50 protein-coding genes (1 of these 50 running past the window's edge) are annotated in these 57671 nt (G+C 62.6%); 21 read left to right on the forward strand and 29 right to left on the reverse strand.

The genetic code is table 11. The annotated features are described in order from the left end of the window. The first annotated feature begins 324 nt into the window (after positions 1–324). The 4 genes from U1763_RS18740 to U1763_RS18755 all read left to right on the forward strand — a co-directional run bounded on the left by U1763_RS18740 (position 325) and on the right by U1763_RS18755 (position 6050). A complete protein-coding gene (locus U1763_RS18740; protein ID WP_332756442.1) occupies positions 325–1797 on the forward strand; it encodes an O-antigen ligase family protein in 1473 nt (490 codons plus the stop codon). 81 nt (positions 1798–1878) lie between these two features. Next, positions 1879–2574, forward strand: a complete 696-nt coding sequence (locus tag U1763_RS18745) for a polysaccharide biosynthesis/export family protein (protein WP_332756443.1) — start codon at positions 1879–1881, stop codon at positions 2572–2574. Positions 2575–2617: 43 nt separating this feature from the next. Beyond that, on the forward strand, positions 2618–4813 hold the full coding sequence (locus U1763_RS18750; RefSeq protein WP_332756444.1) for a GumC family protein: 2196 nt from the start codon (positions 2618–2620) through the stop codon (positions 4811–4813). Positions 4814–4817: 4 nt separating this feature from the next. Beyond that, positions 4818–6050, forward strand: coding sequence for a hypothetical protein (locus tag U1763_RS18755; RefSeq protein WP_332756445.1), 1233 nt, complete (start codon positions 4818–4820; stop codon positions 6048–6050). Between the two features lie 51 nt (positions 6051–6101). On the opposite strand, the gene U1763_RS18760 is transcribed toward U1763_RS18755, so the two are convergent. Beyond that, positions 6102–7118: an acyltransferase family protein gene (locus U1763_RS18760; RefSeq protein WP_332756446.1), complete on the reverse strand. Its 1017-nt coding sequence runs from the start codon at positions 7116–7118 to the stop codon at positions 6102–6104. 57 nt (positions 7119–7175) lie between these two features. Here U1763_RS18760 and U1763_RS18765 point away from each other — a divergent pair, with 57 nt between their 5' ends. Continuing rightward, entirely contained in the window at positions 7176–7892 is a 717-nt protein-coding gene (locus tag U1763_RS18765) for an SGNH/GDSL hydrolase family protein (RefSeq protein ID WP_332756508.1), read from the forward strand. A gap of 467 nt (positions 7893–8359) precedes the next feature. Here U1763_RS18765 and U1763_RS18770 read toward each other — a convergent pair whose 3' ends face one another. The 6 genes from U1763_RS18770 to U1763_RS18795 form a co-directional block, all read right to left on the reverse strand. Beyond that, entirely contained in the window at positions 8360–9334 is a 975-nt protein-coding gene (locus U1763_RS18770) for a glycosyltransferase family 2 protein (RefSeq protein ID WP_332756447.1), read from the reverse strand. Positions 9335–9347: 13 nt separating this feature from the next. Beyond that, positions 9348–10763 carry a sugar transferase gene (locus tag U1763_RS18775; RefSeq protein WP_332756448.1) on the reverse strand — a complete coding sequence of 472 codons (1416 nt, stop codon included), beginning with the start codon at positions 10761–10763 and terminating at the stop codon, positions 9348–9350. A gap of 142 nt (positions 10764–10905) precedes the next feature. Next, positions 10906–11220: a ribbon-helix-helix domain-containing protein gene (locus tag U1763_RS18780; RefSeq protein ID WP_332756449.1), complete on the reverse strand. Its 315-nt coding sequence runs from the start codon at positions 11218–11220 to the stop codon at positions 10906–10908. Continuing rightward, the gene (gene parA, locus U1763_RS18785) at positions 11217–11885 is read right to left on the reverse strand and encodes a ParA family partition ATPase (protein WP_332756450.1); all 669 of its coding nucleotides are present in this window, start codon (positions 11883–11885) and stop codon (positions 11217–11219) included. Before parA ends, U1763_RS18780 begins: the two co-directional genes overlap by 4 nt. A 289-nt stretch (positions 11886–12174) precedes the next feature. Beyond that, on the reverse strand, positions 12175–12981 hold the full coding sequence (locus tag U1763_RS18790) for a helix-turn-helix domain-containing protein (protein ID WP_332756451.1): 807 nt from the start codon (positions 12979–12981) through the stop codon (positions 12175–12177). A 447-nt stretch (positions 12982–13428) separates the two neighbouring features. After that, positions 13429–14463 (reverse strand): replication initiator protein A, encoded by a 1035-nt coding sequence (locus U1763_RS18795; protein WP_332756452.1) that lies wholly within the window; start codon positions 14461–14463, stop codon positions 13429–13431. A 516-nt stretch (positions 14464–14979) separates the two neighbouring features. Here U1763_RS18795 and U1763_RS18800 point away from each other — a divergent pair. Then, positions 14980–15474: a hypothetical protein gene (locus U1763_RS18800; RefSeq protein ID WP_332756453.1), complete on the forward strand. Its 495-nt coding sequence runs from the start codon at positions 14980–14982 to the stop codon at positions 15472–15474. Positions 15475–15522: 48 nt separating this feature from the next. On the opposite strand, the gene U1763_RS18805 is transcribed toward U1763_RS18800, so the two are convergent. Beyond that, positions 15523–16416: a hypothetical protein gene (locus tag U1763_RS18805; protein WP_332756454.1), complete on the reverse strand. Its 894-nt coding sequence runs from the start codon at positions 16414–16416 to the stop codon at positions 15523–15525. A gap of 114 nt (positions 16417–16530) precedes the next feature. On the opposite strand from U1763_RS18805, the gene U1763_RS18810 reads away from it, so the two are divergent. Genes U1763_RS18810 through U1763_RS18820 form a run of 3 tightly spaced genes read left to right on the forward strand, consistent with a single transcriptional unit; the run spans position 16531 to position 19105 of the window. Next, positions 16531–16800 (forward strand): PqqD family protein, encoded by a 270-nt coding sequence (locus U1763_RS18810; protein WP_332756455.1) that lies wholly within the window; start codon positions 16531–16533, stop codon positions 16798–16800. Then, positions 16797–18713, forward strand: a complete 1917-nt coding sequence (locus U1763_RS18815; RefSeq protein WP_332756456.1) for an asparagine synthetase B family protein — start codon at positions 16797–16799, stop codon at positions 18711–18713. Before U1763_RS18810 ends, U1763_RS18815 begins: the two co-directional genes overlap by 4 nt. Next, on the forward strand, positions 18710–19105 hold the full coding sequence (locus U1763_RS18820; protein ID WP_332756457.1) for a lasso peptide biosynthesis B2 protein: 396 nt from the start codon (positions 18710–18712) through the stop codon (positions 19103–19105). The genes U1763_RS18815 and U1763_RS18820 overlap by 4 nt, the downstream gene beginning before the upstream one ends. 32 nt (positions 19106–19137) lie before the next feature. Here the strand turns inward: U1763_RS18820 and U1763_RS18825 are convergent, their stop codons facing one another. After that, positions 19138–19341 (reverse strand): hypothetical protein, encoded by a 204-nt coding sequence (locus tag U1763_RS18825; RefSeq protein WP_332756458.1) that lies wholly within the window; start codon positions 19339–19341, stop codon positions 19138–19140. A gap of 691 nt (positions 19342–20032) precedes the next feature. Between U1763_RS18825 and U1763_RS18830 the strand changes: the two genes are divergently transcribed. Together U1763_RS18830 and U1763_RS18835 are read left to right on the forward strand one after the other, a co-directional pair. Beyond that, positions 20033–26866, forward strand: a complete 6834-nt coding sequence (locus U1763_RS18830) for a M10 family metallopeptidase C-terminal domain-containing protein (RefSeq protein ID WP_332756459.1) — start codon at positions 20033–20035, stop codon at positions 26864–26866. A 22-nt stretch (positions 26867–26888) separates the two neighbouring features. Then, positions 26889–27017 carry a hypothetical protein gene (locus U1763_RS18835; RefSeq protein ID WP_276318491.1) on the forward strand — a complete coding sequence of 43 codons (129 nt, stop codon included), beginning with the start codon at positions 26889–26891 and terminating at the stop codon, positions 27015–27017. A gap of 770 nt (positions 27018–27787) precedes the next feature. On the opposite strand, the gene U1763_RS18840 is transcribed toward U1763_RS18835, so the two are convergent. Genes U1763_RS18840 through U1763_RS18850 form a run of 3 tightly spaced genes read right to left on the reverse strand, consistent with a single transcriptional unit; the run spans position 27788 to position 32218 of the window. Next, complete coding sequence (locus U1763_RS18840) at positions 27788–29089, reverse strand: HlyD family type I secretion periplasmic adaptor subunit (protein ID WP_332756460.1); 1302 nt, start codon at positions 29087–29089, stop codon at positions 27788–27790. Between the two features lie 10 nt (positions 29090–29099). After that, on the reverse strand, positions 29100–30815 hold the full coding sequence (locus U1763_RS18845; protein ID WP_332756461.1) for a type I secretion system permease/ATPase: 1716 nt from the start codon (positions 30813–30815) through the stop codon (positions 29100–29102). A gap of 41 nt (positions 30816–30856) precedes the next feature. Next, positions 30857–32218 (reverse strand): TolC family protein, encoded by a 1362-nt coding sequence (locus U1763_RS18850; RefSeq protein WP_332756462.1) that lies wholly within the window; start codon positions 32216–32218, stop codon positions 30857–30859. A 759-nt stretch (positions 32219–32977) separates the two neighbouring features. Here U1763_RS18850 and U1763_RS18855 point away from each other — a divergent pair. Then, positions 32978–34192 carry a nucleotidyltransferase family protein gene (locus U1763_RS18855; RefSeq protein WP_332756463.1) on the forward strand — a complete coding sequence of 405 codons (1215 nt, stop codon included), beginning with the start codon at positions 32978–32980 and terminating at the stop codon, positions 34190–34192. A gap of 52 nt (positions 34193–34244) precedes the next feature. Then, positions 34245–36020 (forward strand): ABC transporter ATP-binding protein, encoded by a 1776-nt coding sequence (locus U1763_RS18860; protein ID WP_332756464.1) that lies wholly within the window; start codon positions 34245–34247, stop codon positions 36018–36020. Between the two features lie 55 nt (positions 36021–36075). On the opposite strand, the gene U1763_RS18865 is transcribed toward U1763_RS18860, so the two are convergent. The 3 genes from U1763_RS18865 to U1763_RS18875 form a co-directional block, all read right to left on the reverse strand. Continuing rightward, positions 36076–36573 carry a lasso peptide biosynthesis B2 protein gene (locus tag U1763_RS18865; RefSeq protein ID WP_332756465.1) on the reverse strand — a complete coding sequence of 166 codons (498 nt, stop codon included), beginning with the start codon at positions 36571–36573 and terminating at the stop codon, positions 36076–36078. A gap of 91 nt (positions 36574–36664) precedes the next feature. After that, positions 36665–37294, reverse strand: a complete 630-nt coding sequence (locus U1763_RS18870) for an SMI1/KNR4 family protein (protein ID WP_332756466.1) — start codon at positions 37292–37294, stop codon at positions 36665–36667. Positions 37295–37336: 42 nt separating this feature from the next. After that, positions 37337–37831 (reverse strand): aspartyl/asparaginyl beta-hydroxylase domain-containing protein, encoded by a 495-nt coding sequence (locus U1763_RS18875; RefSeq protein ID WP_332756467.1) that lies wholly within the window; start codon positions 37829–37831, stop codon positions 37337–37339. On the opposite strand from U1763_RS18875, the gene U1763_RS18880 reads away from it, so the two are divergent. From U1763_RS18880 to U1763_RS18895, 4 genes are all read left to right on the forward strand, one after another. Beyond that, entirely contained in the window at positions 37805–38164 is a 360-nt protein-coding gene (locus U1763_RS18880; RefSeq protein WP_332756468.1) for a hypothetical protein, read from the forward strand. The two genes, U1763_RS18875 and U1763_RS18880, sit on opposite strands and share 27 nt — an antisense overlap. A gap of 166 nt (positions 38165–38330) precedes the next feature. Continuing rightward, positions 38331–39137, forward strand: coding sequence for an SGNH/GDSL hydrolase family protein (locus U1763_RS18885; RefSeq protein ID WP_332756469.1), 807 nt, complete (start codon positions 38331–38333; stop codon positions 39135–39137). Between the two features lie 238 nt (positions 39138–39375). Beyond that, the gene (locus U1763_RS18890) at positions 39376–40479 is read left to right on the forward strand and encodes an SGNH/GDSL hydrolase family protein (RefSeq protein ID WP_332756470.1); all 1104 of its coding nucleotides are present in this window, start codon (positions 39376–39378) and stop codon (positions 40477–40479) included. A 141-nt stretch (positions 40480–40620) separates the two neighbouring features. Further along, positions 40621–40878, forward strand: coding sequence for a hypothetical protein (locus tag U1763_RS18895; protein ID WP_332756471.1), 258 nt, complete (start codon positions 40621–40623; stop codon positions 40876–40878). A 105-nt stretch (positions 40879–40983) separates the two neighbouring features. Here the strand turns inward: U1763_RS18895 and U1763_RS18900 are convergent, their stop codons facing one another. The 4 genes from U1763_RS18900 to U1763_RS18915 all read right to left on the reverse strand — a co-directional run bounded on the left by U1763_RS18900 (position 40984) and on the right by U1763_RS18915 (position 43234). Continuing rightward, positions 40984–41430 (reverse strand): hypothetical protein, encoded by a 447-nt coding sequence (locus tag U1763_RS18900; RefSeq protein ID WP_332756472.1) that lies wholly within the window; start codon positions 41428–41430, stop codon positions 40984–40986. Positions 41431–41439: 9 nt separating this feature from the next. Continuing rightward, complete coding sequence (locus tag U1763_RS18905; protein ID WP_332756473.1) at positions 41440–41808, reverse strand: helix-turn-helix domain-containing protein; 369 nt, start codon at positions 41806–41808, stop codon at positions 41440–41442. A gap of 23 nt (positions 41809–41831) precedes the next feature. Further along, on the reverse strand, positions 41832–42134 hold the full coding sequence (locus U1763_RS18910) for a type II toxin-antitoxin system HigB family toxin (protein ID WP_332756474.1): 303 nt from the start codon (positions 42132–42134) through the stop codon (positions 41832–41834). Between the two features lie 107 nt (positions 42135–42241). Beyond that, complete coding sequence (locus U1763_RS18915; RefSeq protein ID WP_332756475.1) at positions 42242–43234, reverse strand: site-specific integrase; 993 nt, start codon at positions 43232–43234, stop codon at positions 42242–42244. 324 nt (positions 43235–43558) lie between these two features. On the opposite strand from U1763_RS18915, the gene U1763_RS21140 reads away from it, so the two are divergent. Together U1763_RS21140 and U1763_RS18920 are read left to right on the forward strand one after the other, a co-directional pair. Further along, the gene (locus U1763_RS21140) at positions 43559–43852 is read left to right on the forward strand and encodes a helix-turn-helix domain-containing protein (RefSeq protein ID WP_443026943.1); all 294 of its coding nucleotides are present in this window, start codon (positions 43559–43561) and stop codon (positions 43850–43852) included. Between the two features lie 511 nt (positions 43853–44363). Next, the gene (locus U1763_RS18920; RefSeq protein ID WP_332756476.1) at positions 44364–44486 is read left to right on the forward strand and encodes a hypothetical protein; all 123 of its coding nucleotides are present in this window, start codon (positions 44364–44366) and stop codon (positions 44484–44486) included. A gap of 1020 nt (positions 44487–45506) precedes the next feature. On the opposite strand, the gene U1763_RS18925 is transcribed toward U1763_RS18920, so the two are convergent. The 4 genes from U1763_RS18925 to U1763_RS18940 all read right to left on the reverse strand — a co-directional run bounded on the left by U1763_RS18925 (position 45507) and on the right by U1763_RS18940 (position 50161). Continuing rightward, positions 45507–46229, reverse strand: coding sequence for a TadE/TadG family type IV pilus assembly protein (locus U1763_RS18925; protein WP_332756477.1), 723 nt, complete (start codon positions 46227–46229; stop codon positions 45507–45509). Then, entirely contained in the window at positions 46226–46846 is a 621-nt protein-coding gene (locus tag U1763_RS18930; RefSeq protein WP_332756478.1) for a TadE/TadG family type IV pilus assembly protein, read from the reverse strand. Before U1763_RS18930 ends, U1763_RS18925 begins: the two co-directional genes overlap by 4 nt. After that, positions 46846–48747, reverse strand: coding sequence for a TadE/TadG family type IV pilus assembly protein (locus tag U1763_RS18935; RefSeq protein ID WP_332756479.1), 1902 nt, complete (start codon positions 48745–48747; stop codon positions 46846–46848). The genes U1763_RS18930 and U1763_RS18935 overlap by 1 nt, the downstream gene beginning before the upstream one ends. 1069 nt (positions 48748–49816) lie before the next feature. Beyond that, positions 49817–50161 (reverse strand): hypothetical protein, encoded by a 345-nt coding sequence (locus U1763_RS18940; RefSeq protein ID WP_332756480.1) that lies wholly within the window; start codon positions 50159–50161, stop codon positions 49817–49819. 345 nt (positions 50162–50506) lie between these two features. Between U1763_RS18940 and U1763_RS18945 the strand changes: the two genes are divergently transcribed. Continuing rightward, entirely contained in the window at positions 50507–50935 is a 429-nt protein-coding gene (locus U1763_RS18945) for a hypothetical protein (protein ID WP_332756481.1), read from the forward strand. Between the two features lie 163 nt (positions 50936–51098). Here U1763_RS18945 and U1763_RS18950 read toward each other — a convergent pair whose 3' ends face one another. Next, positions 51099–51803 carry an HPP family protein gene (locus U1763_RS18950; protein WP_277982274.1) on the reverse strand — a complete coding sequence of 235 codons (705 nt, stop codon included), beginning with the start codon at positions 51801–51803 and terminating at the stop codon, positions 51099–51101. 202 nt (positions 51804–52005) lie between these two features. Between U1763_RS18950 and U1763_RS18955 the strand changes: the two genes are divergently transcribed. Next, a complete protein-coding gene (locus tag U1763_RS18955) occupies positions 52006–52317 on the forward strand; it encodes a hypothetical protein (protein WP_332756482.1) in 312 nt (103 codons plus the stop codon). Positions 52318–52487: 170 nt separating this feature from the next. On the opposite strand, the gene U1763_RS18960 is transcribed toward U1763_RS18955, so the two are convergent. From U1763_RS18960 to traA, 5 genes are all read right to left on the reverse strand, one after another. Further along, complete coding sequence (locus U1763_RS18960) at positions 52488–52772, reverse strand: hypothetical protein (RefSeq protein ID WP_332756483.1); 285 nt, start codon at positions 52770–52772, stop codon at positions 52488–52490. A 142-nt stretch (positions 52773–52914) separates the two neighbouring features. Then, a complete protein-coding gene (locus U1763_RS18965) occupies positions 52915–53148 on the reverse strand; it encodes a hypothetical protein (RefSeq protein WP_332756484.1) in 234 nt (77 codons plus the stop codon). 184 nt (positions 53149–53332) lie between these two features. Beyond that, on the reverse strand, positions 53333–54061 hold the full coding sequence (locus tag U1763_RS18970) for a Crp/Fnr family transcriptional regulator (RefSeq protein ID WP_332756485.1): 729 nt from the start codon (positions 54059–54061) through the stop codon (positions 53333–53335). Between the two features lie 274 nt (positions 54062–54335). After that, positions 54336–55070 carry a DUF6118 family protein gene (locus U1763_RS18975; RefSeq protein WP_332756486.1) on the reverse strand — a complete coding sequence of 245 codons (735 nt, stop codon included), beginning with the start codon at positions 55068–55070 and terminating at the stop codon, positions 54336–54338. 7 nt (positions 55071–55077) lie between these two features. After that, positions 55078–57671, reverse strand: partial view of a Ti-type conjugative transfer relaxase TraA gene (gene traA / locus U1763_RS18980; RefSeq protein ID WP_332756487.1) — the 3' portion only. It continues 322 nt past the right edge of the window; the window shows 2594 of its 2916 coding nt (coding positions 323–2916); its start codon lies beyond the right edge, outside the window; it ends in the stop codon at positions 55078–55080.

A 57671-nucleotide genomic window follows, 5' to 3' on the forward strand; every position in this document is an offset into this window, starting at 1 on the left:
TTGAGCTTCGTTGCGCCCCCCCCCCCGGTATCGCGCAAGCATATTGGTGCGCCATGCGCGACGAAATAATCGAGCATCGCCCGATTGCAGTTGGACTGACCGTGCAGCGGAGGCGGAAGCGCGCCGATGAACCAGAGACGGGGGCTGAACCGGAGACGGGGGCCGGATTTGGTCTTGGATCCGGTCGGGGCGGAAGGGCGCAAAGTTGCGGGAATGGGCATGAATCAAGGGGGCCTGTGGAGAAAGCGGATCGGTGGTCGACGTTGCCATCCCGAAACCCGTATGCGAGACGCGCACCTTACCGACGATCACGGGCGAGGAAAAGTGACCGCATCGTACACTACGCGTCACGACGACGTCACCGCAGCGACGGGCCAGCCCACACGCCGCGACGATGTTATCGCGAAGACCGGAAATACTATACGTCGCAGCGACTTCATCGTGGCAGCCGGATTGCTGTGCCTGTCGCTATTGCTCGGGGGCGGCAGCCCGATTTCACCGATCCAACGCATGATCGTCGAGATCGCCGGCGTCGTCGCGCTCGGATGGTTTTTCGCGCGCGGATGGCATGCGCCCCGCAGCCGATCGGTCACGACCGGCCTGATCCTGATCGGGGCGTTGGTGATGCTGGTCGTCGTGCAGATCATTCCGCTTCCCCCCGGCATGTGGCGCGCATTGCCGGGGCGAGAGATGGCCATCAACGTCCTGGACGTGGTCGGTGCAGGCAGCACGTGGCTACCGCTCAGCCTCGATCCGACCGCGACGCGCGAAGCGGGGTATTTTCTCATACCGCCGATCGCGATGTTCGTCGCGACATTGCATCTCGATCGTGACGCACAGCTCAAGCTCGTCCTGCTGATCGTTGCAGCGGCGGTCATCAGCGCCGTGCTGGTAATGATCCAGGCCCAGGGCGCGATGTGGCTGACGCTCTACGACGCCCCGCATGCGACCAAGGGCAAGGGAATCTTCGCCAACAAGAACCACAATGCCGCCTTGCTGGTAGTGGCGATCCCGCTGGCCGCCATGCTCGGCCGAAGTGCACTTCGGTTTGCCCAGCAAAGCACGCAGCGTGCGGTGACCGGTATCGTGATCGCGATCCTCGCGCTGGCGGTGCTCGGCTGTCTCTCGCGGGCGGGCATCGCGTTGCTCCCTATCGCACTCCTCGCCTGCATCCCTGTCCTTGGGGGCTATGCGCTGGTGAAGCGCCACTGGAAAATCGCCGTTGGTGCAGCCGCGGCCTTGGTGGTTGCCGCGATCCTGATCGCACAGTCGTCGATCGTGAAGGAAACGCTCGACCGGTTCGGTGCCAGCCAGGAAGGCCGGTACGTCTTCTGGCCCGACGTGATCGCCGCGATCCGCCAGTTCATGCCATGGGGATCGGGCTTCGGAACGTTCGTCCCGGTGTTCCGGATGAGCGAGACGCTCAACGCCGTACACCAGACCTATACCAACCATGCGCATGCCGACTTCATGGAAATCGCACTCGAGGCGGGCGTGCCCGGCCTGTTTCTGGTGATCGCGTTCCTCGTCTGGTTCGGTATTACCGCATGGTCGCGGCTGCGCGGCCGGATCGACGCGCCGGACTTTTCGCCGATGCTGGCGGCCGCAACGGGTATCCTGTTGTTGCTGGCCGCCTCGATCGTCGACTATCCCTTGCGAACGCTGTTGCTGGCCTGTGTATTCGCAGTTCTGGCAGCCATCCTCGCATCTCCGCTGCGATTTTCAGCCACGACCAATTCTTTTGGTACTGGACGTGACACAGCACCGCGCCATCCTCGCCGAAAGGTCAGGCTCTAGCCAATCGGCCAAACCCCGGGTAAGCGCCCAACTCGGTTACAGAACAGTCTGTAGCCCGGTAGTTTCTTGATAGAGGCCATAATGAAGGCTGGTTGTTTCCTCCTGCTGTCGAGCATGTCGCTCAGCGCTTGCGTCTCGTCCGAAAACTGGAAGAAGCTGCCGGCTGGCCCGGCTGCCTATAACACTATTCCGGCGACCATCCCCGTCGATGCGCGGCCCGAGTATCGCATCAATCCCCAGGACAAGCTGACGATCACGGTGTTCCGCGAGCCCGACATGTCGGTCGAGGAAGCGCCCGTCGAGACGGGTGGCACGCTGGTCCTGCCACTGATCGGCCGGATCCGCGCGGCGGGACAGACGACCGCCGCGCTAGCAAACTCGATCCAGTCGCAGCTCGCTGCACGGTATCTGGTCGATCCACGAGTGTCGGTGATCGTCGCGGAATCGCGCGCACAAAGCGTCACGGTCGATGGTGCGGTCGGTATTCCCGGGGTCTACGGCTTGCAGGGCGATACGACGTTGCTTCAGTCGATTGCGCTGGCGCGAGGCGTGACCCGCACCGCGACGTTCGACAAGGTCGCGGTCTTCCGCACCATCGATGGTCAGCGTCAGGGCGCGCTCTTCAACCTTAGCGATATCCGCAATGGCGATGCTGCAGACCCGGTGTTGCAGAGCGGCGACTATGTCGTCGTCGGCAATTCGGCGATCAAGGCGGTCGGATACGACCTGCTGACTCTTGCCCCAGCCGCAGCGCTTTTCATTCCGCTCGTGAACTGACCCTTGCTTCGCCATCAAATACCCTCGTTCGTCCGGATCTCGCATGAATAGTGTAACCCCCAGCCTTTCGCGTTTCCCGGATGCGGATGCGCCGCTCCTCAACGACGTGCCGGACGAGACCAAGGGTCCGATCGATCTACGCGCCGTGTGGTCGGCAGCCTATCGCAACCGCGTCAAGCTGCTCATCACGGTCATCGTGGCGATGCTGCTCGGCCTGCTGATCACGTTCCTGAGCACGCCGATCTTTCGGGCCGACGCGCTCATCCAGATCGACCAGCAGGCAGCCCAGATCCTGGCGGGTACCGATGTCGAGCCGAGTGAATCAATCCTAGACGGTGACCGGTTTCTCCAGACCCAGATCGACGTGATCAAGAGCCGCACGCTGGCGCGCCAGGTCGCGGAATCGATCGGTCTCTACCGGAACAACAGTTTTCTCGAGAAGATGCACATCACCCCTGCGGCCGAACCGCGGGGGTCGTATAATCTCGTCCAGACGCGTCGCGAACAGATCATCGACGCGCTCCAGAAGAATCTTGACGTCGAGCTTCCGGTCGACTCGCGGATCGTGACGATCTCGTTCTCGAGCCCCGACCGCCAGCTGTCCGCGCAGGTAGCCAACAGCTTTGCCGACAGCTTCATCGTCAGCAACATTCAGCGCAAGTTCAACACCTCCGCCTATGCCCGCCGCTTTCTCGAGGGGCAGCTGGGCCAGACCCGTCAGCGCTTGGAGGAATCCGAGCGTGCCCAGATCGCATATGCGCGCTCAGCCGGGCTGATCGACGCGAGTTCGGGGTCTTCCGAGGGCCAGTCCTCGGGACCGAAGTCGTTGACGACGGCGAACCTGATCCAGCTGAACCAGGCTTATTCGCAGGCCGTCAGCAATCGCATCATGGCCGAGCAGCGGTGGCGTGAGGCGTCGGGAACGGCGCTGCTGAACCAGCCAGAAGTGCTGAGCAATGCCGCGGTCCAGGTCCTGATCCAGGAGCGCGCCAAGGCACAGGCGGAATACGCCCAGAACGCCAAGCGCTATTTGTCGGGCTATCCCGGCCAGACTCAGGCTGCAGCCCAGATCGAGACGCTCAACAACCAGATCTCTCGCCTCGCGAGCGGCATCCGGGACGGCGTCCGCCAGCAATATCAGATCGCCTTGAGCCAGGAAAAGGCGCTCGAACGCGATCTCGACAAGCTGAAGGGCACGACGCTCACCGAGCAGGGTCGTGGCGTCCAAGCCAACATCCTGCGTCGCGAAGTCGATACCAACCGCGCCCTCTATGACGCACTGCTCCAGCGCTACAAGGGCGTGAGCGCAACCGCAGGCGTGTCGTCGAACAACGTCTCGATCATCGACCGCGCCGATCCACCGATCACCCCTGTGTCGCCGCGACTGCTGCTCAACCTCGCACTGGCGCTGTTCACCGGCCTGTTGCTGGGCGTCGGCTATGTCGTGCTCCGCGAGCATTTCGACGATGCGATCCGCTCATCGGAGGATGTCGAGACCGAACTCGGCACGAGCATGATCGGGCTCGTGCCGATGCTCGCCGCGGGCCAGAGCCCCAATACCGAGTTGCAGAAGGTGCGCTCGGAGACGTCGGAGGCCTATTACGCGCTGCGTGCGGCACTCGAACTGGCGACTCCGACCGGCGCGCCGCACAGCCTGATGGTGACCAGCACGGGTCCGTCGGAAGGCAAGTCGACGACGTCCTATGCGCTCGCCCGCGGGTTCGCGCAGATTGGTCGCCGCGTGATCCTGATCGATGCCGACATGCGCAAGCCGGCCCAGCATCGCAATCTGGAACTGCCCAACAAGTTCGGCCTAGCCAATTTGCTGGCACGCCAGGCGACGCTGCAAGAAGTCCTGCAGCACACGACCACGCCGAACCTCGACTTCATCTCGGCCGGGCCCCTGCCCGTCAATCCTGCCGAGCTGATCGCCGGATTGGGGCTGGCGAAGCTGATCGATCAGATCAAGGACGATTACGACATCATCCTGGTCGATGCCCCGCCGGTGCTCGGTCTCGCCGATGCGCCGACGCTCGCGTCGCATGTCGATGCGACCCTGTTCGTGGTCCAGGCCAACCATGCCCGCGGTCGCCAGGCACGGATCGCGCTGACCCGGCTCAAGGCCGCACGCGCTTATGTAGTCGGCGCGCTGCTGACGAAGTTCGATGCCAAGGTGATCGGGCATTCGACCGATTACGGCTATTCGTACAGCTATGGTCAAACCGATCCGCGGAGCTGAATGCATGCCGGATACCGGTGAAACGATCCGCAAGACGGGCGGCAAGACGGGCCGTATAGCCCGTACACTCGTCGCCGTACTATTGGGGACGGGACTTTGCTGGCAGATCAGCGCGGCTGGCGTTGCGGCGCTGGCAGCACGATCCTCGGATCCGCGTCTGCTGGCGGCGACCGGGTCGGCTGCGCATCCCCAGGCTGGGGCGATCATGGCGCAGAGCCTGTTGGCAGCGGGGCAACGCGTGCCGGCAGCGGCACTCGCCCGGTCGATCCTGCTGGTCGACCCAACCAACGACCGGGCCATGCGCGTGCTCGGACTTGCGACCGAAGCGCTGGGACAGCGCGATCAGGGCGCGCTGATCATGCGCCAGGCAGCCGCGCTCGGCTGGCGCGATACGCCGACGCAATTGTGGGTCCTGCGCGATGCCGTCATGCGCGACGACTATGTCACCGTGATCCAGCGCGCCGACGCGCTGGCCCGCCGCAACCGGTCGGGCGAACTCACCCAGCCGCTTTTCCGGGCCGCGGTCACCGAGCCTCATTTGCGTGGGGCGCTTGCCGACAGTCTCGGCGACAAGCCGATGTGGCGCGGTGCGTTCTTCGCCGATATCCGCCAGAACCTGCCCGCGACTTCGACCGCAGGCATGGAAGCGCTATTTCGCGACATGAAGGCGCGCGGCCAGACGATCGGGCCAGTCGAATGGTTGAGCTACGCCGAGCGCCTGATCGATCTCGGCCAGTTCCAGCGGGCCCGACAGGTCTGGGCGAGCGCCTTCAAGGTCCCCGCGAGCCGCTTTTCGACAGCACCCTATGACGGCAATTTCGCACTTGCGGCTGCACGGCCCAACGACGCACCGACCAGCCGGTTTGAATGGGTCTTCAATCCCGACCTCGCAATGACCTTTGCCGAAGCTCCGGGCGGCTCGTCGCTGACCATCCCCACCGACATCACGGGTGGTACGCCGCTGGCCTCGCAAGTGGTGATCCTGCCTGCCGGCGAACATACCCTGACCGCCCGGATCGACGGGTCGCCAAGTGCCGCGGCTGCCGGATGGACGATCACCTGCCTACCGTCCAAGCAGATTCTGCCGCGCCGTCTCGCGCGCGGGGCCAGCGACGAATTGTCTAGCGTGACGTTCGACGTGCCGAGCGATGGCTGCGGTGCGCAACAGCTCGCGCTGATGACGCGCGACCGGCTGGATGCGCAATCGGTCACGATCGGCGACGTCCGCATCCGCTGACTCGGGGTTTCGGTGACCGTCCCAGAGCCACCATGAAGCATTAACGGTCGCTTATTCGGCGTGGACGGGGGGACTGGTCACGAGCGCTGCCTTGCGGTGCTTGCGACCCAGCACGCGAAGCAGGTTTCGCTCGATCAGCCGATAGGTAAGATAACCAACGGCGATCGCGAACACCGATATCAGCGGCACGCCGATCGCAGTCGACAGTTTCGGCATCGCCACCGACGCGATCTTGCAGACGAACGATATCGCGATCACATGGACGAGATAGATCGAATAGGACGCATTGCCGAGCTCGGGCAACACGGTACCCGAATAGGGTTTGCGGAAATCGGCATAGAGCGCGAGCGAGACCAGCACGGCCGACGGCACCCCGAAAGCCCAGACCCGCCACGCCGCACCGCTCATCGGCAGGGTCAGCAGGACGAGGACGCAGCCGAGCAGCATCCACGGGAACAGCCGGCGATCATAGAGGAACGTGCCGATCGTCATCCCGAACACGAACTCGATCATGATCGGATTCTGCAGGAAGAAGGGCGTTCCCCGCCCCGACAGGACCAAAGCGAGCATGACGAACGCAGCCGTCGCCCAAGCCCGCTTGGTCAGGGCCATCGACGCCGCGGCGACGGCATAGAACAACACCTCGTATTCGAGCGTCCAGCCGACGTTCAACACCGGATAGGTCTCGGGCCCGTTGACCCATGACACGAACAGCAACGACTGAAGAAGATGCCCGGGTCCCGAAACCTCGTTTCGCGCCAAGCCCGGGATATGCGTCAGCGCAAACGTGGCGGCGGTCATGATCCAGTACATCGGAACGATCCGCTCGACTCGGCGCTTGACGAACACCGACGCCGTCGTCTCGCGGCTCGAACCGATAAAAACGATGATGAAGCCCGATATGACAAAGAACAGATCGACCCCGTAGACGCCCAGTTCAAGTAACGGATAGGGATCGCCACCCCCGAAATAGGATATAGTCGTGATCTGCGCATGATAGGCGACGACGACGGCAGCAGCGATGAACCGCAATATCTGGATACGCAGGAATGTACGCTTGTCTTGCACTGCTAGCGGATCCGAATTATGAAGGGGAGTAAGCCCTCCGGGTATGCAAAGACCGGAATGGAGGCAACGGAGGCGATCGACATAATATCCCGTATTTACCGCAGGCTAGGTCGGGGATCTGCCATCGCGAAGGCCGCTTGGCTTGCCACCGGCCTTGGCCTCGCCGTTGCGACCGGATCCGCATCAGCGATATCGCCATACATCAAATCGCAGCGCGACCAAGTGGTGTTCGTGGGCGACAGTATCACTTTTGGGCAGGGATCTTCCGACCCTGCCACTAAATCCCGACCTGCGCTTTTCGAGCAACGCTTCGGGACGAAAGTCGATGTCGTGAACAAGGGGATCAACGGCATAACGCTAGGGTCGATCGCCGGGATCAATGATATTGGTGCGATCAAACGACCAGGCGTCCGCAACGTCGCGATCGTTCTGGCAGGCTCGAACGACCTCGAACAGGGTGACAAGGCGCCTGCGCTGTACGGCACCTTGCGGACCTATGTGACGGGACTGAAAGCCAGCGGCTGGAAGGTCGCCGTCGGGACCATTCTCGGACGCCATTTCCCATCCGACAAGGAGCGCGAACGCCTTGCGCTCAACACCATGATCAAGTCCGGCGAGATCGCGGCTGCCGGGATCGTCGTGATCGATTATGCCCGCGCGCAGGACAAGGGCGGGATTCCGCTGGCGGATCCCGTACATCCCGACGACACCGGTTTCGTTACGATGGCCGGGCTCGAACGCCCGGTGATCCTGCGCCTGCTGCGATCGAAGTGATCGGGCGCTGCGGACTAGGAGCGTGACGGTCGGTGATATGCCTTTGGCAGTCGGCATCGAGAGTTGCGCCGGCCTGCGTCGCCTCGGGATGATTTCTGCATCACCGTCCTGAGCAAGGTTCAGCAAGGCAACGTACGCCTAGACCCTGGCGTCTGCTAGATTGGCATACTGGCGGGCCAGTTCGCGATGCGCGGCCTTCGCACGTCCGTCGCTGATCATTTCCGCGATAGACCGCTCCTTGGCCGCCCTAGGGACATAATATTGGCGATCGTCTTCTGGCATGGGATTTGGCCAAAATCCTTGAAATCGATGCATCGAAAAACCACACCGAAATCTCTCTACCGGCAATAAATCGCGGATTACATGGTATTTATGTGCACGTTTTCAGGTAGAATTTTAAGATATCAACGTGCCAGGCGCTTCGGTCGTTGATGTAAAAGACCGCAGCCCAGACGACTTGGCGCTCTTCAGGCCTGCCGCTCGGCACGATCACGCTGCCGCCAGTAAAAGGGCTGCATCGACAGGCGTTGCTTCCAGCGGTTCGACAATTTGGCCTCGCGGCTGCCCATCTTGTAGCCGGCATATTTCGCGAAGGTCCGCGTGACCGCCGAGGGCAGTTGCAGCGGATCGTGCCGCGCCAGATAGGTCAGTTCCGAGCGGATGAAACGTAGCCCCTCCCCCTCGGCGGTGCCGAAGGTGTCGAGCAGCCAACGATTGCGACCGTGGAACACGCCGACGTCGAAATACCGTCGAAATTCCTCGGCGATCGTATAGCCGTGGCTGTGGATCACCTCCGCGTCACCACGATAGGCGATCCGCCAGCCCTCGATCAGCATCTGTCCCGCGACCAGCTGGTCCTCTGCGAAGAAGGCATCTTCCGGGAAGCCACCCACTGCAACCAGCGCTGCGGTGCGATAGGCGGCGAAGGAATCCGAACAGAACACCGTCTTCACGCCGCTTCGCGCGCGGTCATCGAGCGACCGCGTTTCCGATGCCGGGGGATAGTTGGTCAGTCGGGCATGCCGTTCGATACCGCGCGCGACGGTGCGTGGCAGCTGCCGGCCATACGCCATGCCGACCTGCGGATCGACAAACGCATCGACCAGTCGCGCGATCGTATCCGGCGCCTGCGGAATGGCATCCTGCGTCAACATGACGACGATATCGGCCTCGGGCCGCATTTCGACCGCGCGCTGCCGGGTCCCGCCATGATTGAACGTGCGACGCTCGATGCCCACGACCGTCGCACCGAAGGCGCGGAACGCCGCGCAGCTGTCGTCGTCGGATTCGGAATCGACGATCAAAAACTGTTCGGGCGCGAGCCCCTGACCTGCCAGCGCCGGCAACAGCGCCGACAGATAGGCACCTGCGTTGAGCGTCGGAATGACCACCGACACGCGCGCCGGATCGATCGTCCAAGCCTGGGTTCCGGTTTCGGTCATGGTAACGGTCGGATCAGAAGGCATTGTCGTGCCTGATGACGAAGATGGTCCTGAACAAAATCCATATATCCTTCCCCATCGACCAGTCGCGCAGATATTCGAGATCGGACGACAGCCTGTTGGTCAGATCTGCGGTCAGGACCGTCGCTCCGCGAAAGCCACGGATCTGTGCGAGCCCGGTCACGCCCGGCTTGACCGCATGGCGATGCCGATAGCGCGCGTCGATCTCCCAATAAAGCTGCTCGGCCGCGCGGGCCGACAAGGCATGCGGCCGCGGCCCGACCATGCTCATGTCACCACGCAGCACGTTGAAGAGCTGCGGTAATTCGTCGATGCTATTACGGCGGATGAACTGGCCGATCCGGGTCACGCGACTATCGCTTCGGGTCGTCAGTACGCTGGCGGTCGCATCGCACTGGTCGTCGAACATGCTGCGAAACTTGAGCATCATGAATAGTGTGTTGTCGCGGCCGATCCGCTGCTGGCGAAAAAGGACGGCGCCGGGAGATTCGAGACGGATGGCGATCGCTATGCCCACCAGCAACGGTGACAGCAGCAGCAATGCGGTCATCGAGACGACGATGTCGAAGACCCGCTTCATGATGCGGTCACGCAGATGCAGCGGTCCTGCCGACACCACCAGCGTCCGGTGATTATGATAATGGCTCACGCCGATCATGCCGATGCGGTCGACGTCCGGTGTGAGAATCTCGCCGTCAACCGCCATGCTCTTCAACACGTGCGCCCAGGCGACCACGCGGTCGTCGCGGCAGGCGATCACCACGCGATCGGCATGCGCGACGAGCTTGGCGAGCCGATGATATTCGAGCGGATCCTCGGTTGCGGGATCGAACCCGATTTGTCCGGCGTCGAGGACCATCCCGTGCGATGGTGCATTCCAGTCGATACCATCGACCACCACGACGGTGCTGAACGGCGTTCCCCCTAAGCGGCGCAACAGGACCCGCCCCAAGATCAGTCGTTCGCCGATGATCAATCCGGCCGCACTTAACGTGCCGGTCCAGAAGACCAGGCGGGAAAATGCTGCGCCGACCTTGAAGGAATAGGCGATGATGAGCATCGCCGCGGCCGCAAAGGCGATCGCACGGATCGCAGTAAATGCGCCGATCCGCGGATCGCGCAACACCGCGCCGTTATACGACCCGTTGATCGCCGCGACCCAGAGATAGATCGGCAACAGCACGCTTAGCATCGTCGTACCGTGGACCGTCGACCAGGTACCGAGATACAGCAGATTGGCGAACAGGAATCCCAAGCCGATCGCAATCACGTCGGCACCCGCCAACGCCGCGTAACAGCGTATCCGTCGCGTCTCCATATTTTTGATCGAGATCAGGGAGTCTGGGAGGATCAAGGATTCTGTAGCGTTGGCGACGCTGTCGTAGCGACGATTGCTTTGGATATTCATCTAGTCTGTTCCGGTGGACTAATTGAGGGGCTTGCCCGCCTGCGCTGGCCTATGCCACGGATAGGCGCCGACCGTTAGTCTCGATGCAGTTGGCCGTAAGGCGCACTGATCATGGTATATTTCGACGCGATGCAAATCGACCTCAATCGCCGATCGGGCTCTCTCCGTGTTTGCGCAGGACATCGTTGAACGCCTCGGCCATCAGCGCCTGCAGGCTTCGGCCCTGACGGCGGGCCAGCGTGTGCATTGCGAACGACATTTCGGGTGAGAAGAAACCGGCGATCTGCTTGCGGCCCTGGCGGCTGGCGGGACCGGTCGTAGTGCCCTGCCCGCCGATGATCTGGCCGTTCTGAACCTGTCCGACTGGTGCCTGGCTGCTATTGGTCGTCTGCGCGACGACGGCGGATGCGGGCGGTGTGCGATCGCGTAGATTGGCGAACGAGGGCTTGCGGCTCATGCTGCGACCTTTCCTTTTCGCGCAGGTTTGACGGTTGGTGTCGAGATGCCGACCTGTCGACATGTCCACTCGTAGATCTGTCGAACATCGTCGGCAGCCTTGCCGGTCGGTTCGAATTCCATGACCGTACGCCCCTCGGCGCTGGCGTGACGGAACGCGGCGCGATCGGGGATCTGGATCGGACAGGCGGGCGTCCCGAAGCTTTCGACCAGCTCGCCAGCCTCCTGATAGACCCGCGGCGCGTTGGGCGAGCCGGCGGTGAAGACGACGAAGGCGGGCTTGCGCAACAATTGCACCAGCTTTGCGGTCGTCTGGATTGCCGAGAGATCGAAAGCGCTGGGTCGGCACGGGATCAGCACCAGGTCTGCGATCTCGACTGCGGCGCGGGCGGCGCTATCGGCATGCGGGGGCGTATCGATGACGATGAACTCGGCCCCCTGCTCTTTTGCCTGCGCGACCTTGGCGGCGAGCCGTGGCGGCGGGCTGTCGATCACCTCGGGCGGCGCCTCCTCGCGCCATGCCGCCCATTGGCTGGCGGTCGCCTGGGGATCCGTATCGATGACGAGCGCGACCCGCCCGGAATCGTGCGCGGCTGCGGCAAGATGGAGCGCCAGCGTCGTCTTACCGGCCCCGCCCTTCTGGCTGATGATTGCGATTGTCGTCATGTCAGACCCCCTACATGTCTACATGGCTACAAAGCAACAGTACTGGCAAGCGATTTGGGCACAAGAAAGCGACAGGCCCCTGCCCTCCCATCGACGCTTCTCCCGTTCTATGCGTCAGCCGCATAGAACGCGCCGCCAATCGCTTGCTTCAGCTAGGGAGCATATGACGGCGTAGCCGGCATTCCAGGTTTTTCCGTTTGCGATGCGGTTCTTTGTTTTGGGCCAAGATGTCAGCTCTCGTCTGTTTAACGCACCGACCGGCTAGGTCGGTTCTACATGAGGAATCATATTAATTTAGGAGCGGTTGCGAATGGTTATGAGACTCGCGCTCACGACGGTCGATGCTCGCACCGAGCTTGGCAAGCATCTTGCCCAATTGCCCACCGACCGTCGCGGCCGCCATGTCCTTGCACGATAATCCTGCCATCATCGCCGCGACCTCGCTCGTGCGGTCGATCTCGTGCTGCACCGCATCGTCGGGCAGGGGAGCCGGCCGCATCCACCGCGGCATGAAACCGAGCACACGCTGGGGAAGGGTAGGGCGGTATGCATTCGACGTCTGCCGATAGCGCGGTCCCGGCCCGTCCGCGTCGATCCGCTTGAAGCGACGCTGCCGCACGAGAAATCCGATGTCCTCGAGGATGTGGAGCGCGCGGGCGATGGTCGCGCGGCCGAGGCTCGTCGCATCGGCCAGATGATCGTAGCTCGGGAAGACCCGCCCGCGGTTGAGGCGCGCCAGCGTGAGGATCTCCTCATAGACGCGTACGGCAGCGGCGGTGAGCGTGACGATCCGGCGCTCGGCCGCGGTCAGGATGCGATCGCCGGCGCGGGCCTCGCGGCGCAACTGGCGGCCTGCATCGAGCGTCCGCCGGGCGATCCGCAGCAATTTGTCGGTTTCGCCCTTGGCCGGCACTGCAAAGAACATCTCCTCGAACGTGCCCGCCTCGATGCTGTCGCGCAGCACCGGCGCGCCCGTGCGATGCGGCATACGAGTGCGCCCAGTGCCGGCACCGCGTGCCATGCTGCGCGCTCGCATGCTCGCGCCCGCCTTGCCGAGCGCGCTTGCGGTCGCCTGGCCCAGGGTAAAAACCGTCATCTTCCATCCCCTTGTCGGGGCTGGGACCAAGGCAAAAAGGGGCGTGGCGCGAAACGCGCATCCTTGAACCGAAGTTCGTGTCCGGCTATATGAAGGGGGTCTGAGAGTGACCCCGGATCGACGTTTGGCGACGTCGCTCCATCAAAGCTTGGGATGCCCGGCCTCGTGCCGGGCTTTCCTTTATGGGGTCACAGCCGCTCCATCTTCGGTCGTGCCAGCATCAGCGCCGACATCTGGCGATTTTTGCAGCAAATCCCGACGAGCGAAAGCACCTACGGTTCGTGCTTTCGAGTATCAATTACGAATTACTTTACATTTCGGCGTCGAAAGTTCGTGCTTTCGAGTATCAATTCATGCGCGCATTCGTGCTTTCGAGTATGAATTGCTGTGCGCGTTCGTGCTTTCGGATATCAATTCCGATGCAAGTTCGTGCTTTCGAGTATCAATTCACGATGCCCGATCCGAATCGGACGAAGCCGATTCGCGACGCGCTTCTGAGATCGAGTCGCGCATTGATTCCCGGGCCCCGTCGCGCACCGATTCCGTCGGCGGACCGATCGACGGCGCAGACTCTTCGAGCAGTGCCGGGCGCCGGGTAATGACGACCTTGACCGGGTTGCTCTTGCGGCCGCGCTTGGCGGTATCGACTACCATATCGGGGTCGCTGACGGTCTCGATCAGCTCGAGCCGATAGTCCGGGATCGTGTCGGCGCTCGCGATTTGCCGCAGTGCGGCACGGAAGTTCGCGAGCGGGTTCTGGTAGCCGATCTGCAGACGGAAGGTCGCGAGGTCGATCTCGAACCCGTCGCCATCGCCGGTCGAGCGTGCGACTTCGTAAATCCTGCGCTCGATCGGTCCCAGTTGAAAATATGCCGCGGCATAGTCGAGGACGTGCCGATCGAGCAGGATCGCCCTAAACAGCCAGTCGCAAAGCCTAACCTTGACCGCCTTCAACCGCCGCTCACCGGCCCGCGTCTTGTTGTAATGGAGTTTTGCCTCGGACAACCACGAGAAAAACCCTTCCTCGCCTTCGCCACCCGCCTCGATATTGGTCTTGATCTGTGTGCCCTGGAGCCGCTCCAGCGCCTCCGACAGCCGGCCATACGAACGCGCGCTGTGGTTGCTCCCGGTCACGCTGAACAGATCGTGCGCGGTAAACACGAAATCCTGCGCGACATCCTCACCCGCCTCGAGCTTGGCGGCCATCAGGCTGGCGATGTAGAGCACGATCTCCTTGTCGTAGATCGTCGCCACGCCGCTGGCGCTCGGGCGGACCTCGATCGTGACGGTATCGGTCTGGTAGCTGAGCGGCTTCATCCACGCATTCTTGCTAAGCGCGAAGAACGGGAAGGCCATCAGCGATCGCTCGCCGCGGATCTCGCCGTAGAGCGGGCTGTCGAGCAGGAAGAGCTCGCCCTGGGGAATCCTGGACGGCGTCGTCTTGCCATCCTTGGTGCGCTTTACGGTGGGCGATCGGGTCATCGGACATTCCTACTCGAAAGCACGAACTTTTGGCATCCCATCTCCTGTCATACGGGGCAGGGGGGGCGCTACCGCCCTCCAGTTCGTGCTTTCGAGTAGAAATTCACCGAGCGCTTCAGGCAAATCGACCAAATGCCTGACTAGCCACTCAACCCCATCGGCCTCACCAACATGTTGTCGTGTCGACATGTGGTGGTGTAGAGTCTTCGACATCACAGGCCGACGTGGTATCGCGCAGGCGGCTTCGCGGTTCGTGCTTTTTCCCGCGTTCCGTTTCATGTCCCGGCATCGGGTCAGATCGACGCACAGTGCCGATCGACGAGCGCGGGCACAATCGCACCATGCCGACAATCATACGTGTCGACATTCATACATAGTGAGCGCGGTGGGTCTGGATGTTGCCTGCCGATCGCCCCGCATCCCGCATCCCCTGCACGAACACGCCCGGAACAGGAGAGCAACGAAAGGCGAAAGATTTCGCTTTCCTTCGAATCGGCGGTGACTCATAGAATCACGATGCCGATCCGCCCCGAAAACCGCTGGCTCTATCCGATCGACTGGCCGCAATTGTCGGAGACGATCCGGTTCGGCCGCGCCGGTGCGCGCTGCGAACAGTGTGCACGGCCGCATCGCCGCTTCGTCGCGCATCTCGGCGACGGGCGCTGGTGGGACGCCGAAACGGGATGCTGGCGCTCGCAGCGGGGCAGGCGGGTGGCGATCCGCGATCGCTTCGCGCTTGGCAGCGTCCGCACGACCTATGTCGTCCTCGCCTGTGCGCATCTCGATCACGATCCGGGGCACAACATGCCAGCCAACCTCGCCGCCTTGTGCCAGCGCTGCCACATGCTCCACGACGCAGCCGAGCATCGCTGGCAACGCTGGTGGAACGCGTTCCGCCAGCGCGCGCTACGCGACCTGTACGAAGATCCACGCGTGACCCGCGAACGTCTTGCTTCAGGTCCTCGATCGATCGCAGGCAGGGCGCATCAGTCGAGCGCAATGGCACGGTAAGATCGAGCCGATGTCTGTTGGTCTACATGTCGACCAATAGACATGGTTTCAGTACGACATGTCGAAGGATAGCCGTTCCACCAGAGCGGACGTCTCGGCGAGGCGATCGAGCGAGCGGGGGCGAACGAGGCGGTGAACTCCCACCGCGTTGAAAAGATGGAGACATTGCCGCCAGTGCGCTGCCTGACGCCCCATCGGGGCTACCAGCTGGCCGCGGAACGTGTTGGCAACCAGCGCACTCACCGCTTCCGCACCGGGCAAGGGTGTGATCGCCGGTTCCTCGCTCCAGCCGAGCAGCACCACCGCGGCAAGGTCGAAAATACAGTCTCCAGCGGGCGCATCAACGGGGACGCGGTATTTATCCATGTCGATAAGGACCGGTTCCAACCCGTCGGGGGTTCGCGCGATCGCGCCGAGCGACGCACGCCACAGTTTAAGGTTGCGCAGGCCGGGCCTCAAACGTGCGCGCCCCTCGCGAACCTCCACCGCACAGATATCGTCGCAGATCACGCGGTGCCCACGATGCTGGAGATGCATCGCGATCGTGGACTTGCCGCTACCCGCCGGTGCGATGAAGGCAACGGCACGTCCGCCCACTGCCACTGCCGACGCGTGAAGCGGCAGCAGTCCACGCTGCTGGAGGAGCGCGCCCATCGCCGACCCGAGCAGATAGGCACGCACGTCGCCGTCCGGTGCGCCTGGACACGGCTCCACGATCATCTCGCGCCCGTTGCGGACCAGGAAGCGACCGACGCGAGGAACGTCCATCCAGAAGTGATGGGCATCGACGCGGACGTCGGGCAGGAGTTCGGGGGTGTCGGGAGGAGGGGCGGGGGCCAACCTGACATCGACGTCGATGGCCCCATCTACGGCCCCGTACGCGACATCGTCCGGGTGCAGTTCGGGAAGCGGCAGCGCAGATTGCAACCGGAGACCGAACACCCGATAACACGATGAAGAGGGTGGCGAAGAGCAGGGTGACATGCACCCGGCTTATCCCCCGCTCCATGCCCCGCCAAGGGCGAGAACGTGCAAACGGAGGCACAGGTGGACGGAATGACGCTGGTATCCCGGCAACCCGGGATGATCGAGGCCGATGCGGCTGGCGAACTGGTCGGCCTGCATGTCGAACGCGGGACCTGCTACGGCTTCAACGCGACCGCGACGCGTATATGGCAACTGCTGGAACAGCCTCGCACGGTCGACGGACTGGTCGTCGAACTTCTTGCCGAGCACACGGTCGACGAGGCGGAGTGCCGCGCGGATCTCCAGGACCTGCTTCGGTCGCTGGAGGGCGAGCAGCTTGTCAGCTTGACGCCCGCATGACGGCGCTCGCCGGCCTGTGGAGCCGGCGTGGCGAGGCGACGGAAACGGCGGTCGGGCGGATGCTCGACGCTCAGGCAGCGTTCGGGCCGGACCCGGCGATCCGCCGCACGCTGGACGCCGCAACGCTCGGGCGACGGCTCTATCCGCTTGTTCCCGAAGATGATTTCGACCGAGGACCAGTCCTAGGCGGCGACGGCACGCTGCTGCTCGTCGCGGACGCCAGAATCGACAACCGCGACGAGATCGCCAGCGCGCTCGGCCTGTCGATCAACCTCGCCCGCATGGCCGAGCCGGAGCTGTTGATGGCGGTCGTCGAGCAATGGGGGGTTGCAGGCCTCGCCCGTGTCGTAGGGGGCTTTGCCGTCATGCTTTGGGATGCGCGCCGGTGCGTACTGACCCTGGCACGGGATCCGATGGGCGAGCGACCGCTCTTCTACCACCGCGGCGATGGCTTCGTTGCCGCGGCCTCGATGCCGCGCGGACTGCATGCTCACCCCGACATTCCCTATGCGCCGAACGAGAGCGCGACGGCCGACTTCTTGGCGATACTGCCCGAAGGCGACGAAAGCTTCTTTGCCGGCGTCACGCGCGTACGCCCCGGTCACGCGGTCGCGATCAATGCGGACGGCATTGCCGAAACCCGGCTGTGGACGCCGACGCGCACGATCCTGCGCCTCAAGCCCGCTGATTATGCCGAAGGGTTACGCGCCGAACTGGATCGTGCCGTCGCCGTCAGGTTGCGCCGGATGCGGGGGGCAGTGGGGTCGCATCTGTCCGCCGGTCTCGACAGCGCCAGCGTCGCCGCCACGGCAGCGCGGTTGCTAACGCCCGAGCCTCTCCACGCGTTTACCGCGGTACCGGGCGCCGGCGCGCCCGTGCCCGGCGGAGCGATCGGCGACGAGGGGCCGATCGCGGCACGCGTCGCGGCACTGCACGCCAATATCGTCCATGTCCCGGTTCGGGGTGACGGGCGCTCGCCGCTGCCGCTGCTGGACCGGCATTTCGATCTCTACCAGCGACCGGTCATGAACCCGTGGAATGCGATATGGGGCGAGGCGATCAACGATTCCGCGCGGGCGCGCGGCGTGAGCGTCCTCCTCACCGGGCAGCTTGGCAATTTTACGCTGAGCCATGACGGCGTCCCACATCTGGCGCAGCTATTCGGCACCGGGCAGTTCGGCGCGCTTGCCACGCTGACGCGGCAATTGCGCGCGCAAGGCTGGCGACGGCGACGGATCGCCGCGGCGACGCTCGGGCCGTTCGTGCCGCCTGCCGTCTGGACCTGGCTAGTCGATCGCTTCGGTCACTCGCTGGCACTCGGGGGCTATAGCGCGCTGCGCCCCGGCGCGATCGCCGACCTGGACGGGCGCGCCGCGGCCAGCGGAACCGATCTGTCCTACCGCCCTTGGCGCGACGGGCGCGCGATGCGACTATGGGGGCTCGATCGGGTCGACATGGGATCCTACAACAAGGGCACGCTTGCGGGGTGGGGCATCGACCTGCGCGATCCTACCGCAGACCGACGGCTGATCGAATGGGCGCTGAGCGTGCCGGACGAGCAGTATATCCTGGACGGAAAGCCACGGTCGCTGGCGCGGCGTGCCTTTGCGGATCGGCTACCTCCCGAGCTCATTGGCGAACAGCGGCGCGGCTATCAGGCGGCGGATTGGCACGTCGGCGCGACCGCCGCATTGGAGGCGCTGGCCGCGGAGTTGGACGGCATAGAGCGCTGCCCGCCGGCAGGGGCGTTGCTCGACATAGAGCGGTTGCGCGCGCTGATCCGCGACTGGCCGGACTTTCCCGCGGACGACCCGCGCTGGAACCAGCTGGCGGTCACCGATCGCTATCGGTCGATGCTGCTGCGCGGAACCGCGGCCGGGCATTTCCTGCGCCGGGCGGCGCGCAGCAATTGATCCGCCGCCTGCCACTGTTGGCCGAGGCACTGGCCATGCTGGCGCTTGCATCGCTCCTGATCGCGATCCTGTCGTTCCGGCGCATTGCGGCGCTGTCCGCAAGCCAGGCGTCGGCCGCCCCCGCAACGGAGCTTCAGGCGCGCGCGATCGCTTGGGCGGTTGCCGCTTGGGGTCGGCACGTGCCGTGGCGGGCCGTGTGTTTCCAACAGGGCCTTGCCGCCCAGTTGATGTTGCGCCGACGAGGATTGGCCGCAGCGCTACATTACGGAGCCGTTCACGACGAAAACGGACATCTGGTCGCGCATGTCTGGGTTCGCTCCGGCGATACGGACGTAATCGGTTGCGAGGGGGCAGAGCGCTACGGCCTCTTGGCGGTGTTTCCGCCCGCCTGACGTCGCCCCTGAGTTCGCGGTCTTCGGTGTCTTTACGCTGGCGTGACGCCAGGCCGGGCTGACACGACATCGGCGTATCCGCCGCAATATTGCGCACCGGGCAGGCCATCGATCACTTGCACGCCGCAATATTTCCGGGCGCGCATGACCACGTCGCGAAGAACCACCACGCGTCCGCTGCGGAGTTCCACCGTCAGATGCCCGTCGGGCCCCACCCTGACGAACGCCGTGGACAAGGTCCGGCGTCCCAACGCCTCGAGGGGCGAGTCCACCAGCTTAGGGGGGACAGGGGCGGGGGCGGGGGCGGGAACAGGGCCGGGGGTAGGGGCAGGGACGAGACTTCCTGCCGCGGACACCGCCTCCGGGATGGGTCCCTGCGCAGCCCGTCCGCGATCACCGGCGTCTTGTCCCGCCCCATTCAAGGTAGCCGAGCCCTGGTTGCTCAGCGTCACTTCGCTTGAACCCTGGGCGGCGGTCGCTGGAACCGGGCGAGAATTGCGCATGGCATCATCCTGAGGTGAAGGCGTGCATGTGGCGAGTGCCGTGGAGAATGGTAGCAACATGCGGAGCATCGCGAACCTCCGTCAGCTTGAACACGCTTTTCGATAGGCCAGAGGCTGCCCCAAGTCACGACGGTTCGGAACCAAAGGGTGAAGCCCCGCACAGCGCAAGCAGCGAACGGAGGCCGCCACGCCACGACAATTTTTCGCTTTGCGTGCAGCAGGTTTCGGATTGGCCACCCCCTATCAGGACGCTTTGCATTTATTTTGGATGCTTCTGGAGCCGCTGATCAATCTGGTGCTTGACCAACGTGAACATTCGATGACAGAAATGAAATATAAAGAGCCGATTGCGAACGAATCTGACGGCATATGTGCGCTTTGCACCGTGCGACTATGCGATCGTGCCACATAGGGGGACCAGTCGATGAGCATTTCCAACCTTGGCAATATCGTACCCACCGACGAGGGTACCGGTTCGATAAACCCGCTGACGCAGTTCAACCGTTTGAACGGTGATGACGTGGTGATCGGCTCTTACGATCCGCTGGCGGACACCACCCCATTGCTCAACAACGAGTTGGCTGTCGGCTCGGGCTCCCCCCTGACGGACATCAATCATACGCCCGGTGACATGGGCCCAGGCTCTTTGGATGCGCTGGCGGGCATCGAGCACACGGTCGTTGTCGCAGGGTGCGGCTGCGCGCTTTGTCAGGGCCTGCGCGAGGCCGAGACCGACGCAAAGGATACCACCCCCAAGGACGTCGATCCGACCGGTGCCAACCCGGAAGGCAACAATATCGGTGAGTTGCTGCCGCTCGGCACCAATCCCGACGGAAGCCACTTCTTCACCGGCAACCGCAACGTCGATGCGACCCTGATCGGCTCCAAATGGGGTACGCTCAACCTGACCTACAGCTTCCCGACGTCGGGCTCGAACTATAACGGCAGCGGTTACGACACCAACGGCGTCAGCCTCTATCACATCGACCTGGGTACGCAGCAGCAGGCCGCGGCGCGCGCATCCTTTGCCCAGCTATCGGCCGCGACGGGCCTGACGTTCACCCAGATTACCGACACCGACACCGTCCACGCCAACATCCGCATCTCGCAGAGCGCCGATCAGGACGTCGGCTCGGCTTATGGCAACTTTCCGTCCGACACCCGCGGTCTTTCGGGCGACATCTGGTTCGGCCGCACCAATCAGCCCTATTACGACCTCGCCTTCAAGGGGACGTGGGGTTACGCGACCATGATGCACGAGATCGGCCACACCATGGGGCTGAAGCACGGGCATCAGGACTATACGAACAGCGACCTGTCCTTCTATTTCGGGGGCGCGCCGCGCTTCGGCACGCAGTCGCTGACCCCGGATCGCGACGGTCAGGCCTGGTCGCTGATGACCTATACGCCGGCGCCGTTCACCAACAGCAACTTCGCCGGCGAGAAGATCAACCAGCCGCAGACCTACATGCAGTATGATCTGGCCGCGCTCCAGTACATGTACGGTGCGAACTACACGACCAACGCCGGCGACAGCGTCTACACCTTCAGCCAGACGACCGGCGAGATGTTCATCAATGGCGTCGGCCAGGGTGCGCCGTCGGGCAACAAGATCTTCCTCACCGTCTGGGATGGCGGCGGCAACGACACGATCGACGCCAGCAACTATTCCAACGGCATCACCGTCGATCTGCGACCGGGCGAGTTCTCGACGTTTGACCAGTCGCAGCTTGCGAACAGCCTGGCCTATCAGGGGCTGACCTCGCTGGCGCCCGGCAACATCGCCATGTCGCTGCTCTACAACAACGACACGCGGTCGCTGATCGAGAACGTCACGGGCGGCGCAGGCAACGACATCTTCGTCGGCAACACCGCCAACAACGTCCTCGACGGCGGTGCCGGCAGCGACACGGTGATCTTTACCGGCGTCACGGGTGTGAACGTCACGCTGAACGACACCGGGGCGGACGTCATCGTCAGCCATGACGGCGAGACGGACACGCTGCGCAGCATCGAGAACATCCAGGGCACCGTCGGCAACGATACTTTGATCGGTAACAGCCAGAACAACACGCTGAGCGGCGGTGCCACTGGCGCTGATACGCTATCGGGCGGCGCCGGCGACGACCGCCTGATCGGTGGCGGCTTTACCGTCACGACAAGCTTCTTGGTCACGCCCGAAACCGCGCCATCGCAAGCGGACATCACCAAGCCCCAGGCTACCAACAATGGCAGCATCGCAACCGCGGTTAATACGGCGGGTGCGTACGATATCGATGCCAATGCGAACATCGCGAGTTCGACCACGATCCCGCATGCGACCATCAACGCCACGGCTGCCGGCGGTGCTCTCGAATATTATCGGATCGATGTGACTGCGGCCGGTGCGCAAGCGATCTTCGACATCGACGGTACCGGCTCGCTCGACGACAGCATCATCGAGCTGGTCAATAGCGCCGGCACCTTGCTGGCCACCAACGACACCGGCCCGGGCGACCCCGGCACGACCGTCAATGACGACGCGTATATCACCTATACCTTCGCTGCTGCGGGAACCTATTACATCCGGGTCGGCCGCTACACCAGTTCGGCGGTGGCTCAGCCCATGCTGGCCGGGCAGACGTACCAGCTGAACATCTCGCTTCAGGGTGCTGCCGGATCGACCGTTTTCACCACCAACAACACCAGCAGCATCGTGGCCGATGGTGGCGAAGGGAATGATTTCCTGCAGGGAACGTTCGGCAATGACATCCTGAACGGCGGCAACGGCAACGACACCGCGTCCTTCGTGACTGCCTATAGCACCACCGCAGCAGGACTCTCGGTCGACCTGAACATCCAGGGTACGGCGCAGAACACGGGGGCGGCAGGGACGGACACCCTGACCGGTATCGAGAATCTGATCGGTTCGCAGTATAACGACACCCTCGTCGGTGACGCGAACGCCAACATCATCGAAGGCGGCCTGGGCAATGATACGCTGAGCGGTGGCGCGGGCGATGACACGGCATCCTATGCCGGCTCGACGGCCGGCGTGACGGTCAGTCTCGCTCTGCAAGGCGCCGCGCAGAACACCGGTGCCGCGGGCACCGACACGCTTGCCGAGTTCGAGAACCTGCAGGGGTCCGCCTTCAACGACACGCTCAGCGGCGACGCCACTGCAAACACCGTTTTGGGCGGCGCAGGCGACGACACGCTCGCCACGGGTGGAAACGCGGGCGGCACCGTGGATCTGCTGGACGGTGGCACCGGGTTGGATACGGCCTCGTTCGCGGACTATACCGCCAACGTCACGGCGCGACTGAACGGCGCGAACGACGGGACTGCCAACATCGGGGGTGCGGCGATCGCCACGCTGCGCGGCATCGAGAACCTGACGGGCGGTGCGGGCAACGACATCCTGATCGGTGACGACAATGCCAACGTCCTCGAAGGCGGCCTTGGTAACGACGTCCTCGACGGCGGCGCGGGCATCGACACGCTGCTCTTCACGGGCACGACCGGAGTCACCGTCAACCTGACGGCCCTGACGGCGCAGGGCCTGGGCGACGACACCGTTCTCGGCTTCGAGAATGTCCGGACCGGCTCGGGTGCCGACAGCATTACCGGCGATTCGGGCAACAACATCCTGTTCGACGGTGGCGGCAACGATATTTACGATGGTGCAGCAGGGGCGGACACGGTCGACTATTCCGGTTCCACATCGTCGGTTACCGTCGACCTCAACACGACCATCGCCCAGACGATCGGTGTGTTCGGCGGTAGCGACACGATCACCAATGTGGAGAACGTGATCGGCGCGACGAACTTCGCCAACACCCTCGTCGGCGGCAACACCACGGTGAACCGGTTGGTCGGTGGTACGCTTGCCGACTTCGTCATCGGCGGCGGTCTGTCCGACACGCTGGTCGGTGGTACCGGCAACGACGTCATGTTCGGCGACTATGTCAACACGTTCAACACCGGCGTAACGACCGCGGACGGCGACGACGTACTCGAAGGTGGTGCCGGCAACGACACCCTCGTCGGCGGCATGGGGAACGACATCCTGCGCGGGGGCGACGGCGACGATGTCCTGGTGGGCGGCATCGCCAACGGATCTGCAGCCGGGCTGACCGCGGTCTATACCAACGACGGTGGGAACGACACGTTCGATGGCGGCGACGGCACCGATCTGGCCTACGCCTATTACACGGATCGCGCAGGCGGGGTCAGCTTCGACCTGGGCAATTTGGCAGGCGATAGCGCGATCACGATCGACGGCATCGCTTCAGGCTCCTTCACGAGCATCGAACGCGTCGTCTTCCGCGGCGGGCTCGGCAACGACGTCGTACGGGGTGGCGGTACGCTCGACACGCTGGTGGGCAACGCCGGCGACGACGTGCTCGACGGCTGGTACGGCAACGACACCCTGTCGGGCGGTCTCGGCAACGATACGCTGATCGGCGGCGAAGGGCTGGATACCGCAACCTACGTGAACGCGACGGCAGGCGTGAACGTCGATCTCCGGATCCAGGGCGTGGCGCAGGACACCGGCGGCGAGGGTATCGATACCCTGAACGGCATCGAATATCTGACCGGCTCCGGCTTCGGCGATACGCTGCGTGGCAATGACGATTTCAACCTGATCGTCGACAATACGGTCGCCACCACCACGGCGGCGCTTAGCCAGACGGACTCGCTGTTCGGCTATGGCGGCAACGACAGCATCCTGGTGACGCGGGCAAATGCGACCACCGCCGGCACCGCGACCGCGGCCACCAACATCAACATGGACGGTGGTGACGGCGACGACTTTATCGAACTGCGCGGCGGTACGCTATCAACTGCGCTGGCGACGAACGCCGCAGGCCTTTCGACCGCGACCTATCTCGCGCTGGGTGCGACCTCGAACGACCGGAACGTCGATGTCGTCAACGTCGTCGGTGGTGCCGGTAGCGACCGGATCGTCCTGACCGGCGTCGCCAGCGCGACGATCGACGCCGGTGACGGTGCCGACACCGTCAGCATCAGCATGCGCGGCGCCTCCACCGTCAACAACTACCAGATCACGCTGGGTACCGGCGCGGACATCATCCAGTTGGGCGTTGGCGCCACGGCAGGGGCCTCGACCGATGTCGCGACCACCGCCCGAACCAACCGCGTGACCGATTTCGAAGCCGGCAGCGCTGGTGACAAGTTCGAGCTGACGAACTTCCTGAACCTGGGGCTGACCGGATACGCTGCCAACGGCAACGCGTTCGCCAGCGGCCATCTGCGTCTGGTCCAGCAGGGCGGCGACCTGTTGCTGCAGGTCGATCGCGACGGCGCGGCGGGCGCCGTCAACGGCTTCGTGACGATCTTCGCGATCGGCAACGGCTACACCGGCGGCTTCACCGCGTTCAACTTCGACGGCTTTATCGGTGATCTCACGCTGTCGGGCTTCTCTGCCGACGAGACCATCACCGGCGCGAGCGGTAACGACGTCCTCAACGGCGGCGACGGTAACGACACGCTGATCGGTCTAGCCGGTAACGACACGCTCGATGGCGGCAACGGCAACGACGTGCTGCGCGGCGGCGCGGGCAACGACATCCTCATCGGTGGTGCCGGCATCGATACGGCCAGCTATAGCGGGGCGACCTCCGGGGTACGCGTAAACCTCACCGTCAGCGGTGCTCAGGGCACGGGCGAAGGCACCGATACGCTCACCGGCATCGAGAACGTGACCGGGTCGGCGTCCAGCGATGTCATCACCGGCGATGCAGGGGCCAACGTCATCGACGCGGGTGCCAGCAACGATGCGGTCGACGGCGGTGCCGGCAACGATACGATCTTGGGTGGTGCCGGCGACGACATGCTCATCGGCAATCTGGGCGCTAACACGATCGATGGCGGCGACGGCATCGATACCGGCGTGTTGCTGGAAAAATACGCCGATTACACCGTCACCCAGACCGGGACGGGATCGGCGACCATCGTCCACAACGGCGCGATCGAGAGCAACAGCTTCACCAATGTCGAGCGCTTCCGCTTCTCGGACGGTGTGGTGCTGACGCTCGGCGCAGGCGGCAGCGACCTGTTCGACCTGTCGCAGAAGACGGGTGCGGTGGCGTTGGCGACGGGCGCAGGGAACGACGCGATCCTGGCAGGCGGCGCGCTGATCGCTGCAGACCGGATCGATGGCGGGGCCGGCACTGACCAGGTCGGCCTCAAGGGCGACTATACCGGTGCCAACCGGCTGGTGCTCGACGCAGCCACGCTCAGCAATGTCGAGGTGTTGGCGGTCTTGGCGGATGGCAGCTACGACATTACCAGTGCGGACGCTACGGTCGCCGCGGGCCAGGTGTTCACCGTGTTCGGTGGCAACTTGACCAGCGCCGACAGCTTGAGCTTCAACGGTTCGGCAGAGACCGACGGCTCGTTCCTGATGTTCGGTGGCCTTGGCACCGACACGCTGACGGGCGGGGCGGGCAACGATGCGTTCTTCTTCGGACCAGGAGGCTTTGGTTCAAACGACGTGATCGTGGGTGGCGCCGGGATCGACCAGTTCGGGCTTGACGGCTTTGCCGGCGACCTGACGCTGCGTGCCGACAATGCCGATGTCGAAGTGGTGGCCCTGCTGCGCGGGCCGAACGGCGCGAACACCTATGGCACCCTGTTCCTCGAGGACAGCTGGGTAGCAGCCGGTGAGACGAAAACTATCACCGCAGTGACCAGCTTCCAGGGTCAGGCGGGTTCGGTCATGGCCGATCTCGTCATCGATGGTAGCCAGGAAACGAACGGCAACCTGCGCATCCTCGCAGGGTCTGGCAACGACACGATCTTCGGCGGGGCCGGCGACGACACGCTGTTCGGCGGTCTGGGTCGCGACAAGATTTCGGGCGGTGCAGGCGCGGACACCTTCGTGTTCAACTCCGCAGCGGAGTCGAACGTCACGGTCGGCAATGGCGGAGCCGCGGTTCTGAACTACGATACGCTCTTCGGTTTCACACAGGGGGAGGACCAGATCCAGGTAGGCGGCCAGACCTATGACACCGCTACGGCGGGCCAGAACGGCCGGCTAGACGATGCCACCTTCAACGACGATCTTGCCGCAGCTTTTGGCAACATCGGCGGCAATGCGGCCGTGACGTTCACCGCCACCTCGGGTAACCATGCAGGCGAGACCTTCCTGGTCGTCAACACCGACGGCGTTGCGGGCTATCAGGCCGGCAGCGACCTCGTCCTGCATCTTGCCCCAGTGGGCGACCTGACGCCGCCTTCCGTTATCCTGTAAGCATCACCAAGGGAGATCAACCATGACCATAACCACCAAGACACCCGTCGCCCGCAAGCCTTGGGTTCGCCCCGCGGTCCAGAAGATCGCCGCCGGCCAGGCCGAGGTCGGTACACGGACTGCCGGTGACGGGACGTTCACCACGTCCTGATCAATTCCACGCCAACAAAAATAGCCAGCGCGATACCTATCGCGCTGGCTATTTTTATGGGCTGTCATTGTACGTCGAGAACGGAAAACGCGCGCCTGGTCGGGAAAGTGATCGATCAGACCGCGATACGCTCTGCGGTCCCATCCTTCAGGGCAGCGGCGTCCCGCGCTTTTCTTGATCGTCGCCCGTCGATGCGGTCCGCACCGGTCAGCATCGTACCGACGAAGAAGGCGGCCGCCCGGCTCCACCATTCACGTGATCGATACCATCCGGGGCAGGGGTCGCAATCTCGTCGATGGTGATCGTCGCGGTGGCGGTCGATCCACCGCCAGTGCATCGAACCCGCGTCCGGATGTGAGAGAAGGTACCGCCTGACGCAGCGTGACGAGTGCTCCCGAGGACAGGCGCATAGCCTCACCTACACCCGACGCACCGCCATTCAGTGCGATGACGCCCAGCGACGGATTACTACCGTTGCAGTTGGTAAGTACCGTTCCGCCACAGACCGAGATCACGGCAATCGCACCCGGCGACGATCGCAACGGCCGGGCCGGTGCCTGTGCGTGCGATCCCGTTCAGCGCCAACGCCCGGTCGTGATCGGTCGTCCGCAGTCCATCGTCACAGCCCGCATTATCGTGGATGAACCGCCGCGGGCGCATTCGACAGCCCGGCAATGCCCGGAAGAATAAAATCGCACATGGTTCGAGCGTTGCCGTTCGAACCATGTGCAGTGCCGATCTAGCCGTCTTCGATCACGGGGCGTATCGCGCTATTCGCGCAACGCCTCTTCGCGCAGCCGCGTGAAGGGCGTCAGGATATAGGCCATGATCGAACGCTTATCGCCGATCAGGTTTACGTCCGCGGTCATGCCTGGACCGATCACCAGACGCTGGCCTTCGGGGCCACGGAAGTTCTGCGCGTCGGCGCGTACCCGCACCGTGTAATGGCTCTCGCCGGTGCGTTCCTCGAGCGTGGCGTCGGGCGAGATGGTCAGAACGCGGCCGTCCATGCCGCCATAGACGCCCGATTCATACGCGGTGATATTGACCCGGGCACGCTGACCGATGCGCACTGCGGCGATGTCCTTGGGGCTGACGAGCGCCTCCACGGTCAACGTCTCGGCGCTCGGCACCACTTCGACGATCGGCTGGCCTGCGCCGATGCTGCTGCCGACCGTCGACACGAGCACGCGGTTGACGCGACCATCGACCGGGGAGGCGACCGTCGAGCGCCCGAGCTTGGCGGCAAGCGCCGGCATCGAGCGCTGGCGCGCCGCCATCTCGGATTGTGCGGCGGCGAGATCCGTTCCCGCCTGCGCACGCCAGCTGCTCCGTACCTGGGCAAGGCTCGCCCGCGCTTCGGCGACCGCGGATTGCGCACGCGCGATTGCTGCCGAGGCCTGCGCCGCATCGGTTCCTGCGACCGCGGCGCTGTTCTCCAGCTGGATCAGCGTCAGCTGCGGCTCGATCCCACGCTGGACGAGCGGACGGATCATCTCGAGCTGACGCTGTGCGGAATCGCGCGCCGATATCCGCGAGGCATAGGCCGATCGCGCTTCAGCGACCGCACGCTCCGCCTGCGCCGCGCGGGCGGCACCGGCCGCGCTGAGGCTGGCGAGGTCGCTCATGCGGGCCGCGTGGAGCGAGCGTTCGATACCGATCTGCTGAGCGACCTCAGGCGTGGCAGCCGCGGGATAGACCGGCTCGCGGCCGGCGATCTCCGCCTGCAACCGGGCGATCTTGGCGTTGAGCGCACCGACCGTGATCTCGCTACTGCCGAATTCCGCCCCCGCCTGGGTCTGGTCGAGCCGGACGAGAGGCTGGCCGCGCTTCACGAGATCGCCGACATGGACGAGGATCGCCGAGACGACCCCGCCTTCGAGATTGCTGAGCACCTGCAACCGGCTGCTCGGCACGACGCGGCCCGGTGCGTGGACGGTGCGATCCAGCTTCACGATGCTGGCCCAGACGATGAAGACGACGATGAAGCCGAGGATCAGCCACAGTAGCAGGTTCGATACCGCCTTGGGCTTGATGCGATCGGCGAAGTCTTCGAGATGCGTGTCGGTCATGGGTTCGTACTCAGGCCGCAGTGCGGGGACGCTGGAGCGATTGCAGGACGGCGTCGCGGGGGCCGTCCTGGACGACCTTGCCCGCCTCGACGACGACGATGCGGTCGACCAGCCGGACAAGGGCAGGGCGGTGCGTGATGAGGACGAAGGTACGGCCTTGCAACTCGGCCTGGAGCCGATCGATCAGCTGCATCTCGGTCGTCTGGTCCATCGCGCTGGTCGGCTCGTCGAACACCAGCACCTGCGGACGACCGGCCAGCGCGCGCGCGAGGCTGATCGACTGGCGCTGGCCGCCCGACAGACCTTCGCCGCGATCCGCGAGCATCAGATCATAGCCATTGGCGATCCGTCCCATAAACCCGTGTGTACCGGTCAGTTCGGCGACGCGCAGCATCTCGGCATCGTCGACGCCGATCCGGCCAAGCGTGATGTTCTCGCGTACCGAACCACTCAGCAGCACGCTTTCCTGTAGCGCAGTGCCGATCAGCGAGCGCATCGCATGCGGATCATATTGGCGGATGTCGGTGCCATCGATCATCACCAGCCCTTCCTGCGGCTGGTAAAGACCGAGGATGAGGCGCGCGATCGTCGACTTGCCCGATCCGACCCTGCCAAGCAGCGCGACGCGCTGCCCGGCCGGAATGACCAGATCGAGCCCGTCGAACGTCTTCTCCGCTGCGCCCGGATAACGGAACGAGACCCCGCGCAACTCGATCCGGCCATCGAAGCGCGCGGGCCTCAGCGCGGTACCGCGCGGCTCCTCCGACCCCGTTTCCATCATCGCGTCGATCTGCTTGTACGCGGTGCGCGTCGCCGACAGTCGCGACAGCAGCGCCGCAATCGTCGCCAGCGGCTGCACCGCACGGCCCGACAGGATCGAACAGGCCACCAGCGCGCCGGTGGTCAGCTTGTGGTCGGCGATCAGAAACACGCCGACGACGACGGTTCCCGCATACGCCAAGGTGTTCGCCGAGGCAGCGACTGTGGTCGCGATCGTCGAGACCAAGCGTTGGCGCGTCGAGCTGTCCGAGTGCTGCTGGTTGGCCCTGTTCCAGCGCTGGCCGAGCAGACGGCTCGCACCGCTGGTCTTGACCATTTCGAGCGCCCCCACGGTCTCGACCAACACGCTCTGCTTGGTCAGCCCTTCGCTCATCGAGCGCGCCGACAACCGGTCGAGCGCAGGTCGCGTCAGCCACCCCGCGCCGATGACGATCGGGATCGCCGCCAGCGGCACCCACACCACAGACCCGCCGAGAATTGCGATGAAGATCAGCGTGATGACGATGAACGGCACGTCGACCAGCGCGGTCATCGTGGCCGACGCGAAGAAGTCGCGCAGCGTCTCGAGCTCGCGCATCATGCCGGTCAGCGCACCGGTCGATCCCTTTTTCTGGTCGAGCCGGATCGCGACCAGCCGACGGAACACCCGCCCCCCGATGTCGTGATCGATATCGGCGCCTGCCAGATCGGTGAAATAGGCGCGCAGTACGCGGAGCACGAAATCGAACACGACGACGATCGCGAGCCCGATAGACAGCGCGACCAAAGAGGAGAAGGCGTTGTTGGGAACGACGCGGTCATACACCGTCATCGTGAACAGCGACGTGATCAGCCCGAAGATATTGATCATCGCAGCCGCCAGCGCGACCTTCAGATACGTGCCCTTGTTGCGCAACATCGGTTCGACCAGCCACGGCGCGAAGCGTGGCCGTGGATGCTCGATCATGTCGTGACCGGACCTGTCATGGGGCATCGCCTGAGAAGGGGTCATCGGGGTTCCAGCGCGGCAGGTTGAATACCCAGTGCCGGCAGAAGCCGACCGGTCCGGGCGAGAAGCGCATAGCGCGCGGTATCGAGTTCGATCACGGTCTGGACATAGCGTGCAGCGACACCGAAATAATTGCTCTGCGACGCAAGCAGGTCGAACAGCGTGCCGCGTGATACGCGGAATCGCTCCGCCAGCACGTCGCGGGCGCGCCGGCTCGCCAGGTAATTGGCTTCGATCGCGGTCTGCGCGTCCTGCAACGCGGCAACGTCGGCCAGCGCGATCTCAGCATCACGCTGTGAATCGAGCCGCGTGCGCCGCAACCGGGCATCGGCACCATCGGCGCGCGCTTGCGCCTGGTCGACACGTTGCGGCCCGCCACCACCCAGCCGCAGGCTGAGCGTCAGGCTGCCGCGAATGTCGTAATCGCGTGCCGTCTCGATGATGCCGTAGCGGCCGGCATCGATTCCACCGGATAGCTGCGGCAACAGATCCGACTTCACCGCGCGTACGTCCGATCGTGCCGCATCGACGCCGAGCTTGGCCGCGCGGATCGCGGGCAGCGTATCGACATCCGCGACCATGGTCGCAGTGCCGATACCGGCGAGTGATGGCTCCGGCGCGCGTGCCAGTCCGACAGGCGGCGCATGACCGATCACCGCGGCATATTGCGCTTCAGCGCCGGCCAGCTGTCGCCGAAAATCGGCAAGCTGTGAATCCGACGATGCGATATAGCTGTCGACCTGCGCTACGTCGCCCGCTGCGGCCGCGCCCTGGAGGATGCGATCCTCGATGCTGCTGCGCAGGCTGCGCTGGCTGATCGCGAACGCCTCGCCGAGCCGGACGAGAACCCGGTACCCATAGACGGTGTACCAGGCCGAGACCGCGCGCAGCGCGACCTGCGTACCGATATCCTCGACATTGGCGCGCGCCGCGTTCAGCCGGGCCTCGCTCGCCCGTATCCGGCCGAGGCTTGCGCCGAAATCGATCAACGGCTGCTGGATGCGAAGCAACCCATCGGTACGATGGCTCGGACGCGAGCGTTCGAGGACGTTGTTCGGATCGTTCGAAAACGCCCGGTCGATGATCCGGAAGGTCGAGATCGACAGATCGGCGACGGGCAGCGCGCGCGCGCGCGCCTCGCCGCGTACGCCCTTGGCCTCGTCCGCCTGCGCGATCGCCTCGTCGAGCGAGGGATTGCGCGCGACCGCCTCACCGATCACCTGCTTGAAGGTCGCGAGTGGCGACTGCGCGTGCGCCAGCTGCAGGATCGGATCGGCGGTCGGATCAATGTGCAACGGATCCCCACTCGGCGCGGGCAACCCCCCGGGCACGCCTTGCGCCCAGGCGCCGAGTTGCGGCATGCCCCGAAGTGGAGTCGGCGGGCCATAGGAAACGCTGGGTGCTCGTGCGATTGGCTCACTTGGACTCGTCATGCCGATCGCAGACACGGGAGCCGGCGATACCGTCACCGGCGCCGGCACGGACGTGCTTGGTAGGGCAGGTGATGGCGGCAACGGTCGCGGTGTCGCGCCCTGCTGTGGATCGACGACCAACGACCCCTGCGTGCTCAAAGGCGTACGCTGGGCATCGATCGGCGTCGCAGCGAACGTTAATCCTGCAGCGATAGCGGTACAGCAGCCGAAGCGGCACCTGCGCGTCATCCGTCCTAGCGCCTGCATCGTGACGATGACCCCCGTAACGATGACCCACGCGACGATGACTGACGTGACGCTGACCGACGATCGCAGTCGCCCCCTACCCGCATGCAGCCATCGCGAAGCACGATGGCCGTCGAACCTGTCATGTCGTCGTACCCCAGCCCCGCACTCGGGTTCGGCCGCACTCCACCGCGCTCGCGGTCAGGACTGCCGATCCCTTGCTCCCCTAATATTGCGGCGGTTACCCTTTCAGGCCCGCCCCCCTGCATTTCATTCTTCTATTTCGCCGCCCACGACAAGGGCATCGCATCATCATTGGAAGGAGCGTTTCAATGACGTTAGCGCCAGTATGGTGGCTGACCCGGGCGATCGTCGCTATGCATGTCTTGGCGATCGTTCGATAGCGCGGCCGTGTTCAGCTCAGCACGCGACATCCCTATTCCTCAGGCAGACCAAATCGTGATGCTTCGCAACAGACCTGACGACCGCGAACTGACGCTCCTCGCCGCCTGCCTGTGCCCACTGACCCTGCCGGACCGGGTGGCAGGCATCGCGCGGATCGCAGCACTCCCCTTCGACGCCGACCGGCTCGTCGATCTGGCACATCGGCACCGTGTCAGTGGGTTCGTCGAGGAAGGCCTGGCTGCGATCGGCCATGCGTTACCGGACACGGCTGCCGCCCTTCTCGCGCGGCGCGCGGCAGCGTCGCGAATGCAATCCCTTCGCAATGCCGGAGAGGAGATCCGCGTCGGGAAGGCACTGGCCGCAGCCGGGATCGATGCAGTGTTCGTCAAGGGATCGACGCTGGCGATACAGGCCCATCATACGTTGATGCTCAAGACGTCCTGGGACGTCGACGTCCTGATTGCGCGTGGCCAGCTGGATGCGGCGTGCGAAACCCTTACGGCGCTTGGCTATCGCCTCTCGATCCTGGGTGGGATCACCGATCCGGTGCATATCCGCCGCTATCTCGCCGCACACAAGGAGTCCGAATGGTACCATGACGAACGCGGTACGGTCGTCGAACTGCATACCGAACTCGGCGACAATCGCGCGGCTATTACCACTATCGGCCTGGACTCGCCGCGCATGCTGGTCGAACTGATGCCCGGCACATCGCTTGCGACGCTCGCACCGGCACCGCTGTTTGCCTATCTGATGTTCCACGGCGCCAAGCATCTGTGGGCGCGCCTAAAATGGCTCGCCGACGTGGCCGCATTACTGCACGACGCGGATGTCGAGACGCTGTACCGCGAGACTATCGTGTTAGGCGCGGGACGCTGTCCCGGGCTAGCGATCGTCCTGGCGCATGAGCTGTTCGGCATCCCCGTACCGCAGGCCTTGCTGGAGGAAATCCGTCGCGACCCGGTAACGCGGCGCCTCGTCCGCTTCTGCTACACGGCGATCATGGCGGACGAAGACGCGGAAGGCCGGCTGATGCGCCCGATGCGCGAGTTGATCGCGTTCGAGCGCGCGCAACTCTGGCTCGTACCCGGTCTCGCCTATCGCTGGGGTGCAGTCCGCAGCCTGCTGAGCCGGCCGAATGCGGTCGCGCATCTACAGGTGCCGAACTGGGCGGTTCCCGCCGCCATCCTGACCGGACTGCCGCTGCGCCTGTTGCGCCGCCCGGCGCGGTTGCGGCCGCAAAGCGCTGGGAAGACTGCCAAGACCCTGTAGCGCCGGCGCGGTCAATCACGACGCCAGCTTGCTCTCGGTGCGCCAGCCCCGCATGCTTCGCTTCATGCCGTTCTTTCGCAATCAGACTACCGCCTCTGCGGCCGATGGTCCCACGGGATCGCTGATCGCGGACGGGAAGGCGCTGGTCGGCGGTTTCGTCCGCTATGGCGGGCGACGACTGGGCGCCGCGCTCGCGCTGATGCTCGCGGGCGGCATTCTCGAAGGCGTCGGTCTGGCACTGCTCGTGCCGATCTTCTCGCTGCTCGCGCCGCAGACCGGTGGACGCTGGCGCGCGATGATCGTCGATACCCTGTCATCGATCGGGCTGGTCACGCGGCTCGAACAACTGGCCGCGGTGCTGCTGGCGTTCTGCCTGCTGGTCGGCGTGCGCGCGGCCGTGCTGTCGGCACGCGACCGGCTGGTATCGGACCTGTCGCTGGGGTTCGTCGATCATCGCCGGCTGATGGTCGTCACCGATCTGGCGCACGCGCGCTGGTCGTCGCTGGCACGGCTGCGGCATGCGCGGATCGCGCACATCCTGTCGAGCGAGATCACCCGGCTGGCCTTTGCCTGTTCGGTGCTGCTGCAGATGATGACAGCGGGCATCATGCTGGTGACCCAGGCGATCCTGATGATCCTGCTGTCGCCGGTCGTCGCGCTGTTGATGATCGGGTTCGCGCTGCTCGGCCTGGTCGTGCTGGTGCCGTTGTCGCGGCGCGCGGCCGATGTCGGCCGATCGACCGCACGCTTCGCGTTCCGCATCGCCGGCGAGACTGCGCATTTCCTCGGTGGTCTCAAGATCGCGGTCGCGCACGACATGGCGGACGCGTTCGTCGCACAGATCGGCGAGGAGGGGGCCGAATTGCGCGCGCAGCTGACCCTCCAGCAACGCTTCCAGTCGCGTGTCGCGATCGTATCGGCGAGTATCGCCTCGCTCGCCGGAGCGATGATGATCTTCGGTGCGGTGCTGTTCGACATCCCGACCGTGACGCTGCTCGCCGCGCTGGTCGTGCTGGTGCGGATGAGCGGCCCGGTCCGGTCGCTGCAGCAAAGCGTACAGCAATTATTCGGCGTGATGCCCGCCTTCACCGCGTTGCACGATCTGAAGATCGATCTCGGCCCGCCGGTTCCGATCACCCGCGGCGCCGGCGCACAGTCCGTTCGAAACGGAACGATCCGCTTCGACCACGTGACCTTTCGGTATCCGGAAGCAGTCGCGGACGTTTTCACCGGACTCGATCTCGCGATCGGCGCAGGCGAGCTGGTCGGCCTGTCGGGCCCGTCGGGCACCGGCAAAACGAGCTTCGTCGACCTGCTGACCGGGCTGCTGGAGCCGAGCGCCGGCACGATCATGATCGGCGACACCCTATTGGGTCCGACCACGCTCGCGAACTGGCGGCGTCGCCTCGCCTATGTCGCGCAGGATTCCTATCTCATCAACGACAGCATCCGCCGCAATCTGACCTGGGGAAACGACGCCCGCCCCGATCCGGACCTCTGGCAGGCACTCGCGCAGGCGGGTGCGGCCGACATGGTCGGGGCGATGCCGCAGGGGCTCGATACGCCGATGGACGATCGCGGCACGCGGTTGTCGGGCGGCGAGCGCCAGCGGATCGCGCTCGCCCGCGCGCTGCTGCGCGATCCGCAACTGCTGATCCTCGACGAAGCGACCAACGCGATCGACATCGCGACCGAGCAGGCGGTGATCGCCAATTTGCGCCGCGCCCTGCCTGACACGACGATCCTGATCATCGCCCACCGCGAGGAAACGCTCCGTGCCTGCGACCGCGTAATCAGGCTGGAGACCGCGCCGAGCACCGGTTCGTAGCGCACCCTGCCGCCAGCTTGCTTCCGCGCGAGTAGGCGCGACCGACACCGCGATGTCAGACGAAACGCCCGACCTCGGTCAGCGCCGGATCGACCGGATAGCCGGTGACGTTGAGCCCGCCGGCATCGAGCCACGCATGCGCATCCAGTGTCGTGCCGGTCGGATCGCGCACGCCGAGATGCAGGACGCTGCCGATCCCGCGACGCTCCAGCATCGCGCGCGCGGCGATCGCCTGCTGGAGGCACAGCGTCCGGAACGGTAGCCATGGCGCAACCGCACCGATCGACCAGCGGATCGCGAAGATCATGTCCGCCTCGGCTTGGGAAAGCGGGGCGGGCAGGACAGGGGCGGGGGCAGGAGCGGAAGCGGAAGCAGGCGCGCGCGTCCGGCTATGCGGCGCGACGATACCGCCCAGATGGCGGGCAAGGACCTCGAACGGCAAGAGGCTGCGGCGTCGTGCGACCAGCAACGCCGCGATCGCCTCGACGATCAGGCGCCGGTCGGCACGGGTCATGCCCGACGCGGTGCGCAGCTTGCGGCGTAGCGACGACATGTCTGTCCCCGGCGATCCGGACGGTCCGCCCTTCATCGGCCCAGGGCATACCGGTCGCCGTCACCGCGGTCCAGCAACGCCGCGCGACGTGTCACACGGTCGATCGCGGCGTACGATGCTCCATATCGAAATGGGCCAAAGGCGGTTCGGCCTCGTCGTTGAGCGGAGGCGCGCGCCGCGCGGTTTCGCTTAGCCAGGCGGCGATCCGGGTCCCCAGGACACGACGTTCGTCCTCGTCAGGGCCCATCAAGATAACCTGGCCATAGGTCCCACCCTCGGTCGGTGCCATGTCGACCGCGTAGAAATTCCCCCCACCGTCGACCGCGAAGGGCAGCCAGCCGGGGATCCAATACGCCGCCTGCACCGGATCGCCCTCACGCCGCGTGATCCCGTCGTTCATCGTATCGCCCTGCTCCTCGAGGATCTCGGCCCAGTTGCGATACGCCGCAAGCGCGGCCGCACAGGTCATGAAGTCGTATGAACCGAAGACCGGGCTGATGACGGTGCCGGGTGCGGGCGACGCGATCCGATAGCTGTCCGGCTGGCCATCTGCACGGCACCACAACGCACGCAGATCGTCGGGCAGGCGATAGCCCGTCTCGGTCTCGATCGCAGCGAGATCGGCCTGCGTCGCGGGCGGGTTCAGGAAATGCTCGATCGCGAAGCCGTGCCCCGCATGAAATTGCGTCCACGCCGCCCAGGCGGTGGTCATGCCGGTCATGCTACTCTCCCGATCGTGTGAAGTACGAACGTTGCGCGCAGCCTATGCAACGGCCTTGCCCCAATCCAGCAGGTCTTCGAGCCACGGATCGACGATCGCATCGATCACCAGATGGACGCGCGCGGTCGTGCCGGTATTGGCGACCGCGTGCGGATCCGCCAGCCGCAGATACCAGACGCTGCCAGGTGTCATCTCGACACGCGATCCGTTCAGGCGGAAGTCCACGCCAGAGTTGGTCGCGATCGGGATGTGCAAGCGTGCCGTACCCGCCTCGGCCGCGAGATCGAGGTCGCGATGTTCCCTGATGATCGAGCCAGGCGCGAGCCGCATCAGGCGGACCGCCTCGATCGGGCAGGCGAAGCCGTCGAGCAGCTCCGCGATATACGGGCATAACCTAAGCAGCGCGGTGTCCGTCCAATCGCGACACAGGGGATCGGGTGCGATCTGGAGGATCGGATGAACCGCGCCCACGGGGGCGCGCAGCGGCAGTACGCTCCAGTCGCCTGTGTAATGCTGCGGTACGAAATGCGCGGGCACTTCTTCGGCACGCCCCCGCCGCCCTCCTTCTCACCCCCCCGATCGCTCCGCCTGAAGCTGCTCGTCGCGTTGTCGCGACGCACGATCGAAGCGGGAGGCGGGACCGCCGAACTCGCCCGCTCGCGCTGGCGCGGCTGGGCCGAGATGACCGGCAAACTGCTCGTCGCCTCGAGCGCGGGCGATCTTGCAGGTTGGACCATGCGCCTGCTGGTCTCCGCCTCCGACGAAGACGACGCGGATCGCTCACGCTTCTGGCTCGTACTCCAGCCCCTGCAACGTATCCCGAAACTGCTCAAGCGTCGCAGGCTACGCCGTCACCGCAAGCGAGCATAAGCGGTCGAACCGCAATATCCGATCGCTACCAACGGCAGGACTGCCCCCATCAATGCTAGCCGCGCACGCCGCCTGACTAAATAAAGCTCAGGTCTTTCAAAATTGATCTGTTTCCGGTTACCACGGGAGGAAAGGCGTGGGGGTGCCCCAGGGGGATGTCGAACATATGAAGATAAAACAACTGCCTGAATGTCTATTCGGCCGCCATTTGCGTGATGCTCACGGGGTTCGGTTCCGAGACGACATGGCGTTCAGTCGATGCGTCGGCTGTCGCGTCTCAATGGTCAAAGTACAGGGGCGTTGGCGACCGGTCGGCCGCAGCCCATTGTGGCAATATCTCGCTCTGGCTGCGTTGCTGCTGCTTTTGGCCTTTGGTTTGCAACGCTGGTACGCCGCGGCTCACCCCAAGCACGACATCGTGGTCTTCGTCGGCGACAGCATTACCGAAGGCGTTGCCGCGAGCGATCCGTTGACGACCTCGCGGCCCGGCCGGTATCAGGTTCATGCCGGTAACGATGTGATCGTTGCGAATGAGGGTGTGAACGGCATCACGCTGGGCTCGTTGGCCGGCCTGGTATCGCTGAAGGATTACTATCAGTCGGGACGCCGCAATGTCGTGGTCCTGGGCGGCGGTTCGAACGATTTCGCCCAAAACGCCAAGGCCATTCCGTTGTTCAAGACGCTGCAAGACTATGCCCTGCGGCTGAAGGAGAATGGCTGGATCGTCGGGGTCGGCACGGTGATGGTTCGCAACGGCCTACCACCGGAGCAGGAACGCGAACGGCAGGCGTTCAACCGGATGATCGTTCACGGTCCGTTGAAAAGCCAGGGCATTGCCGTGCTCGACTTCGACGCGGAGCAACGTGCAGGACGCGTTCCGCTGGCAGATGGTGTGCATCCAACCGATGACGGCTATGCGGGCATGAGCAAGCTCGATGTCGCGTTCGTCGACAGGGCTCTCGAGAAGCATTGAATTTTCGAGCCGAACGGATCACGACGACATGACATTGACACGCCGCGCAGCCGTTAGCGGCATCGTCACTACTGTAGCGCTATCGGGATGTGGCGGCGAGGGCGGCACCAGCGATGCCCCTATCGCCGTCGTGCCCGTAACGCCTGCCCCTGTCCCTGCGCCGACGCCGTCCCCAACCCCCACGCCCTCGGCGCCCCCGCTCCAATCGCGCAGCACGCTCGGTATCTTGACGTTGGGCATGTCGGTTTTTCTGGGCGATGATCTGGTAAGCTTCGGCAACCCCGATCGATCGGCCATCATCGCGGATAACACACCGACCCGCTACTTCGCGAAAGCGTTAATGGCTGCCCGTCCGGTCGGCAGGACGATCCACGAAGTCAACGCAGCGGTCGGCGGGTCGTTCGACGATCAGACCCCGAACCAATATGCAAGCGCGACAGGAAAGCCGTACGACGTCGTTATCCTTGGTCTCGGGATGAATAGCGGATCGGCGTATGGCGTGCACGGTCGCGGACCGAATGCTGCCTTTACCAAGGAGAAACTTCGAACGCTTCTGCGCGAGATCAGGACGACTGGTGCCGTGCCGATCGTCTGCAACACGATGCATCCCTGGCCCGAAAAGACTACGCCAGCGTCAATTCGTAACGCGCTTTACGAAGGAATCGCATGGCCTGCCGAGCAGGAAACCCTGCTCTACGGGGGAACATTGGCGTTTGATCGAGAGGCTAATACGTTCGGCTCGCCCATTCCGAGCGAAGACGGGCGTGGGCTGTTCGAGCGCGCCGGGGGGCAGTCGATACGCGCTGGAAGCAAATTACATATCGACGATCGCACCGGGCAGAGCACGGGGCCGAATGCCGGCATCCTCATGACGGTGACCCGCAGGGTTGGTAGCAATACGGTGCAGGTCGAGCCTGGATCGATCCAGGAAAGCGGTGTCTTCAATAGTGTCGTTCGCCACTTCGATCCGCCGATCGACGAATTCCTGGTCCCGCCTTCTACCCAGCAGGTTCAGAAACGCGATTGGACGGGGGGCGGCGTGATCGTGGACGGCTTGGCAACCTATGCGACCTGGAACGGGATACTGGCGGACCTTGCTCGCGAGGAGGACGTCAAACTGCTCGACTTCGAATATCGCGGATTTAAGTGGGTAGAGCTACGCGGTTGGCAGAGCGTTTATAGCTCGACCTACCAAGGCGTGGTGTTCGAAACCTATAATCATCCGCAGTTGGCAGCCCAGCGTGTCGTCTACGGCGAAATGATGACATGGCTGGCAGGCGTGCTCGATACGAATGGGCTGAGTGGCGGCTTCGAACGGCTTGTAGGCCCGTCCCTATCCTGAAAATACGATCGGATCCGGTGGCACCTGCGTGGAACCTGATTGGACAACCCCAGTCACCTGATTGGTCTTGTTGCAGGAACCCTTACCGGTTGTAATCGTTTGGCCGGGGCAGCCGAACTGGCTGATACCTGGGAGTGACCTATGATTAAGAAACTGACCCTGGCCGCATCGGCCATTGCCCTGACTGCATTGCCAGTCGCAGCAAGCGCCGCCCCCGTTGCAAGCTCGGCTGGGTCGCTCTCGTCGGTTCGTGCAGGCACGCCAACGTCGAAGTCCAGCAAGCTGGCCGGTCTTCAGGATTCGAGCATCGTTCCAATCGTCATCGGCGTCGGCATCCTTGCGGGTGTAACGTACCTGATCGTCGATCACGAAGACGATGACAACTCCGACAGCAACTGAGTGAAATGGGCCGGTAATTCCGGCCCATTTTTACAAGCGGCCGATTTTACAGGCGACACAGTTTCACAAGAAACGCTGCAGTGCAGTACAACGGTATGAGGCCGCCTACTTCGAGCGATCGGGCGCCAACCGCGTCCGGTTTTGGGGCTGGGCCAAATTCGACTTAGAATTTTGTTGTTTGGCCTGCTGGGAACCGTCAGCTTTCGAAGCTGATCGAGTTTGACCAGATTCCGACGCTGTTTGCCCCAAAGGCTTTCCCGGGGAAGATGCATCGCCGCCAGCCTTGGCCTCCAATGCCTCCACACGATTGGTCAAAAGCTCGAGATCGAGCTTTTCCGGTGTCGCCTGCAACGCACCGACCTGTCGTTCCAGTTCATCGATCCTCTTGTTGGCAGCGGCGATCCGTATCCCAGCCTCCATCCGGTCGACGTCCGCCGTTATCGGATCCTCCGCCACCTTCGTCGCGGCGGGCTTAGGCGTCGGTGCCTGATCGCACCCCGCCACGAGGATCAGGCATGCCAGCGACATGATGGTTTTACTGAAATAGATCATGCTCTTCGCCTACGCCTTTGCCAGCGCATAGTCCTGCACCAGCACTTTTTCGGGAACGTGCCACGCGCCCGCGATCTTGCGGATCATCGGCAGGGTGAGCGCACGATGACGCGCCAGTATCTCCGTCGCGCGCGACTGGCCGATCAGCGCGGCGAGTTCGGCGCGGGTATAGCCGTTCATCTCCATCGCCGCCTCGATCGCGCGCACCGGGTCGAGCGGCTCGATCGGCCAGCGCCGGCTTTCATACGTCTCGACCAAGGTCGCGAGCACGTCGAGCCGATCGCCCGCCTCGGTGCCGTCTTCCGCGCCCCATAGCACCTCGATCTCGCGCAGCGCCGTTTCGTGATCCTCGTCGGTCCGGATAGGACGAATGTGCATCGCACCGCCTCCAATTGGCATAGTCAAAACAGGCTCACCGTCAGCGCATCAATCTTGTCATAGTCCGCATGCGTGCCGACGAACTTGATGAAGGCAATCGACCGCTTCCAGTCGAACGCGACCACCATCCGATAGTCCCCGCCGGCAACCTCGAACCGCACCCGCTCGCCGTCGAGCGACTTGGCTTTCGAAAAGTCCGCGACGACCTCCAGCGGACTTTTCCACGCGGCCGCGCTGGCGACCTCATGCCAATGCCGCAAGGAAGCTTCGGTCGCCGGATGCCTCGCCCAGAACGCGATCAGCCGGTTCCTCGCGATGATCCTCATGCTCGCCGACTAGCATTTCCCGTGATGGGAATCAATGTTTTTTCCCGCCATGGGAAGTCCGGTATCGCGTGTCCCATATATAGAGCCTGACCCATCCCGCTTCGCCACTACAGAAAGCGCTCGCCGGCATGGTCGCGGAAGAGCTCGTGGTTGCGGACATAGTCGGACAGGATCTCGAGCGACTTGTGCCGGCTGACCTCCTTCATCTTGAACACCGTCGCGCCCTGCCGCGCCGCCTCGGTCAGGAAGCCCGCCCGCAGCGAGTGCCCGGCCACCTGCGCCGGATCATAGCCAGCGGCCGCGGCGCGTGCCTTGACCACCAGCGCCACGCCGCGGTCGCTCATCGGCTTGGCCGTGATCCGCCCCTGCGGCGTCAGCTTGCGGAACACCGGGCCGTCACCGAACCCGGCGCAGGCGATCCACGCCAGCAGCAGCGCCTTGGGTCGGATCCGACGCCCTTCGGGTACCGCGATCGTCGCGCCTTCGCCTTCCTGATCGGTCTTCGATTTGCGGATCGTGATCAACAGCCCGTCGGGCGTGATCGCGACGTCGTCGATATCCAGCGCGACCAGCTCGGATCGCCGCAGGGCGGCCGCCATGCCGATCGCGAGCAGCGCGCGATCACGCACCGCACGCACGCTGTCACCCTCGCAGCCACGCAGCATGTCGCGCAGCATGTCGCCGTCCGCGGCACGCTTCTGGACCTTCTTGATACCGTGCGTTCGCCGGATCCCGGCCACGACATTGCGGATCGCAACCGCACCCGCCTGATGCTGCGGCGGATCATAGCCGGCCTGCGCATGCATATAGCCGATCGCGGCCAGGCGCCGCCCGATCGTTGATGGCCGCGCACCGGCGTCCGCTTCGGCCGACAGGAAGATCGCTACCGCACCGGGCGCGGCGGGTAGCGGATCGATCGCGCGCGCCGCGCACCAGGCGAGGAATATCCGCCAGTCCGATTCATACGCACGCCGCGTCGCCGGCGCGCGCGCCGCGGCGACATAGGCACGCGCCGCCTCGATCTCGTCGTCCAGCAACAACGGGATCAACGGGATCGACGAAGTCCGCGTAAGCGCGGTGTCGCCAAAGTCGTCGGTCATGCGTCGTTGCTCCAGCAGTGCGGTCGGACGACCCGATGTTCCGGTGATGCCCAAAAATTCGATCCGGCGATCCACCCGACACGCATGCCAAATCCCCGTCACCGAACCAACGATCTTTATTCCGAGAATGTCATTTATCGGAATAAATATGTCTATTCTGGTAGTCTGGCATCGCTTCGGTAGCGGCTGAAAGTGAGGTTATGTTTCGCGTTCACCCAGATGCCCACAAATTGATTATGGATACTGAGGTCGCCCCCCCGTGCTGGGAGGTCGGTGACGAGCAGTGGAGGCACTTTCAAGCACCAAGGGTGCAGAACTGGGCTAGTGCTGGGTGGGTCGAAACTAGCTCGCCTTGCCCCTTTCATCTGTGAGCATGCAGCGCGAATGGACGAGCGAGGTCTTTCCACCGGCGACGTAATTGACATTCCAATGACGCAGGAACAGTTGGGTCACACCACCGGCTGGACAGCTGTCCATGTGAATAGAATGCTTAAAATGCTCGAGGCCGATGGGTTGATCGTCAAAATTGGCCGGCAGCTTCGAATATCGAGCATCGCTACACTACGAAAGCGTGCCGATTTCAATGCCCGGTATCTACACTTGTCGGGCAGTGAATGATAGATAAATAGTGGAAATCGACGGGGTACATCGTGCTCACGTCGACTGAAAAGAGCGGTTTCGCGAGGAAATTATTAGGCGGCGGACGGTGTGTCCGCTGCCGACGGCCTGTTCAAAGTGGAGAGCGAAGAGCCCACTTAGCGACAACGAGGCGCCAAAGTTTGTCCTCCAGGTTCAGTCGACCACGTACAGGGAGCGCTTTCTCAAAACGTAAATTGGTGAGCTAAGGGGAAGTCCGAGGACCTCCCCAGCCCATTACTGTCTTTCCGTACGTTTATAATGCGGAACAGAGCCAGTGCGGTTTACGCGTTCTCACGCGCAAGACAGTCTTTTCGAACAACGCCGGACACGCGCCTGTCATGGGAGTCGGCTCCGACTACACTTTAGTTAACGGGCAATGTAGCTCAAATGTCCATACTCGATTCAGGAATCCGAAAGATTTCGCTGTCGAAGCGCTAGTTTGAACACTCTCGAGGCCCGGTATAAACAACCAAGCCTATCGTGCCTTGCATTGTTCATGATCGAGCGTGCTGCCGTGCTGAATGATCGTCCGCAATCGGGGAGCGTGCTGGCGGCCGGGAACGACGAGGATTGGGCGATAACCGCCGTCAGCTTCCTGCCCATTCTACAATGATCCATAGGACGGCGACCGGTAGGCAGATCATTATTACGGCGGCAATCCACGCTGCGGTGCGCCCCCACTTCGCGTCAGCCCATTCGACCACTGCGTAGGGCAGTTCCATGCCAATCCCGTCAATCATTGCGGGATGGTATCACGACCAAGAATGTCCGCTAGTGGGAAACGGGATTGATCCGTTGAACGTGCGACTCTGAGCGTTTTTGACCGTTCGGCTTTCTAGCAGGGGATCGAGTTTTGGGAATGTCCGGGTTGGGCAGGAAAGTAGACCGTCCGCTATCGGGAAGGTAAATGGCGTTAAACGACGCCGTCTAGCGCAGCGCGCCTTTCCCCCCAAAATCGCTATCTGCGCGACTGCGACCCGTGCGCGTCCGTGGGTCACATCTGCTCAATTAGCGTTTACTTCTACCGCTCCCCTGTTCGCCGGGCGTGAGTGGAGAGTTTGAAATTGAGCATCCGTCTCATCGATCATGGGCCTGCCATGTCACTAAGGCTCACACGATATAAGCTATCAACCGCTTCCGGTGCAGTTTCAGCCTTCCATTACGATGATCACCGACGCTCACCCATAGATTCGACGACTTAAAATAACACTATTATTAACAATATAAACATAGGCTATGCTAGCTATAGAATTATTAAGTGATACGCCCTAGTCTTGCGGTTCCACTGTATAGTTACCTTGCCCTTACTTAGAGAAAATATCTTCTTTCTTGTAGTATGGATATGGCTATTGACTAGTGATGATACATTATTAGAGGTATGCGAGTTGAGATGGATGGCAATATCAGCAACAGCTAAGCCATTCGGATATGCATCGGAAATCGCGCACAACAAAATATGCTCATTTCCTGTTAGATGGACGGTTGAGCCGTCGAGCTTTATATAACCAGGGCCTATCCTTAAGTCTTCTTCTCCAAGATGTACCAATCTCTCTTTATACACGACTCCTCCCATAATAAAGATCTGCCATTTCGTGATAAGTTTTTAGGCTCCACTACCCCTCATCGGCTAGGGTCACTGTGTATACAGGTTACAGGTCGAGGGCGTAGAAGTCGGCGTAGGATTATACATTTGAGAATAATCTCGCCGGTCGCGCACGACAAACGACGCTATATAGTGGATCGTCCGCGGAGGCGCGAGCCAGGCACCGAACAGCGGCTTCGTGCGATAGTTTATCTCGACGTACATCACCCCTGCGCCGCCCGGTGCCATGATGGGGGTCGAGCCGTTGTCGCTGATACCCAACGGGAGGTCGTAACCCTTGTCGTTCACCGTAGCCGTGCTACCGGCGGTCGTCGCCACGTTGGCTTTGAACTGACCGTCAAAACTCGTGCCGCTTTGAGCGCCGATACACCGCTGCCAGTGGATGCGCTGTACCGGTTGCGTGTCATAACTTTGCGCAACGTTTTCTAAGCTCGACAGCGTGATACGCCCGTTCGCGGTCAGACTGATACCTGCGCCTTGGTATCGCGCCGCTTGAAGGATATCGTTCACATCAACTTCGCGAAGCTGCTGCGTCGCCAAGTTGCTGTAAGCTCCGACACGGGAAGCGTTATCGGCTAGGTTCAACGCGATCTGGCTGACGCGCATGTGGACTATCGCCAGGTTCGCTAATTCGACACCGTAGCATCCGACCAGCAGCACGATTGGCGCAGAAAGGGCGAACTCGATGAGCGCCAAGCCGGCTCGGTCGCGATAGAAGCGGAGAGCGAACTTGCGAAAATTGCCTTTGATCATGTGCATATCGTTGCGTTGGCGGATACTGTTTGACCGGCGTAGGGCTGGTTCTTCAGCAGCGTGCTTGCTGCAATTGTCTGCATCGGCGACAATTTCATCAGCCCGGCTACTGGGAACAGACGCGGATAAGTAATCGTCATGGTGTATACCGTCACCGCGCTCGCCCCGCCTTGGCCGGTCAGGCCCGGGTCGGTATCCCACGCGCCGTTGCCGTTTACGTCAGTGTAACATTCGCCGGGATCGCGAACTCCGTTGCTGTTCGTGTCAGTAAACGGCTCGGGGGCGACCTCGCTAAAAGTGTCGTAGCTCTTGCGAGTTGAACACCACGTACCGGTTGATCCCGAGGGCGCGCAATTATTGGTAAGATTTTTGATCAATGGCGTCATGAGCGTGACGACCTGCCCGTCAATGGTAGCCGCGTTGCTGGCGCCGCCTTCGAGCGCCGAATCCCGTGCCGCTTTCTGAATGGAACCATTGAGGATAGACTGCGCATAGGCCTGGTACAGCAGATCGCCCAGACCCATCATTATCAACAGCATGACCGGGCAAACGAGAGCAAACTCGATCAGCGTCGCGCCACGCCGATCTTTCGCCAACCGCCTGCGGAGGAGCACCATCACTTCGTGATCCGCAACATGGCAAGGTGCTGAGCAATCGACGTAAACGCTGCCGACAGGCCGTTGCCGCTGGTGGTGAAGAGCGCCTGGTTCGTCGTCGTCGCGCAGGTCTGCAACGGCGTCGATGTACTGGACGCGATCGCGACCGTCCACACATCGACATTGCGCGCCTTGGCGGCCGCGCACGCGGCAAGGAAGCGGGCGTTATGATAGCTCGTCAGTTTGCTGGTGTCGCCGTTGGCAACCCGCTTGTCATAATCCTCATAGCCGTACATCGAATAGGAATTGCTGTTCGGAGACATTACGCCGTCGGTAAGGAACACGATCACCCGGTTTGGCGGGTTGCGACCAGCCCATGTGGCGGTATCGTTCGCCCAAGCGCCGGTGGGTGAAATCAAGCGACTGCCCCAGATCATGCCCGTATCGTGGTAAGTGCCGCCCTGCGGCACGAAATCGGTCGCATACAGGTAATTGTAGATGTCGCTTCGCGCCATCACGCCAAGCCTCTTTACCGGCTTACCACAGGCAGAATAGCCGCTCTGGGACATTGTAGTAGAACCCAAACTTGGGCGATAGTTGTTGTCGTCGCCATTGGTGTAATCGGTCGCCGCGGTTCGCCAATATTCGATATCCTGCATATGCGGCCACCACCGCTTTGCCCCGCTCGGCTTCGCGTCGGGGTCAAGGTCGGAAGGCAGACTGTTTGTTGCGAAAACGGTCTGTCCGGGATTTTCAACCGGGGTTTCGACGCACCCGAGCCACTGCGTTTTAGAACCGTCAACTGCGGTGGGATCGGTCATCGACGATGCGCCGTTGACCAAGGAACTCACATCCCATTGAAGTTTCTTATATTCCCACCTTGGGCCAAGCGTATCCACCCTTTGAACGCAATAGCTGCTCGAAAAGAAACCGCCGCTCTTCCAATAGTAGTACGTGTTCGTAGCTGATCCCGATGAATTGTAGGTCAAAGGGGTAGAGGGATTGCGAACAGTTGCCCCCGTACAGGCAGTTTGCGACCTATTGTTAGGGGTACTATCGGACGTTGACGATACGTAGTCGTCAATGACACGTCGCGACTGGTAATAAGGCTGATCCGAAGACCCACCCGAACCGACAAGATAGCTTGGCGAGACGTCCAAGATCGCTTGTCCAGGATTCACGACCGAACTGTAGGAGACAAAGCCGTAGCGGACGTTTGTAGCGGGATCTGCATTAGCCGCGAACGCATCGTAGAAGCTCAGTACTGCTTTACGCAGCGCTTCAATGCGCGACACGTTGCCTCCGTTAGATAAGAGCTCATTTACGGCATAGCCCTTGCTGCCGGCATAGCCCGGCACGCCGCCGCTTGTCGGGCGCGTATAGGAATATGTGCCGGTCCCGCAGGTGTCGGGGCCGCCCGGTAGGCACGCCATTGAGCCCGTCGTATCCAGCACAAACATGACATCGGTATCGGCAACGTCGTACCGCGCCTGACAATTTACCGCGATCGCTTTGTCGGGCATGTTGAAGATCTTCATCAATGTCATAGGCACCGTGGTCGAGGCGGTACCGGCGACTTGGCTATCGCTGGTCTTGGTCGGCGTGAAGGCAACGTCGGTGCTTCCCATCCAGCCGGTCTTAAAGTTGTTGGAAAAGAAATTTTGCGCTTGCGTCACGGCAGCCGGATCGAGCGTGCTGTTGGTGCTCGTCATGAACTTGCGGCCCGCAAGGACCCCTGCATCACACGCTTGCTGAAGGCGCGCTTTGACGACGTAGAGGCGCGCGACGTCTACCGCAGATCCGGCCAGTCCCAGCAGCGGAATGAGGAACGCGGCCATCATCGCCAGCGTGTTGCCGCGCCGGTCGCGGACAAGGCGCATGAGGAAGCCCGCGCGCGCGCGGTTGTCGCCAGACGTTGTCATGAAAAATCCACAAGCTCTGCCTCGTTACTTGGGGAGGCGTGTAAGCGCGCAGCCCATAAATCCGACTGAAGCAAAATGATTAATTTTACGGTCACCAATCCGATAATGGCGTGCGGATTTGTCCGTCGCCAATAATTCAAAGTGTAGAGTGCCTTCTCGCCAAGGAAAATCGAGCAGGACAGCTCCCCAGCCCTTTGGTGCTGACAGCTGTCCGATTTTCACAGCTTGCCCGAATGCGCTCGCGGATGGAGAATCGAGAGTCAAGGTGCTGAACAGATGGCCGCTTTTGGGAGTGCGAATTGCCCACGAAGCCGTCCGATTGTGGGCGCTTTGAGACGGGGTATCGTCAGGGTACATCGTAATAGCTCGAGCCAAGAAGCCCAGCATTCGTGCAGGGTAGGGGCGGTTGCGGCGGAGGGTGTCTCCGCCGCATCATATCGGGAATTGAGGATGCCTCGGTACGGCAGATATTAATCTACCGAGGGAATTAGCTACCATTGGGTAGGACCGGACCTCGCAGGTTGAACCCGCCCGGGACGCTGATCACTATAAGCAAGAATTTCAGCCGACCTTCGTTGAATGTAAAGTTTGTGGGTTTTCGAAAGCGTTCCACCATCTTTTGCTTGGAGTTTCAGCGCCTCCTCTCGCAGCGCGATAGCCTGGTCCCGTTTTTGCCGGCGCATCGTGGGTGTCTCAAGTCGGCTTTGCCCCGACAGATAATCCGCGGACCGCGTTCCCACCTCTGATGTGGGGATCAATGACGGGCTCAGCGTAGGAGTTGGCGAACCTTGGTAGGGGGAGCTTTGCGCAAACGACGATGATGTCGCGCCAACTAGGATCAGTACGGCGAGAGTAATCTTCATTTCCATTCTCCGTTGAGGGGGGGCGTTTGGTCGGCAAAGCAGTTCATACGCTGTATGCATCGGTTGTGAGCGAGAGTTGACCGGGCGAACGTTCCGCGAAGGCGACACCAACAACAGGCCAAGCGATCGTGGCTTCCTGCCAAGGCTTACCCCGATCACTTCGAAGCACCCTATCGGAATGAAACGTCCTAGCCGATCATCGCGGACTACATAGATTTGTCATCCGAATTCACCTTTGCCCATTTAGCCGCGGTTTCGGCTTTGGCGTAAAGGCGGCGGGCTTCCCGCGGGTTGCTAGACGTCCATTTATCGGGTGCCGACGCGATAAACCTGAGCGTTCTGACGGACCGCTCTTGCCGCTCGCGACGCATCGTCGGCGTGATGGTGTTGTCGAAAACACCCATCTGACCACCGATCGGATCGATTTGGGGAAGGTGGGCACCGAACGTCGACCCGGTGGTAGGGTTTGCATTAGGACTGATAAATATGAACTGAGCGGGGGCGACCGTTGCACAAGATGCAAGGCCAAACGCAGCAAGTGTCTTCATCATGAAAAAAACCTCCTGAAAGCATTTTGGAAACTGACGTAGGCCACGATAGGTTGCAAGCGGTTACTACTGGAAGTCACACGCCCTCCCGCCGTTGCCGCCCGTTCTCAGGAGGAAACGGTCTAACGATAGGGCAAGCATCTGCGTCGGGTGCTAACGATTACGACAGACGGTGTTTCGGCCGTCAACGTCCGGTTTGGGCAGGAAATCGGCCCGTCTGCTTTTGGGGAGGTAGGGGCGATAGCTGGCGTAGCGCCGATGCCAGCGCATATTGAACTCATGAATGAATTGTCATTAGCCAGCATCGGTGCCGACGTTTAACTATAGATAAAATATGCTTGAACAAATGTGACGACAGTGATCACACTTCTCAGCTTCGTTGTAGCTACCGCAACAGCGGCAAACGCAACCCTCCCAATGTCCCCACCACAAGCAATAGCGTTGGCCGAAGCCCACCCTAATCGCGCAACTACGGGTGTTTTTGCGATGAAGGTAGCTGCCGCTGAAAGACGGCCCAACGCCCTATACTTGAACTCCGATGCTGATTATCGGTCACCAAATGACATCACGTTCAACATCACGCCAATAGTAGCGAAGATGCTGGAAAAGCGTTTAGGTTCAAAGCCGGAAGATGCGTTGATTGGAAAGAACGTCATATTCAAAGGGGAGCTTAAGCTCCTTCCAGTAGCGAACATGGTGGCGGGGCGCCTGCGTAGCTTTAATCGATATCAGCACACCGTTTTTGTGCACGACGCTAGTCAAATCGTTATTCAATAAGCCTGCAAGATAACGGCCTGCGCATTCGATAATGACCCGCCCAAGCTACCTCAACTGCGGAATGTCCGGTTTGGGCAGGAAAGCGGACGGTCCACTTCTAGGTGTCGGTGAATTGAACGGGCACGGGTATACGCGAACGATCTCGCGACCTGATCGGTGGAGCCTAACGGCGGCCCGCAAACTTCTCACTTCCTCGACGCATTGCCCCATGGGCTCTCACACGGTCGAACAGTAGCTCGAGATCGTCGCGGCCGATGTCGAATGTCTCGCCAAGGTCAGCAAGCGCTGCGTCGAGATCTTCAGGATGAGGGATGCCCTCAACCTGCGGACCGGCGGGCATCTGCAGGCCTGATACAGGGCGATGCGGGTACGAATGGCCAGACAGATGATGAAAGAACACCCCGGCAGCGGTCAGGATTACTGCGTTAATCCCCACTGGCATTAGCGGGAACATCCAGCCGGCTGTGGTGACCGCATGACCGCCCATCACCGCGGTCAGTGCCGCAGCCCCGCCAGGAGGGTGCAGACAGCGCAGCAGTGACATCGCCAGGATTGCACCTCCGACTGCCAGGCCACTCGCAAGCCCAGGCGATGACACCATGGAGGCTATCCCAACGCCGACAACAGCCGAGATGACGTTGCCACCGATCACTGCCCAGGGTTGCGCGAGCGGACTGGCAGGAACGGTAAAGATGAGAACCGCCGAAGCGCCCATGGGGGCCACGAGCAGCACGGCGGGCCACCCGTCTCCGAATACCATCGCTGTCACAAGTGCGGTGAACGCGATGCTCAGCGCCGCGCCAATACACGCCACAAGTCGACCACCGACCGTGGCACCAGCAAGGATCGGAGCAAATAAAGCCCGCAAGCATATTACCTTTCGTCGACAGGCTTCGCACCGATTTACCCGGCCTCGAACGGCCGCCTATGAGCGCAAGCGGGAAGGCCGTATAGGGGAGGAAAGCGACCCGACCACTTTTGGGATGTCCGCTTTTGGGCGTAAGCGGAATGGCCAAAATGGAGAGGATAGCGGACGTTGCGGCCAAGCGGTAAAGCGCTACAAACCAGCCATGCTGTGGAACGTCATAGACAAGCGCACCCGTCCTTACCGCTGGCGCGAAGTGAACGCGATTGTTGAAGCTGTAGAGCATGACAACAGTTGTGACGACGCTGACCAAGCCCCGGAAAGCGATCCGTCGTTGACCGTAGACTATGATGCGCTGGAAGCAGTTTCCATGCAGGATGCAGTGGCTTGGGCCAACCAGCAGCGATGCCCCGTTACGCTATATCTATACGATCTGGACGGTGGCTTTGCGGACAGCGAGCATTTTAACGAAGTCGCTAATCGGCTGCCCGACGACGGGGCAAGCACGCAACCCTGAATGTCCGCAATTGGGCGTAAGCGGAATGGCCGGCATGGGAGAGGAAAACGGACTGGCCGCTATCGGATATACAGATGGCGTTAGCGGACGTCGCCTAACGCTGGGGCCTCCTGAAAAGGTTCGAATATCGGGAACTGCCGGATTTGGAGCAAACCGCGGCGTTCACTCGGTTACGAGTGCATTCTAGCCATCAAGTACATCAGCAACAGCAAGACGGTAATCGTGATGACGATGAGCATCGCGATTGGGAAGATCAACCCGGCGCTGTTGTCGTGCCGCCAAGCCAGCATGAGGAACGTTGCTACCACGCCTATCGTAAGCCCACGCGGACCGAAGCCAACGCTTCCGATAACGACAATCAGGACAGCCAAGCCAAGCGACACCTCAACGCGCGAAGGTGTTTTTGAGGGTCCCATCGGTCTTACGATGTCACCGACGATCGTGAGGCGCAACATAAGCATGCCTGCCGATGCCGATCCTTCGGAGTTGAGGCGCCGGAGCAATCCCGCGAGGAAGCGAATTTCGGGGATGGCGGGGTTAGGAAAGATAGCGGCCCGACCGCTTCCAGCGTGCGCGATTGAAGTTTGAGCAACGGCTCTACAATAGGTCATTCTTCATTTTGCGCGGCCAGGCAGGATCATATTCCGCAGGCCTCAAGCGGCGGATTGCAAGCCACAGCCCGATGAGAAGTAGGTCGATGGCTAGCATTAGCGGTGAACGTCCAACCCACCATTCAAGGTTTACAATGATGAAAACGGCCAACGTCAGTATTTTAGCTACTGCCCAAGCAGGCACATATTCCATTTCGTCATTTTCGGGTTTCGCCGACACAGAACTATCCCTGCTACTATCCAACGACACGCTACAAGCCGTTACCCAAAATTGAATGAACAACCGGTTATGCGCAGGTCGTAAACAGCGCAAAATGTCCGTCATTGGGCGTTAGCGGAATGGCCGGTATGGGAAGCAAAGCGGACGGGCCGGCTTCGGCATTTCACGTGTGCCAAGCGGAAATTTAGTCTTTATGCAGGTATCGACTGTTGAAGTCGGCGACAGCTGCCAATTTATCCCAATTAGGAATTGTTATAGTATGCTTTGAGATTACTACGAGTCCGTCCTTCGTCAGTTCCTTTATCATTCTATTAATGTGTACCGCTGTCAGGCCAATCGCGTCGCCTAGCTGCTCTTGGGTCATTGGTAATTTGTATGTCTGACCTGGCGCAATATCAGGCTTATCCATTCTGGCGGCCAACTCACAAAATAGATGAGCGATTCTTGTTCTCGCATTACGCCTACCAATGTTTAATATCCACTCACTGGAGATCGATGCCTCGGTGAGTATCATGGCAAAAATAGCATAGGCAATAGAAGGCCGTTCATCGGCTAATTTGCGCAATAAATTTCGTGAAACCGTAATAACTTCACATTGACCCAACGTCTGTACACTATGATCAGCGATCTTGAGATACAGCATTTGAAGGTCGATGACTTCGCCCGGCACGTTGATAGCGACGATTTGGCGAAGTCCGTCACCGGTTATTTTATGCCGGCAAGTAAGGCCAGAAAAAAGGATGTTACAGTGATCCGGGCTATCGCCCTCCCGGACCAGATATCTACCGGCATCGAATAACCGGGACGTGTAGGGCAGTCCGCACAATCCAGCACGATCCCCAGGCGACATGGATGAACGACCAGCAAATTTATTCACCATACCAGCAAGGGGGCTAACCGTGACTTTAGACATAATATTCCTCAAAAAAATGCAGGAAAACTGCCTTACATTTTTAGTATCGACTTTATTCTGTCGGGCTCAAACTAAAGTGCATTAACATTTTCTTTTTATAAGTCGCTACATATTTATAAATCATTTTGGCGTCTATTATATCGGTAGACGTCGTTCGGCATGCGACTGGTCGTATCGCCAGTCATATGCCTCACTCTTATCTAAGAGCGGGGCCCTGTCAGGTCACTTAGGGGGTCACCTATGCAGACTAATGCGGACGACGAAGGGATAATCGCTATCGCTTGCGGCCGGGTGCTACGCTGACGGTACAACGCACTGCATCATGCGCTCTATCGGCACGCTTGCGGCAATCTTCCAGTGATTTCCGGTTGGCTGTGACAATTTGATCGCCTGCCGCGATGTTGGCGAAAGCGTCAGGCGCGGCGGTCCGCATCAGACGTTGCCCGCCCTCCCACATCGGCATGTCGAGCGTTCGCGCTGCAATGCGCTCGGGCCATTGCCAACTTGTCGGCGCGATCTCGCGCGCGATGAGGCCCGGCAGGATCGACCATGCGAGAATGCCGATCGCGGCCCCACCCAGACCGAACCATAGCTGCCGGTTCTTCTGGTCGGCCCGCGTCCATGCGGACCCGGCGAGGCTGCGAAGCTCGGCCAGGACGCGGGCCTTGTCCTCGCCGGCCTTGGCGAGCGCCGCCTGATCCTCGCGCCGGGCGGTGTTACCTGCTGCGGCGATGCGCTGCGCCATCTGCTCAGGCGTCATCACCAGCGCCGGGCTGCGCGCAATCACGTCGTTGATGACCGCGATCCGCTCGGCCGTGGCGTCCACACCCTGCTGCATCCGCCCCAGCGTCTCGGAATAGTCAGGCACATCGATATGCGCCCGCTCAGCCGCCAAGCCCTCCACGGCACGGCGTAGCAACGCCAGCTCGCGGTCCTGGCCCTCTATCACGTCGCGCAACCGGTCGAACGCTTCCGCCGGATCGCCCCCTTCCTGAATATCGTCGTCCATGCTCATCCTACCGGCTCATGCCACGATCGCGGTCACGCCCGATGCTGACCGACTGCGCCAGTTCCTGCCCGATCGACCGGCTCCGCTCCATACTCAAAGCCAGTTCGGGGGCGCGTCGCTGCAACACGGATTCAAGCTGCGGGTCGCGATGCAATCCGCCCGCTATGCTCTCCATACGTTTGCCAATCTTCTCCGCGCCCTCGTGGTCGCCGGCCCTCTCCATGCTGACGCGCGCCTCCTTCATGCCCTGCCACTGCTCCACGAAACGACCCGCGCGCTTCTCCGGATCGGTGCGGTCCTGGCGCTCGCTTTCCATCGCCTTCGCCGCGCCACTGGTGTTACCCCCAGCTGCCTGCTCGATCAGCTTTGGATCACGCGCCATCGCCGATGCGAGGTCACGTGCGGCATGGGGCCGAAACTGGTCGAGGGCGTCGCCTGCCTTCGCCAACGCCTGTTCCTGATGCGCCAGCACCGGCAACCCCTTCTCCAGCATCCGGCCTATGTCTGCACCAACCCGTGCATAACGCTCGATCGCCTTGGCCTGCGAGGGTGGAAGTGGGCGGTCGGCCGCACTGCGCTCTGGCGACGTCACCCGCTCCGCTGCCGGCTTCGGCCGGAAGCCGTCAAACATGCCCCGCGCCTTGTCGCGGACCTTCGCCACCATCTCACGCGCGCGTTCCGGGAACCGGATCTCGCGCCGATCGGCGAAAGCGCGCGCCTGATCCTGCTCCGGCTGTGCATAGTCGCCGGCCATGTCCTTGCCCCGATCACGCGATAGGGTGCGGACGAGCTGACGCTGATCGGCGAAATCGTCCCGGCCGTAATGGAGCTGCACGTCGTCGCGGTGCCGCGACAAACCGACATAGGCGCTGTGCCGGTCCATGCCGGGGGTGGCGAGGATGTGCGCGCGATCGACCGTCACGCCCTGCGATTTATGGAACGTCGCCGCATAGCCATGATCGACATGGGCATAATCTTTCAGGTCGAGCGCAACGCTGCGCCCGTCATCGAGCCGCACTGCCATACCGTCGGACGATACCCGGTCGATCGTGGCGAGCGTACCGTTCTTCACGCCCATGCCTCGTTCGTTGCGCAGGAACATGATGCGGTCGCCGGTCGCGAACTGCCGCTCGCCGCGTTCAGCCTTCACCGTCACGTCGTCGCCAAGGTCACCGGATGCGCGCAACCGGTCGCGTGCCTCGCCATTGAGGCTCTGCACCTCGGCGTTGGTGTGGGTGAGAATGATCCGGGTCTTGTCCGGATCGGACTGGCGCGCACGATCCCAACCGTCGACCAGCTCGGTCCGCGCCTGCTCGCGCGTGTCGGCCGCGTGAACCATGCCCTTGCCACCATAGGCATGAATCGCCTCGTCGGTGCGCCCGGTCGCCAGCGCACGCGTGGCGTCGCGCTGCCAGTTCTCACGTTGCCGCCTGATCTCGGTGATCTCGGCTGCGCCGTGGCGCTCGGTGACGCTACGGAACGCCGCACCGGCCTCGATCGCCTGCAACTGCTCGGGGTCGCCGACCATAACGACCTTGGCCCCGGCGTCGCGGGCCTGGCTTAATACCCGCTCCATCTGGCGCGAACCGATCATGCCAGCCTCGTCGACCACCAGCACATCCCTGGGGCCTAGCTGCTCGCGCCCCTGCCCCCACGCGTGTTCAAGGCTGGCGATAGTACGGGACTGGATACCGGCCCCGCCCTCAAGGTTCTCGGCCGCGATGCCCGACAACGCCGCGCCGCGCACCGTGTAGCCCTGCCCCTCCCACGCCTCACGCGCGACGCCAAGCATCGCGGATTTACCGCTGCCGGCATAGCCGACGACGGACGCCAGCCCAGCGCTGCCGGTGACATGGTCGAAGGCGTCGCGCTGCTCGCCCGACAGGACAAGGCCACGACCCTCGGCTGCGCCGATCGCGACGTCACGGTGCCGATCGGCGATGCCATGCTCGCCACGGTCCGCCAATTCGTCGCCAGCGCGCTCAAGCCGGGCCTCCACCGCGATCATGTCGCGCGACGTGAACCGCTCTTGGTCGCGCCCGTCCTTCCCTAATGCGACCAGCTCGGGTGATGCGCGCACCGCGCCCATCACCTGGTCGAACTGCTCCTTGCCGTCGCTGTGCCGGAACGCGAACGTCGCAAGATCGCGGGTGGTAAAAGTAGCCTGCTGTCGCGTGATCGCGTCCAACGCGACATTGGGTTTGGCGATGATCTTCTCGCCGTTCTCGCGAGCGATGCGCGCGTGATCCTCGATCCGCTCCGCCTCAAGTCCCTGCTCCGGCCTGCGCGATGCGGCCGGGCCGATCTTGTGCTGCGGCTCCAGCCCGATCCCCTGTGCCTCGTAACTGCGATGATCGATCCTGCCCTCAAACCCCAGCTCGGCCATGCGCTCGTTGACGTGCGCACTCCATGCCTCGCGCCAGTCCTTCAAAAGCTCGGTCGAGTTCCAGTCGCGGTTCTTCTTCCCGAACCCCTCCGGCCCCACGTCGCGCATCGCAAGCATGACATGCGCGTGCGGCTTGGGCGTGCCATCCTTCGCCTTGTCCCAATGCACGTTCAGATCCGCGACCATGCCGCGATCAACAAACTGCTTCTTCACAA

Source organism: Sphingomonas sorbitolis (genome assembly GCF_036663875.1).
In the GTDB taxonomy this organism is placed as follows: Bacteria; Pseudomonadota; Alphaproteobacteria; order Sphingomonadales; family Sphingomonadaceae; genus Sphingomonas.

Bases quoted from the DNA above. Each gene is read 5' to 3' on its own strand.
- U1763_RS18755 (WP_332756445.1), top strand. From the start codon at position 4,818: ATGCCGGATACCGGTGAAACGATCCGCAAGACGGGCGGCAAGACGGGC.
- U1763_RS18955 (WP_332756482.1), top strand. From the start codon at position 52,006: ATGCTGTGGAACGTCATAGACAAGCGCACCCGTCCTTACCGCTGGCGC.
- U1763_RS18765 (WP_332756508.1), top strand. From the start codon at position 7,176: ATGGAGGCAACGGAGGCGATCGACATAATATCCCGTATTTACCGCAGG.
- U1763_RS18930 (WP_332756478.1), bottom strand. From the start codon at position 46,846: ATGGTGCTCCTCCGCAGGCGGTTGGCGAAAGATCGGCGTGGCGCGACG.
- U1763_RS18870 (WP_332756466.1), bottom strand. From the start codon at position 37,294: ATGACCGGCATGACCACCGCCTGGGCGGCGTGGACGCAATTTCATGCG.
- U1763_RS18850 (WP_332756462.1), bottom strand. From the start codon at position 32,218: ATGCCGCAACTCGGCGCCTGGGCGCAAGGCGTGCCCGGGGGGTTGCCC.
- U1763_RS18900 (WP_332756472.1), bottom strand. From the start codon at position 41,430: ATGATCTATTTCAGTAAAACCATCATGTCGCTGGCATGCCTGATCCTC.
- U1763_RS18895 (WP_332756471.1), top strand. From the start codon at position 40,621: ATGATTAAGAAACTGACCCTGGCCGCATCGGCCATTGCCCTGACTGCA.
- U1763_RS18780 (WP_332756449.1), bottom strand. From the start codon at position 11,220: ATGAGCCGCAAGCCCTCGTTCGCCAATCTACGCGATCGCACACCGCCC.
- U1763_RS18815 (WP_332756456.1), top strand. From the start codon at position 16,797: ATGACGGCGCTCGCCGGCCTGTGGAGCCGGCGTGGCGAGGCGACGGAA.
- U1763_RS18880 (WP_332756468.1), top strand. From the start codon at position 37,805: ATGCTGCGGTACGAAATGCGCGGGCACTTCTTCGGCACGCCCCCGCCG.
- U1763_RS18855 (WP_332756463.1), top strand. From the start codon at position 32,978: ATGCTTCGCAACAGACCTGACGACCGCGAACTGACGCTCCTCGCCGCC.
- U1763_RS18840 (WP_332756460.1), bottom strand. From the start codon at position 29,089: ATGACCGACACGCATCTCGAAGACTTCGCCGATCGCATCAAGCCCAAG.
- U1763_RS18770 (WP_332756447.1), bottom strand. From the start codon at position 9,334: ATGACCGAAACCGGAACCCAGGCTTGGACGATCGATCCGGCGCGCGTG.
- U1763_RS18925 (WP_332756477.1), bottom strand. From the start codon at position 46,229: ATGATCAAAGGCAATTTTCGCAAGTTCGCTCTCCGCTTCTATCGCGAC.
- U1763_RS18750 (WP_332756444.1), top strand. From the start codon at position 2,618: ATGAATAGTGTAACCCCCAGCCTTTCGCGTTTCCCGGATGCGGATGCG.
- U1763_RS18890 (WP_332756470.1), top strand. From the start codon at position 39,376: ATGTCGGTTTTTCTGGGCGATGATCTGGTAAGCTTCGGCAACCCCGAT.
- U1763_RS18810 (WP_332756455.1), top strand. From the start codon at position 16,531: ATGACGCTGGTATCCCGGCAACCCGGGATGATCGAGGCCGATGCGGCT.
- U1763_RS18865 (WP_332756465.1), bottom strand. From the start codon at position 36,573: ATGTCGTCGCTACGCCGCAAGCTGCGCACCGCGTCGGGCATGACCCGT.
- U1763_RS18935 (WP_332756479.1), bottom strand. From the start codon at position 48,747: ATGACAACGTCTGGCGACAACCGCGCGCGCGCGGGCTTCCTCATGCGC.
- U1763_RS18835 (WP_276318491.1), top strand. From the start codon at position 26,889: ATGACCATAACCACCAAGACACCCGTCGCCCGCAAGCCTTGGGTTCGC.
- U1763_RS18775 (WP_332756448.1), bottom strand. From the start codon at position 10,763: ATGAATATCCAAAGCAATCGTCGCTACGACAGCGTCGCCAACGCTACA.
- U1763_RS18745 (WP_332756443.1), top strand. From the start codon at position 1,879: ATGAAGGCTGGTTGTTTCCTCCTGCTGTCGAGCATGTCGCTCAGCGCT.
- U1763_RS18790 (WP_332756451.1), bottom strand. From the start codon at position 12,981: ATGACGGTTTTTACCCTGGGCCAGGCGACCGCAAGCGCGCTCGGCAAG.
- U1763_RS18830 (WP_332756459.1), top strand. From the start codon at position 20,033: ATGAGCATTTCCAACCTTGGCAATATCGTACCCACCGACGAGGGTACC.
- parA (WP_332756450.1), bottom strand. From the start codon at position 11,885: ATGACGACAATCGCAATCATCAGCCAGAAGGGCGGGGCCGGTAAGACG.
- U1763_RS18975 (WP_332756486.1), bottom strand. From the start codon at position 55,070: ATGGACGACGATATTCAGGAAGGGGGCGATCCGGCGGAAGCGTTCGAC.
- U1763_RS18860 (WP_332756464.1), top strand. From the start codon at position 34,245: ATGCTTCGCTTCATGCCGTTCTTTCGCAATCAGACTACCGCCTCTGCG.
- U1763_RS18910 (WP_332756474.1), bottom strand. From the start codon at position 42,134: ATGAGGATCATCGCGAGGAACCGGCTGATCGCGTTCTGGGCGAGGCAT.
- U1763_RS18905 (WP_332756473.1), bottom strand. From the start codon at position 41,808: ATGCACATTCGTCCTATCCGGACCGACGAGGATCACGAAACGGCGCTG.
- U1763_RS18970 (WP_332756485.1), bottom strand. From the start codon at position 54,061: ATGTCTAAAGTCACGGTTAGCCCCCTTGCTGGTATGGTGAATAAATTT.
- U1763_RS18795 (WP_332756452.1), bottom strand. From the start codon at position 14,463: ATGACCCGATCGCCCACCGTAAAGCGCACCAAGGATGGCAAGACGACG.
- U1763_RS18845 (WP_332756461.1), bottom strand. From the start codon at position 30,815: ATGATCGAGCATCCACGGCCACGCTTCGCGCCGTGGCTGGTCGAACCG.
- U1763_RS18940 (WP_332756480.1), bottom strand. From the start codon at position 50,161: ATGATGAAGACACTTGCTGCGTTTGGCCTTGCATCTTGTGCAACGGTC.
- U1763_RS18885 (WP_332756469.1), top strand. From the start codon at position 38,331: ATGAAGATAAAACAACTGCCTGAATGTCTATTCGGCCGCCATTTGCGT.
- U1763_RS18800 (WP_332756453.1), top strand. From the start codon at position 14,980: ATGCCGATCCGCCCCGAAAACCGCTGGCTCTATCCGATCGACTGGCCG.
- U1763_RS18915 (WP_332756475.1), bottom strand. From the start codon at position 43,234: ATGACCGACGACTTTGGCGACACCGCGCTTACGCGGACTTCGTCGATC.
- U1763_RS18960 (WP_332756483.1), bottom strand. From the start codon at position 52,772: ATGTTGCGCCTCACGATCGTCGGTGACATCGTAAGACCGATGGGACCC.